This is a genomic window from Streptomyces sp. NPDC090499, assembly GCF_044769305.1.
GTDB lineage: Bacteria > Actinomycetota > Actinomycetes > Streptomycetales > Streptomycetaceae > Streptomyces.
Genome location: NZ_JBIVXP010000004.1, coordinates 721895 through 776568, shown reverse-complemented (window position 1 = coordinate 776568; position 54674 = coordinate 721895). Strand labels below are relative to the sequence as shown.

Annotated in this window: 58 protein-coding genes, 1 tRNA gene and 1 pseudogene (1 of these 60 cut by a window edge); 21 read left to right on the top strand and 39 right to left on the bottom strand. The window is 68.3% G+C overall.

All coding sequences use genetic code 11. The annotated features are described in order from the left end of the window. From ACIQVL_RS19265 to nth, 3 genes are all read right to left on the bottom strand, one after another. A protein-coding gene (locus tag ACIQVL_RS19265; protein WP_403442173.1) for a MarP family serine protease crosses the window boundary here: on the bottom strand, positions 1–289 show its 5' portion. 911 nt of this gene lie to the left of the window's left edge; only the first 289 of its 1200 coding nucleotides appear in the window; its start codon is at positions 287–289; the stop codon falls past the left edge of the window. Between the two features lie 119 nt (positions 290–408). Further along, positions 409–1113: an NUDIX hydrolase gene (locus ACIQVL_RS19260; protein ID WP_403442176.1), complete on the bottom strand. Its 705-nt coding sequence runs from the start codon at positions 1111–1113 to the stop codon at positions 409–411. A 100-nt stretch (positions 1114–1213) separates the two neighbouring features. Then, the gene (gene nth / locus ACIQVL_RS19255) at positions 1214–2215 is read right to left on the bottom strand and encodes an endonuclease III (protein ID WP_403475905.1); all 1002 of its coding nucleotides are present in this window, start codon (positions 2213–2215) and stop codon (positions 1214–1216) included. 356 nt (positions 2216–2571) lie between these two features. Between nth and ACIQVL_RS19250 the strand changes: the two genes are divergently transcribed. Then, positions 2572–3246, top strand: a complete 675-nt coding sequence (locus tag ACIQVL_RS19250; RefSeq protein WP_018547939.1) for a Crp/Fnr family transcriptional regulator — start codon at positions 2572–2574, stop codon at positions 3244–3246. 51 nt (positions 3247–3297) lie between these two features. Beyond that, positions 3298–4128, top strand: a complete 831-nt coding sequence (locus tag ACIQVL_RS19245; protein WP_403442181.1) for a nucleotidyltransferase domain-containing protein — start codon at positions 3298–3300, stop codon at positions 4126–4128. 175 nt (positions 4129–4303) lie between these two features. Here the strand turns inward: ACIQVL_RS19245 and ACIQVL_RS19240 are convergent, their stop codons facing one another. From ACIQVL_RS19240 to ACIQVL_RS19225, 4 genes are all read right to left on the bottom strand, one after another. After that, positions 4304–5146: an MBL fold metallo-hydrolase gene (locus tag ACIQVL_RS19240; RefSeq protein ID WP_403442184.1), complete on the bottom strand. Its 843-nt coding sequence runs from the start codon at positions 5144–5146 to the stop codon at positions 4304–4306. Positions 5147–5148: 2 nt separating this feature from the next. After that, positions 5149–6024 (bottom strand): NUDIX hydrolase, encoded by an 876-nt coding sequence (locus ACIQVL_RS19235; RefSeq protein WP_403442186.1) that lies wholly within the window; start codon positions 6022–6024, stop codon positions 5149–5151. 161 nt (positions 6025–6185) lie between these two features. Next, on the bottom strand, positions 6186–6650 hold the full coding sequence (locus ACIQVL_RS19230) for a RidA family protein (RefSeq protein WP_390642960.1): 465 nt from the start codon (positions 6648–6650) through the stop codon (positions 6186–6188). Next, positions 6650–6823 carry a DUF4177 domain-containing protein gene (locus ACIQVL_RS19225; protein ID WP_403475904.1) on the bottom strand — a complete coding sequence of 58 codons (174 nt, stop codon included), beginning with the start codon at positions 6821–6823 and terminating at the stop codon, positions 6650–6652. The genes ACIQVL_RS19230 and ACIQVL_RS19225 overlap by 1 nt, the downstream gene beginning before the upstream one ends. Here ACIQVL_RS19225 and ACIQVL_RS19220 point away from each other — a divergent pair. The 8 genes from ACIQVL_RS19220 to ACIQVL_RS19185 all read left to right on the top strand — a co-directional run bounded on the left by ACIQVL_RS19220 (position 6822) and on the right by ACIQVL_RS19185 (position 14330). Continuing rightward, the gene (locus tag ACIQVL_RS19220; protein ID WP_403475903.1) at positions 6822–8507 is read left to right on the top strand and encodes a recombinase family protein; all 1686 of its coding nucleotides are present in this window, start codon (positions 6822–6824) and stop codon (positions 8505–8507) included. The genes ACIQVL_RS19225 and ACIQVL_RS19220 overlap by 2 nt on opposite strands. A gap of 196 nt (positions 8508–8703) precedes the next feature. Further along, the gene (locus ACIQVL_RS19215; RefSeq protein WP_403475902.1) at positions 8704–8892 is read left to right on the top strand and encodes a hypothetical protein; all 189 of its coding nucleotides are present in this window, start codon (positions 8704–8706) and stop codon (positions 8890–8892) included. Positions 8893–9725: 833 nt separating this feature from the next. Continuing rightward, entirely contained in the window at positions 9726–9914 is a 189-nt protein-coding gene (locus ACIQVL_RS19210; RefSeq protein WP_403475901.1) for a hypothetical protein, read from the top strand. Positions 9915–10013: 99 nt separating this feature from the next. Then, entirely contained in the window at positions 10014–10328 is a 315-nt protein-coding gene (locus ACIQVL_RS19205) for a hypothetical protein (protein ID WP_403475900.1), read from the top strand. A gap of 862 nt (positions 10329–11190) precedes the next feature. After that, a complete protein-coding gene (locus tag ACIQVL_RS19200) occupies positions 11191–11391 on the top strand; it encodes a hypothetical protein (protein WP_403475899.1) in 201 nt (66 codons plus the stop codon). A 221-nt stretch (positions 11392–11612) separates the two neighbouring features. Next, positions 11613–12980, top strand: coding sequence for a phage major capsid protein (locus tag ACIQVL_RS19195; protein ID WP_403475898.1), 1368 nt, complete (start codon positions 11613–11615; stop codon positions 12978–12980). 93 nt (positions 12981–13073) lie between these two features. After that, positions 13074–13451 (top strand): HNH endonuclease, encoded by a 378-nt coding sequence (locus ACIQVL_RS19190; protein ID WP_403475897.1) that lies wholly within the window; start codon positions 13074–13076, stop codon positions 13449–13451. Between the two features lie 264 nt (positions 13452–13715). Continuing rightward, positions 13716–14330, top strand: coding sequence for a transfer protein spdA (locus ACIQVL_RS19185; protein ID WP_403475896.1), 615 nt, complete (start codon positions 13716–13718; stop codon positions 14328–14330). A gap of 516 nt (positions 14331–14846) precedes the next feature. Here ACIQVL_RS19185 and ACIQVL_RS19180 read toward each other — a convergent pair. Continuing rightward, positions 14847–15176 (bottom strand): hypothetical protein, encoded by a 330-nt coding sequence (locus tag ACIQVL_RS19180; RefSeq protein ID WP_403475895.1) that lies wholly within the window; start codon positions 15174–15176, stop codon positions 14847–14849. A 144-nt stretch (positions 15177–15320) separates the two neighbouring features. Between ACIQVL_RS19180 and ACIQVL_RS19175 the strand changes: the two genes are divergently transcribed. The 3 genes from ACIQVL_RS19175 (at position 15321) to ACIQVL_RS19165 (ending at position 18212) form a co-directional block, all read left to right on the top strand. Then, a complete protein-coding gene (locus ACIQVL_RS19175) occupies positions 15321–15563 on the top strand; it encodes a winged helix-turn-helix domain-containing protein (protein ID WP_403475894.1) in 243 nt (80 codons plus the stop codon). A gap of 178 nt (positions 15564–15741) precedes the next feature. Beyond that, a complete protein-coding gene (locus tag ACIQVL_RS19170) occupies positions 15742–16719 on the top strand; it encodes an ArsA family ATPase (RefSeq protein ID WP_403442189.1) in 978 nt (325 codons plus the stop codon). Beyond that, complete coding sequence (locus ACIQVL_RS19165; protein WP_403475893.1) at positions 16716–18212, top strand: ArsA family ATPase; 1497 nt, start codon at positions 16716–16718, stop codon at positions 18210–18212. The genes ACIQVL_RS19170 and ACIQVL_RS19165 overlap by 4 nt, the downstream gene beginning before the upstream one ends. A 43-nt stretch (positions 18213–18255) precedes the next feature. On the opposite strand, the gene wblA is transcribed toward ACIQVL_RS19165, so the two are convergent. Then, the gene (wblA, locus tag ACIQVL_RS19160) at positions 18256–18594 is read right to left on the bottom strand and encodes a transcriptional regulator WblA (protein WP_132856581.1); all 339 of its coding nucleotides are present in this window, start codon (positions 18592–18594) and stop codon (positions 18256–18258) included. A 560-nt stretch (positions 18595–19154) separates the two neighbouring features. Between wblA and ACIQVL_RS19155 the strand changes: the two genes are divergently transcribed. After that, positions 19155–21461, top strand: a complete 2307-nt coding sequence (locus tag ACIQVL_RS19155; RefSeq protein ID WP_403442195.1) for a transglycosylase domain-containing protein — start codon at positions 19155–19157, stop codon at positions 21459–21461. Between the two features lie 83 nt (positions 21462–21544). Here ACIQVL_RS19155 and ACIQVL_RS19150 read toward each other — a convergent pair whose 3' ends face one another. Next, positions 21545–22012, bottom strand: coding sequence for a GatB/YqeY domain-containing protein (locus ACIQVL_RS19150; protein WP_403442197.1), 468 nt, complete (start codon positions 22010–22012; stop codon positions 21545–21547). 103 nt (positions 22013–22115) lie between these two features. On the opposite strand from ACIQVL_RS19150, the gene ACIQVL_RS19145 reads away from it, so the two are divergent. The 4 genes and pseudogenes from ACIQVL_RS19145 to ACIQVL_RS19130 all read left to right on the top strand — a co-directional run bounded on the left by ACIQVL_RS19145 (position 22116) and on the right by ACIQVL_RS19130 (position 24126). Beyond that, the gene (locus tag ACIQVL_RS19145) at positions 22116–23042 is read left to right on the top strand and encodes a metallophosphoesterase (protein WP_403442200.1); all 927 of its coding nucleotides are present in this window, start codon (positions 22116–22118) and stop codon (positions 23040–23042) included. Between the two features lie 121 nt (positions 23043–23163). Then, a pseudogene (locus ACIQVL_RS19140) lies at positions 23164–23220 on the top strand (hypothetical protein); the annotation flags it as partial. Continuing rightward, a complete protein-coding gene (locus tag ACIQVL_RS19135) occupies positions 23217–23978 on the top strand; it encodes a Pr6Pr family membrane protein (protein WP_403475892.1) in 762 nt (253 codons plus the stop codon). The pseudogene ACIQVL_RS19140 and the gene ACIQVL_RS19135, both read left to right, overlap by 4 nt. Before the next feature lie 74 nt (positions 23979–24052). Next, positions 24053–24126, top strand: a tRNA-Pro gene (locus ACIQVL_RS19130). 83 nt (positions 24127–24209) lie between these two features. On the opposite strand, the gene xerC is transcribed toward ACIQVL_RS19130, so the two are convergent. The 18 genes from xerC to ACIQVL_RS19040 form a co-directional block, all read right to left on the bottom strand. After that, a complete protein-coding gene (gene xerC / locus ACIQVL_RS19125) occupies positions 24210–25415 on the bottom strand; it encodes a tyrosine recombinase XerC (RefSeq protein WP_403475891.1) in 1206 nt (401 codons plus the stop codon). A gap of 73 nt (positions 25416–25488) precedes the next feature. Beyond that, positions 25489–25698 carry a helix-turn-helix domain-containing protein gene (locus ACIQVL_RS19120; RefSeq protein ID WP_403475890.1) on the bottom strand — a complete coding sequence of 70 codons (210 nt, stop codon included), beginning with the start codon at positions 25696–25698 and terminating at the stop codon, positions 25489–25491. Positions 25699–26118: 420 nt separating this feature from the next. Beyond that, entirely contained in the window at positions 26119–27594 is a 1476-nt protein-coding gene (locus ACIQVL_RS19115) for an ATP-binding protein (protein WP_403475925.1), read from the bottom strand. Positions 27595–27596: 2 nt separating this feature from the next. Continuing rightward, a complete protein-coding gene (locus ACIQVL_RS19110) occupies positions 27597–28472 on the bottom strand; it encodes a bifunctional DNA primase/polymerase (RefSeq protein ID WP_403475889.1) in 876 nt (291 codons plus the stop codon). A gap of 86 nt (positions 28473–28558) precedes the next feature. Then, positions 28559–28939 (bottom strand): hypothetical protein, encoded by a 381-nt coding sequence (locus tag ACIQVL_RS19105; RefSeq protein WP_403475888.1) that lies wholly within the window; start codon positions 28937–28939, stop codon positions 28559–28561. 15 nt (positions 28940–28954) lie between these two features. After that, on the bottom strand, positions 28955–29749 hold the full coding sequence (locus ACIQVL_RS19100; protein WP_403475887.1) for a hypothetical protein: 795 nt from the start codon (positions 29747–29749) through the stop codon (positions 28955–28957). Further along, entirely contained in the window at positions 29746–30339 is a 594-nt protein-coding gene (locus ACIQVL_RS19095) for a hypothetical protein (protein ID WP_403475886.1), read from the bottom strand. Before ACIQVL_RS19095 ends, ACIQVL_RS19100 begins: the two co-directional genes overlap by 4 nt. Positions 30340–30353: 14 nt before the next feature. Further along, complete coding sequence (locus tag ACIQVL_RS19090) at positions 30354–30548, bottom strand: hypothetical protein (protein WP_403475885.1); 195 nt, start codon at positions 30546–30548, stop codon at positions 30354–30356. After that, positions 30545–30820, bottom strand: a complete 276-nt coding sequence (locus ACIQVL_RS19085; protein ID WP_403475884.1) for a hypothetical protein — start codon at positions 30818–30820, stop codon at positions 30545–30547. The genes ACIQVL_RS19090 and ACIQVL_RS19085 overlap by 4 nt, the downstream gene beginning before the upstream one ends. Before the next feature lie 140 nt (positions 30821–30960). Continuing rightward, positions 30961–33189, bottom strand: coding sequence for a cell division protein FtsK (locus tag ACIQVL_RS19080; RefSeq protein ID WP_403475883.1), 2229 nt, complete (start codon positions 33187–33189; stop codon positions 30961–30963). Positions 33190–33269: 80 nt separating this feature from the next. Then, positions 33270–33602: a hypothetical protein gene (locus tag ACIQVL_RS19075; protein WP_403475882.1), complete on the bottom strand. Its 333-nt coding sequence runs from the start codon at positions 33600–33602 to the stop codon at positions 33270–33272. Then, the gene (locus ACIQVL_RS19070) at positions 33593–33910 is read right to left on the bottom strand and encodes a hypothetical protein (protein ID WP_403475881.1); all 318 of its coding nucleotides are present in this window, start codon (positions 33908–33910) and stop codon (positions 33593–33595) included. The genes ACIQVL_RS19075 and ACIQVL_RS19070 overlap by 10 nt, the downstream gene beginning before the upstream one ends. A 2-nt stretch (positions 33911–33912) precedes the next feature. After that, positions 33913–34326 carry an RRQRL motif-containing zinc-binding protein gene (locus ACIQVL_RS19065; RefSeq protein WP_403475924.1) on the bottom strand — a complete coding sequence of 138 codons (414 nt, stop codon included), beginning with the start codon at positions 34324–34326 and terminating at the stop codon, positions 33913–33915. Then, positions 34326–34976, bottom strand: a complete 651-nt coding sequence (locus tag ACIQVL_RS19060) for a GGDEF domain-containing protein (RefSeq protein ID WP_403475880.1) — start codon at positions 34974–34976, stop codon at positions 34326–34328. The genes ACIQVL_RS19065 and ACIQVL_RS19060 overlap by 1 nt, the downstream gene beginning before the upstream one ends. Next, positions 34973–35989 (bottom strand): DUF2637 domain-containing protein, encoded by a 1017-nt coding sequence (locus ACIQVL_RS19055; RefSeq protein ID WP_403475879.1) that lies wholly within the window; start codon positions 35987–35989, stop codon positions 34973–34975. Before ACIQVL_RS19055 ends, ACIQVL_RS19060 begins: the two co-directional genes overlap by 4 nt. Further along, on the bottom strand, positions 35986–36273 hold the full coding sequence (locus ACIQVL_RS19050) for a hypothetical protein (protein WP_403475878.1): 288 nt from the start codon (positions 36271–36273) through the stop codon (positions 35986–35988). The genes ACIQVL_RS19055 and ACIQVL_RS19050 overlap by 4 nt, the downstream gene beginning before the upstream one ends. A 168-nt stretch (positions 36274–36441) precedes the next feature. After that, positions 36442–36891, bottom strand: coding sequence for a transcriptional regulator (locus ACIQVL_RS19045; RefSeq protein ID WP_403475877.1), 450 nt, complete (start codon positions 36889–36891; stop codon positions 36442–36444). Positions 36892–36918: 27 nt separating this feature from the next. Further along, complete coding sequence (locus tag ACIQVL_RS19040; RefSeq protein WP_403475876.1) at positions 36919–37692, bottom strand: DUF4097 family beta strand repeat-containing protein; 774 nt, start codon at positions 37690–37692, stop codon at positions 36919–36921. Positions 37693–38470: 778 nt separating this feature from the next. On the opposite strand from ACIQVL_RS19040, the gene ACIQVL_RS19035 reads away from it, so the two are divergent. Together ACIQVL_RS19035 and ACIQVL_RS19030 are read left to right on the top strand one after the other, a co-directional pair. Further along, positions 38471–38842, top strand: coding sequence for a GntR family transcriptional regulator (locus tag ACIQVL_RS19035; RefSeq protein WP_403475875.1), 372 nt, complete (start codon positions 38471–38473; stop codon positions 38840–38842). A gap of 158 nt (positions 38843–39000) precedes the next feature. Then, positions 39001–40248 (top strand): XRE family transcriptional regulator, encoded by a 1248-nt coding sequence (locus ACIQVL_RS19030; RefSeq protein ID WP_403475874.1) that lies wholly within the window; start codon positions 39001–39003, stop codon positions 40246–40248. Positions 40249–40445: 197 nt separating this feature from the next. Here ACIQVL_RS19030 and ACIQVL_RS19025 read toward each other — a convergent pair whose 3' ends face one another. The 9 genes from ACIQVL_RS19025 to ACIQVL_RS18985 all read right to left on the bottom strand — a co-directional run bounded on the left by ACIQVL_RS19025 (position 40446) and on the right by ACIQVL_RS18985 (position 50711). After that, positions 40446–40847, bottom strand: a complete 402-nt coding sequence (locus ACIQVL_RS19025) for a hypothetical protein (RefSeq protein ID WP_403475873.1) — start codon at positions 40845–40847, stop codon at positions 40446–40448. Further along, a complete protein-coding gene (locus ACIQVL_RS19020) occupies positions 40837–41154 on the bottom strand; it encodes a hypothetical protein (protein WP_403475872.1) in 318 nt (105 codons plus the stop codon). Before ACIQVL_RS19020 ends, ACIQVL_RS19025 begins: the two co-directional genes overlap by 11 nt. A gap of 218 nt (positions 41155–41372) precedes the next feature. Beyond that, positions 41373–41642 carry a hypothetical protein gene (locus tag ACIQVL_RS19015; RefSeq protein WP_403475871.1) on the bottom strand — a complete coding sequence of 90 codons (270 nt, stop codon included), beginning with the start codon at positions 41640–41642 and terminating at the stop codon, positions 41373–41375. Between the two features lie 160 nt (positions 41643–41802). Beyond that, positions 41803–42930, bottom strand: coding sequence for a hypothetical protein (locus ACIQVL_RS19010; protein WP_403475870.1), 1128 nt, complete (start codon positions 42928–42930; stop codon positions 41803–41805). Between the two features lie 2529 nt (positions 42931–45459). Next, positions 45460–46671 (bottom strand): alkaline phosphatase, encoded by a 1212-nt coding sequence (locus ACIQVL_RS19005; protein ID WP_403475923.1) that lies wholly within the window; start codon positions 46669–46671, stop codon positions 45460–45462. 483 nt (positions 46672–47154) lie between these two features. After that, positions 47155–48630 (bottom strand): sialidase family protein, encoded by a 1476-nt coding sequence (locus ACIQVL_RS19000; protein ID WP_403475869.1) that lies wholly within the window; start codon positions 48628–48630, stop codon positions 47155–47157. Positions 48631–48959: 329 nt separating this feature from the next. Next, complete coding sequence (locus tag ACIQVL_RS18995; protein ID WP_403440010.1) at positions 48960–49166, bottom strand: hypothetical protein; 207 nt, start codon at positions 49164–49166, stop codon at positions 48960–48962. 297 nt (positions 49167–49463) lie between these two features. Further along, positions 49464–49739 (bottom strand): hypothetical protein, encoded by a 276-nt coding sequence (locus ACIQVL_RS18990; protein ID WP_403475868.1) that lies wholly within the window; start codon positions 49737–49739, stop codon positions 49464–49466. 387 nt (positions 49740–50126) lie between these two features. Beyond that, on the bottom strand, positions 50127–50711 hold the full coding sequence (locus ACIQVL_RS18985; protein WP_403475867.1) for a TerD family protein: 585 nt from the start codon (positions 50709–50711) through the stop codon (positions 50127–50129). Positions 50712–50993: 282 nt separating this feature from the next. Between ACIQVL_RS18985 and ACIQVL_RS18980 the strand changes: the two genes are divergently transcribed. After that, positions 50994–52238, top strand: a complete 1245-nt coding sequence (locus ACIQVL_RS18980) for a serine/threonine-protein kinase (protein WP_403475922.1) — start codon at positions 50994–50996, stop codon at positions 52236–52238. 162 nt (positions 52239–52400) lie between these two features. Here the strand turns inward: ACIQVL_RS18980 and ACIQVL_RS18975 are convergent, their stop codons facing one another. Together ACIQVL_RS18975 and ACIQVL_RS18970 are read right to left on the bottom strand one after the other, a co-directional pair. After that, positions 52401–53687: an acyltransferase family protein gene (locus ACIQVL_RS18975; RefSeq protein WP_403475866.1), complete on the bottom strand. Its 1287-nt coding sequence runs from the start codon at positions 53685–53687 to the stop codon at positions 52401–52403. 255 nt (positions 53688–53942) lie between these two features. Then, positions 53943–54560 carry an AAA family ATPase gene (locus ACIQVL_RS18970; RefSeq protein ID WP_403475865.1) on the bottom strand — a complete coding sequence of 206 codons (618 nt, stop codon included), beginning with the start codon at positions 54558–54560 and terminating at the stop codon, positions 53943–53945. Positions 54561–54674 lie beyond the last annotated feature (114 nt).

The following is a 54674-nucleotide window of genomic DNA, read 5'->3' as shown; positions in this document are numbered from 1 at the left end:
CCGGGGACCAGGTGATGTACCGGCGCAGCTTGTTGCCCAGGTGGGTGGTGAGGGCCTGGCCGACGGAGGCGCAGACGATGACGACGACCACGGCGACGACCGCGGCGGTGGTGCTCACCTCGGCGTTGTCGGTCACCGCGTCCCAGATCACCGGCAGGGCGTAGACGGCGGCGAGCCCGCCGCCCAGGAAGCCGATCACCGACAGGATGCCGACGACGAACCCCTGGCGGTAGCCGACGATCGCGAACCACACGGCGGCGACCAGCAACAGGATGTCCAGCACGTTCACCGAGTCAAGCCTCGCCTCGTCGCTTCGCGGTCTCTACAGGTCGGCCGGGGTCCGGCCCGCCACGAGGCGGCAAATGGGACACAACATCCCCCGGATGACACAGCACGGTGGACACCCTGTCATGACCGCCAGTCGAGCGGGACCAGCTTCTCGCGGTCCCAGGAGCGCTCCCATCCCGCATAGTGCAGCAGGCGGTCGATCACCCCGGCCGTGAACCCCCACACCAAGGTCGATTCGACCAGGAATGCCGGGCCTCGGTGGCCGCTGGGATGCACGGTGGTGGCCCGGTTGGCCGGATTCGTGAGATCCGCCACGGGGACCGTGAAGACCCGCGCCGTCTCGTTCGGATCGACCACGCCCACCGGTGTCGGCTCGCGCCACCAGCCCAGCACCGGGGTGACCACGAACTTGCTCACCGGGATGTACAGCCTGGGCAGCACCCCGAACAGCTGGACCCCGGCCGGATCCAGCCCGGTCTCCTCCTCCGCCTCGCGGAGAGCGGCCCGCAGCGGCCCGTCGGCCTTCGGGTCGCCGTCCTCGGGGTCGAGGGCGCCGCCGGGGAAGGAGGGCTGCCCGGCGTGCGAGCGCAGCGAACCGGCCCGCTCCATCAGCAGCAGCTCGGGCCCCTGCTCTCCCGCGCCGAACAGGATGAGCACGGCCGACTGCCGCCCCGCCCCGTTCTCCGGCGGCAGGAAGCGGCTCAGCTGGAGCGGCTGGACCGTCTCGGCGGCCCGCACCACCGGGTCGAGCCACTCCGGCAGCCCCTCCTTGCGGAGCGCCACATCCCCGCGGGCACCGCCCGTCTGCGCCTTGCTGTGTGTCACGGCATCCCCCGTCCTGCCCTGCTCCCCCGTCCTGCTGCCCGTTCCAACGCCCGAAGTCTCCTTGATCGTTCCGTTCTCCGTCCCTGAGAAGACCCCTGGGTCATGTCCCTGATACTGCGCCCAGCGGCGGCGCCGGCTTGCCGCCCGCATCCAGATACGCCTGCGGCGGCTTGAGCCGCTGGCCGGGGAAGCCGCCCTTCTCGTACTTGAGCAGCTTCTTCGCCTTCTCCGGGTCGGTCTCGCCCTCCCCGTAGGCCGGGCAGAGCGGGGCGATCGGACAGACGCCGCAGGCGGGCTTGCGCGCGTGGCACATCCGGCGGCCGTGCCAGATGACATGGTGCGACAGGTCGGTCCAGTCGCTCTTGGGAAACAGCGCGCCGACGGCCGCCTCGATCTTGTCGGGGTCGGTCTCCGCGGTCCACCGCCACCGCCGGACCAGGCGCTGGAAGTGCGTGTCCACGGTGATGCCGGGGCGCCCGAAGGCGTTGCCGAGCACGACGAACGCGGTCTTGCGGCCGACGCCGGGCAGCTTGACGAGGTCTTCGAGCCGCCCCGGCACCTCGCCGCCGTACTGCTCGACCAGGCCCTGGGACAGCCCTATCACCGACTTGGTCTTCGCCCGGAAGAACCCGCACGGCCGCAGGATCTCCTCGACCTCCTCCGGGTTGGCGGCGGCCAGGTCCTCGGGGGTGGGGTACTTCGCGAACAGCGTCGGGGTGGTCTGGTTGACCCTGAGGTCGGTGGTCTGGGCGGACAGCACCGTGGCGACCAGGAGCTGGAAGGGGTTCTCGAAGTCCAGCTCGGGGTGGGCGTACGGGTACACCTCGGCGAGCTCGCGGTTGATCCGGCGGGCACGGCGGACCAGTGCCGCCGGCGACTCGGGCTTCCCGGCAGGCTGCGGCTGCCCGACGGCGGCCTCCGCGACCGCCGCGGTCTTCTTGACGGTCGCCTTCCCGGCGGCGGTCGCCTTCTTCGCTGCCGGCTTCTTGGCCACCGTGTTCTTCGAGGCCGTGTTCTTCGCCGCCGGCGCTGCCTTCTTCGCGGCGGTCTTCTTCACCGCCGTCTTCTTCACCGCCGTCTTCTTCACCGCCGTCTTCTTCACGGCAGCCTCTTTCGCGGCTTTCACCGCCTTTGCCGCCTTTTTCGGTTCACCGGAGGCGGCATCGGACCCTTGTTCGCCCACAGCGGAATCACCTCGTACAACCACCCGCCCAGCCCCCTTGGCCTGTGCTCTACCGGCGATTTGGACACCCGGCCAGCCTAAAGCCCGGCACCGACATCCGCCCCGGACCCGGAAGATCAGCCCCCGATTGGACCCCTGCCGCTTACCTCGGGACACCTGTGCGGCATCCTTGTGACAGATCACACTGTTTGGACGGTCCGGCAAAATGGGGAGCACGGTCCCCTGGTACCAAGGGGGAGCAAGATCCCCTGAGCAGGTCGACAAGGAGAGAACTCGTGGACGACGTTCTGCGGCGCAACCCGCTCTTCGCGGCGCTCGATGACGAGCAGTCCGCGGAGCTGCGTGCCTCCATGAGTGAGGTGACCCTCGCGCGTGGCGACTCCCTGTTCCACGAGGGCGACCCGGGCGACCGGCTCTACGTCGTCACCGAGGGCAAGGTCAAGCTCCACCGCACCTCCCCCGACGGCCGGGAGAACATGCTCGCCGTCGTCGGCCCCGGCGAACTGATCGGCGAGCTGTCGCTGTTCGACCCGGGCCCGCGCACGGCGACCGCCACCGCGCTGACCGAGGTCAAGCTGCTGGGCCTCGGCCACGGCGACCTCCAGCCCTGGCTGAACGCCCGCCCCGAGGTGGCCACGGCCCTGCTGCGCGCCGTCGCCCGCCGGCTGCGCAAGACCAACGACGCCATGTCCGACCTGGTCTTCTCCGACGTGCCGGGCCGGGTCGCGCGTGCCCTGCTGGACCTCTCCCGCCGCTTCGGCGTGCAGTCCGAGGAGGGCATCCACGTCGTCCACGACCTCACCCAGGAGGAGCTGGCCCAGCTGGTCGGCGCGTCCCGCGAGACCGTGAACAAGGCGCTGGCTGACTTCGCCCAGCGCGGCTGGCTGCGCCTGGAGGCGCGAGCCGTGATCCTGCTGGACGTCGAGCGGCTGGCGAAGCGGTCCCGGTAGAGCGCCGGTTTCCGGGGCCGCAGGCTCCGGACGGGCCGGTGTTCGGTTCCCATGCCTGAAACAGTCGCGTCCCGGGGTCTCGACGCCCTGGGCTTCATCGAGCGCGAGGGCTCGCACGCGCGCGTGCCGCACCTGTTCCGCCCGGTGGTCGCCGCCGCCCGCGACCGGCTCCTGGACGTCTTCGGGGCGGGGCTGGACAGCGCCTACCTTTACGGGTCGATTCCGCGCGGCACCGCGCGCGTGGGGCACAGCGACCTGGATCTGGTGGTCGTGCTGAGCGAGGAGCCGACCGACGCCGACCGGGACGCGGCCCGCGTGTTCGGCGAGGCCGTCGACAAGGAGTTCCCGGAGATCGACGGGGTCGGGACCCTGCTCTACTCCCGCGCGCGGGTGCTCAGCGAGCTGGAACGGTACGACATCGGCTGGTTCGTGGCCTGCCTCTGCACCCCGCTGCTCGGCGAGGACCTCGCCGAGTTCCTGCCCCGCTACCGCCCCGACTCGCTGCTGGCCCGCGAGACCAACGGCGACCTGGCCCGGTACCTGCCGCGCTGGCGGGAGCGGATCGCGGCCGCGGACGGCACCGAGGAGGCCCTGCGGCCCCTGGTGCGCTTCATGTCGCGGAGTCTCGTCCGCACCGCGTTCACCCTCGTCATGCCCCGCTGGAACGGCTGGACCAGCGACCTGCGGGAGATGGCCGAGGCGTTCGCCGGTTACTACCCGGAGCGGGCCGAACAGCTGCGCCGCGCGGCCGAGGCGGGGTACGAGCCGGTCGGCGACCGGACCCTACTGCGGTCGTACGTCGACGACCTCGCCCCCTGGCTCGCCGCCGAGTACACGCGCGTGCACGGCGTGAAGGCGCCCCGGCCCGCGGGCTGGGACTGAGCGCTCCGCCGGAAGTGCCGCGATGTGCGTCTGCCGTCTGCGGCACCGCCGTGGCCGTGCCGTCTGCGGCACCCTCGTGGCCGGTCGCGCAGTTCCTCCCCCTGCCTTCGGCTGGAGTACCCCCAGCGGACTTCGCCGGGCCCGCTGGAAGCCGGCGGGGAGCCCGGACTGGCGATCAGACCTCGGTCTGGATCAGCCCGTGCTCGGTCAGGTAGTCCAGCTGGGCCCTTACCGACAGTTCCGCCGCCGGCCACAGGGAGCGGTCCACGTCGGCGTAGACGTGGGCGACGACCTCGGCGGGGCTGCGGTGGCCGTTCTCCACGGCCGTCTCGACCTGGGCCAGCCGGTGGGCGCGGTGGGCCAGGTAGAACTCGACGGCGCCCTGGGCGTCCTCCAGGACCGGTCCGTGGCCCGGCAGGACGGTGTGGACGCCGTCGTCGACCGTCAGCGAGCGCAGCCGGCGCAGCGAGTCCAGGTAGTCGCCGAGACGGCCGTCCGGGTGGGCGACGACCGTCGTGCCGCGCCCCAGGATGGTGTCGCCGGTGAGGACCGCGCGGTCGGCCGGGAGGTGGAAGCTGAGGGAGTCCGCGGTGTGGCCCGGGGTCGGTACGACCCGCAGCTCCAGCCCGCCGGTCGTGATCACGTCACCGGCGGCCAGACCCTCGTCACCGAGCCGCAGCGCCGGATCGAGGGCACGCACGCGCGTGCCGGTGAGTTCGGCGAACCGTACGGCGCCCTCGGCGTGGTCCGGGTGGCCGTGGGTGAGCAGGGTGAGCGCGACGCGCTTGCCGGCCTTCTCGGCCGTGTCGACGACGTTCTTGAGGTGGCCGTCGTCCAGCGGACCCGGGTCGATCACCACCGCCAGGTCGGAGTCGGGCTCGGCGACGATCCAGGTGTTGGTGCCGTCCAGGGTCATCACGGACGCGTTGGGCGCCAGCACGTTGACGGCCCGCACGGTGGCGGGCCCCGCAAGGACTCCGCCGCGCGGCTGGCCGGGCAGGGCTGCTGCGTCCGTCATGGTCAGGCTCCACCGGTCGTCAGGTCGGTCGGTATGCGCTTGGTGAACTCGTCGTGGCCCGGCCAGGTCAGGACGATCTCGCCGTCCACCAGCCGGGCGCTGGCCAGCACCGGGGTCATGTCCCGCGCGGGCGCCGCCGCGAGCGTCTCGGCGGCGGTGGCGTACGGCAGGAGCCGGCGCAGCGTGGCGATGGTGGGCGGCATCATCAGGAGCTCGCCCTTGTCGTAGCCGGCGGCGGCCTCCGCCGGGCGGATCCACACGGTGCGGTCGGCCTCGGTGGAGGCGTTCCGGGTGCGCTGGCCGGCGGGCAGGGCGGCGACGAAGAACCAGGTGTCGTAGCGGCGGCTCTCGAACTCCGGGGTGATCCAGCGCGTCCAGGCGCCCAGCAGGTCCGAGCGCAGGACCAGGCCCCGCCGGTCCAGGAACTCGGCGAAGGACAGGTCACGGGCGACCAGGGCCGCGCGGTCGGTCTCCCAGTCGTCCCCGGTGGTGTCCCCGACGACGGCGTCGGGGGCAGGACCGGCGAGCAGCACACCGGCTTCCTCGTAGGTCTCCCGGACGGCCGCGCAGACGATCGCCTGGGCGCCCGCCTCGTCGACGCCGAGCCGGTCGGCCCACCACGCGCGCGTGGGGCCGGCCCAGCGGACCTGGTGGTCGTCGTCGCGCGGGTCGACACCGCCGCCCGGATACGCGTACGCGCCTCCGGCGAAGGCCATGGAGGCGCGTCTGCGCAGCATGTGGACGACGGGGCCGTCCGGGGTGTCCTTCAGGAGCAGCACGGTGGCCGCGCGCTTCGGGGGCACCGGCACGAGGGTGCCTTCCGCGTGTGCGCGGATGCGGTCCGGCCACTCGGGGGGATACCACTGTCCATCGGCCATTACCGGAGGCTATCCCGTGGGGAGCGAATGTTCGAGAGGTGCCTCGGCGGATCACGCCTCCGACTCCGGTCGGCTACGGCTCAGGTCGGCTTCGGTCGGCTCCCGCTCCAGTCGGCTTCCGTCTGCTCCGGCTCCGGTCGGCTCCCGTCGGCTCCGGTCGGCTACGGCTCCAGCTCGACCTGGACCTCGACCTCGACCGGCGCGTCCAGCGGCAGCACCGCGACGCCCACCGCGCTGCGCGCGTGCACGCCCTTGTCGCCGAGGACCTCGCCGAGGAGTTCGCTGGCGCCGTTGATCACGCCCGGCTGCCCGGTGAAGTCGGTCGCGGAGGCGACGAAGCCGACGACCTTCACCACGCGCGCGACCCGGTCCAGGTCACCGGCGACGGACTTCACGGCGGCCAGGGCGTTCAGCGCGCAGACGCGGGCCAGCTCCTTGGCCTCCTCGGCGGTGACCTCGGCGCCGACCTTGCCGGTGACCGGGAGCTTGCCGTCCACCATCGGCAGCTGGCCGGAGGTGTACACGTAGGCGCCGGACCGTACGGCCGGCTGGTAGGCGGCGAGCGGCGGGACGACCGCCGGCAGCGCGAGGCCGAGTTCGGCCAGCTTGGCCTCGACGGCGCCCATTACGGCTTCTCCCGCTTCAGGTAGGCCACGAGCTGCTCGGGGTTGTTGGGTCCGGGCACCACCTGGACGAGCTCCCAGCCGTCCTCGCCCCAGGTGTCCAGAATCTGCTTCGTGGCATGGACGAGCAGCGGCACGGTTGCGTATTCCCATGAACGATGGCATCGTTCGGCCATGATCACTCCAGAGGCGGTCCGAGGTATGAACTTCCACGTCGCAGGCTATACGCGCCAGTCCTACGGGCGGGTCAATGGAAGCGAGGCAAGCCCGTCCGTACAGCGTGAGTCAAGCGCCGCTCGGTACGAATCCTTCGCCGCTGAGGCTGCGCGCCAGGGTCGCGAGGCCGCCTGGTGTGGTCACTATGAGGACGTTGGTATATCCGCCTACAGCGGGACTGAGCGGCCGGACTTTGAGCGGCTGCTCCGTGACTGCCGCTTGGGCCGAATCAACGTGGTGATCGTCTACAACATTTCTCGGCTTTCCCGCCTTGAGCCGCGCGACGCTATCCCAATCGTCAATGAGCTGATGTCCCTGGGCGTCACGATCGTCTCTGTCGCTGAAGGCGTGTTCCGGCCCGGCGAAGTCATGGACCTGATCCACCTGATTTTCCGACTCGACGCCGCTTACCAGGAGTCGAAGAACAAGAGCACTGCCGTTCGTGACGCTGCCTCGCTGGCTCGCTCGCTGGGTGGCTATGTAGGCGGAAAGGCGCCCTATGGCCGCAGGCTTCAGCAGGAGAATCGAACGGCGCCTAATGGCAAGCCTGTTGCTGTTCAGATTCTCGTAACTCAGCTCGATGAAGCGGAAGTTATCCGGCGCATCGTAAAGGCGCTGCTCGCCGGTACGGACTCTGTCCACTCGATGTGCGCGACTCTCAATGCTGAGGGCGTAGCCACGCTGGGCGCATCGCGAGGCAAGAAGACAGCGCAAAGTGCCTGGCACCCCAAGACACTTATCCGCATGCTGCGTCATCCGCATCTTGCCGGTTTCGACGCTGAGACGATCTATGACGCGCAGGGTCGCGCTACCGGCCACCGTGTCCGGCGCGATGCTGAGGGCAAGCCTGTACGCGTCTGGGAGCCCATTCTCAGCGAGGCTGACTGGTTCGCGATTCAGGATTGGCTCGACGCTCGGCCGGTCCGAATGAATGAGCACCGGACTACGGCGCTGCTTACGTCCATGGGAATCATGGAATGCGCCTGCGGCTGCTCGATGAGCGCGAACAACGCTGCGCGCCCGTCCTATTTCTGCAACCGTCCGGCCGGTAAGCCTCTGAGCGCTGCGCCTGGTGACCATGAGGGGCGCAGCTACATTTCCCGCGCCGCTCTTGACGACCACGTAGTCCGCAGCATCTTCGCCCTGATCGCTGCTGCCGAATACGACGAGGAATCGCGCGAGATTCTTGAGCGAGTGGCAGCGCACTACGCCGAAATCAACGAAACGGCTGAGACAGCGCAGGAGCGAAGCGCAGTGATCCAGGAACGGGCAGACGCCACGCGGGCACTGACACAGCTTTACGACGACCGTGACCTGTACGCCGGTGACCCTGTGGGCCGTGCTCGCTGGCAAGAAGACATCAAGGCACAACAGGCACGTCTACGCGCCGCAGAAAGCCGCCTCGAAGTCCTGGGCCAGACTGGCTCGATGACGCTGCCTATCAGCGAATGGCTGGAGTCGGACAACGGTGACCCGCTGGGCCCTGGTTCATGGTGGGAGTCGACGGAGCTGACCGAACGCCGGTCATTCGTGGCCTTGTTCATCAAGAAGGTGACCGTTCGCAAGGCGCGCAGCGACGAGAAGAGCAGGGGCAGTAAGGCGGCTGCCGTGATTGAGGGGCGCGTATCCGTCGAGTGGGTCTAGGCGCCCCTGACAGCCTCTCTGAGCCCCGTTCGGGCGTCCCTAGTGGGATTGCCTGGGCGGGGCTTTCTGCTGCCCGCAGACAGGCACACATTGATTCGAACAGACGTTCGAACACTCGAAGCGCTCCGAGAGGCTGGGGCCTTTCACCCGATCCAATATTAGTGAGGGCAGTTACGGCTCAGGAGAGAGAGGCACCATGGCAGCGGACGAATTCTTGAAAATCATCATGTCTTGGGGGTCGGAAGACTCGCACCGTGGCCGCCTGGTCCGAGCGTTCCAGTCGGATATGGGACATGACCCGGTGCTACAGGCAAAGCGACTTGCCATGCTCGGCATTCACGCTGAGCGCCAGGCAAAGCGAAAGGCCGGTCTCGCGCTGGCCTGAGCGCTACCGCAGAACGAAAGCCACCTAGTTTCGCGCTGGGTGGCTTTTCTCTTCCCTTGTTTAGTGACTTTCGCACCTATGCGACTGTCCCCGAAACGCCTTTAGGGACACCCTCATGTCCCCGTAACTCAGTTTCGGACCCACCCAATTTCTACGCAACTCGTTTAGGGACAGTCCCTGTGTCCCCGAAAGGATCGAAACACCATGACTAAGCGTGAACTGCTCGCCCTGCTCCGGGATGCTCAGGCAGCGCTAGAGGCGACCCTGTACGGCGAGACTGGAAATGCCCCCCAGGTACTCGACGCCATCGGCAACGCCCTGCGCGCTGAGGCCGCCCTAGGGGCCGATGGGGCATGCCCTGTCTGCGGAGAGACCATTACGCAGCCTGCCACGGGGCGCCCGCGTACGTATTGCGGAGGGGCCTGCAAGAAGCGTGCGCAGCGAGCGAGGCAGCGAGGCTGAGACAGCGCGAGAGGGCCAACCAAACAATCACCCTCTGTCGCCTGTTCTCTTTTTAGTTATGTGAAACACGAACACCATAAGGCATAAGAAAACCTATGTCGTTTGGGTTCCCCGTAGCACTTACATCGATAAAGGAACACACCATGCACACTGATGATGGGTGGATTCGCTGTCAGCGATCCGGCTGCACTAACCGACTGACCGGACGTCAGCAACGGTTCTGCTCCGCGACGTGTCGAGTCGCTGAGTGGCGAGACAGCAACAACCCTCGGGAGCAACGGACCTGCGAACTATGCGGAGACCCGTTCGCTGTCCGGTACAAAAATCAGCGGATATGCGACTACAACTCGCGCCAGGCATCTGACGATTGCATGACGCTGCAAGACGATTTGGACGACGAGCGCGCGGAAGTGCAGTACGAGCGGGAAAGCGCCACCTGCGAGCGCGAAGGCTGCGACGTGTCCACCTACCGGCCCGGACGGGGGCGCCCTAAGCGCTTCTGTTCTCCTCGCTGCAAGACGTCCCACTATCGCGCTGTGAAGCGCCAGAACGGCGCCTGAGGGCCGCAGACCGGCTCAGCCAACCAGACACCAGGGAACGGCCCTTGAAGCGCTCACAGAGGCGCACAGGGGCCGTCCTGCTATGAGGGAGCACACACCATGAATGACAGCCGACTAGCCGAGCGCTCCGCGCGTCTCTCCCGACTCGCTGAGCGCAACCCCAATGCTCACGCTGACTACGTCAACGCCCTTGCCAGGGTTCGGTATTTGAGGGGCGAAGCCAGCGAACATGCCTGCGCCCTGTGCGCTGCTCCTGCCGCTGAGTGGGAGCTGACCTTTCTCGACCAGCGGGAAGGGCCTCAGTTCTTCCTGTACAGCGATGACGCCCACGACTACATGCCTTACTGCGCGCCGTGCTCGCTGGAAGCTGAACAGGTGCGACGTAAGGCACTGCGGCGAATCTGGGGCGAGTGAGAATTCCCGCGTTTTCGAACACCCAATGGCCCGCAGCCGGCCGAAATGGCGAATTTCTGACTCTCAGGCATTCGGGCCGCTCGCTTACAAGTGGGTGGGGCCTTTCACCCGATCCAATATAAGTAGGAGCTGTTACGGCTCCCCGAGGCACACGCCAACTGCAACCGGCGCATCCTCGCTGAGGCACGTACGGAAATCCGTATGTGGTCCTCCCAAATTCTTGGCCCCTGTGCCGAGGTCCCTGGTTGCAGCCTGAGGGATCTCGACACGGGGGCCTTTTTCTTTGCCCAGCGAACGAAAGCGCTACGCATGCAGACGAAGACCTGTGCCAACTGTGGCATCCCGAAGCCGGTGGACACCTTCTATCCGCATCCGGGGAATCCCGATTACCTGGCATCCCGCTGCATTCGCTGCGCGCTCGCAGAGGCCGCTGAATCCGTGCGCACGAGCAGGATCTTTTACGCACCGCGCAGGACCACGCGCAGCCACTAACCAGGCACCTACGGAAATCCGTATGTGCGTGCAGCGCTACCAACTCACAGAAATCTAGGCCAATGAGCCAATACCCCATTGAACGACGCAGCGCCCCTACTCCTGCTGATATGCCGAAGACTCCGCGCGCTGACACTGAGACTCCGTCGCTGCGAGCGCGCCTGAATCGCTGGACCGAGCAACTTGCAGCGAAGATAGACGCCGACGGTGGCGCCGTTAGCGCTGATGGCAGCACACACCCAGACCTAGACCTTATGGCCGCCCTTATCGACGCCGGATGCAATCTCCGCCATAACGCGCTAGAGCGTCAGCGCCTCCATGCTGGCCTTACCTGGCGCGCATCCCGTCCGCTGAAGCCAGGGAATCCCGCATGAGTCCACACGAGACCTGCATTCATGCCCTGCGCGAGCACAGTGCCGATGGCAAAGCCAACATGGTGGATTCCCTGGTACGACGTGGCCTGTCTCGCGCTGAGGCGCTTTCGCTGGTTGATCGTCTGTCTACGTCGCCTGCTGACCACCGAGCAGCGCGAGCGGAGCTGAGCCATGTGCTCGAATTCCGCGCCGCCTGAGCCTAATTGGCCCCTGCTCCGCTGCTCCCGCTGTGAACGCTACAAACACGAGAGCTGTTTCAGCCCTGAGCGGCGCACCGACAGGCGAAGACAGCACAACGCTTATTGCAAGCCCTGTCGCTCCGCGTATGAGCTAGCGCGCTATCACGCGCGCAAGTGAACTTCCTCGCCGCTGGTCGTGAGATTTACCGGCATCCTTCGAAGGAAACGAGAAAACCAACATGGATAAGCGATCCCTTATCGCTGATCTGCGCATCAAGCGCGACGACGCCAAGCTGACGGCAGACAAGATTATCAACAAGGTTCGGCAGGAAGAGCGCGTTCTCACCGACGCCGAAAGTGCCTCACTTGATCGGTATCTCAGCGAGGCTGAGGCATTCAAGGAGCGCATTGACGAGCTAGAGGCTCATATTCGCGCCGATGACGCCGCCGCTCCGATGGCTCAGCGCTACGCCCCTTCTACCAACTCCCTGAGGAATTCCAACATGACCGGTTCTGCCCGCATCACTTCCGAGCCCTCTACGTACACCCGTGAGGGCCGGAACTCCTACTTCCTTGACCTGGCTCGTGTGGCCCAGACCGGTGACCGTGACGCGCGTCAGCGGCTAGAGCGCAATGACGCCGAGCAGCGCGCGCTGAACACCACGAATGGTGCCGGTGGCGAATTCGTCCCTCCGCTGTGGATTGAGCAGGAGTACGTGAAGTACGCCCGTCCGCATCGCGTGTTCGCTGATCTCGTCACGAATAACCCGCTTCCGGCCGGTACGGATTCCATCAACATTCCGAAGGTTTCCGGCGGCACCGCTACGGCCGTTCAGGGCACGCAGAATAGCGCCGTACAGCAGACGGACATGGTTACCACTGCGATTGCGTCCAGCGTGTTTACGGTGGCCGGTGGCCAGACCATTTCGCTTCAGATGCTTGAGCAGTCGCCCATTCGGACTGACGAAGTCATCCTGAGCGACCTGGCTGCGGATTACGCGAAGCAGCTCGACACGCTTTATCTGACCGGTTCTGGCTCCGCTGGCCAGCCGACTGGCATTCTCACCCTGGGTGGCGTCAACACTGTGACCGTGGCCACCGGCGCTTCGCTGACTGGCGCGAATAGCATTTACACCGCCGTGGCGTCCGCCATTTCGAAGATCTGGACCACGCGTTACGCGGCGCCTACTGCGATCGTCATGCATCCGCGCCGGTTCGCTTGGATGCTCGCGCAGGTCGATTCCAGCAACCGGCCGATCATTCTCCCGGCGACTTCTGGCGGAGCCTTCAACGCTGCGGGCCTGATTGCTCCTGACCTTTCCGCTGAGGGTCCGGCCGGTTACTTCGCTGGTCTTCCGGTTTACCTTGACCCGAACATCCCGACCAATCTCGGAGCGGGCACCAATGAGGACCGGATCATTGTCCTGAAGGCTGACGACGTCTTCTCGTGGGAGGGCAATTTCAAGGCTGAGGCTTTCCCGCATACGTACGCGAATCAGCTTTCGATGTTCCTGCGCGTCTACAACTACGCGTCTTTCCAGCCCGCGCGTTACCCGTCGAGTATCAGCGTCATTTCCGGTGCGGGCCTGAGCCAGGTTCTTGCCTAAGCCATAGGCGCATTACCCGAAGGCCAGTCATTCAGCCTGCTCCCGCTGAGTGGCTGGCCTTCGTTTTGTCCCACCCAAGAAAGGCGTAGCCCAATGCCTAAGCGACCCTGTCTCAAGTGTGGCCGCCTGACTACTAATCCATCCCGCTGTGATGTGCATCAGGCGGAATGGAATAAGGCATACGAGCAGCGACGAGCAGTCACGCGACCCAGCGCAAGTCAGCGCGGCTATGACATCACCTATCGCAGAGTGAGGGCACAGGTGCTCAAGGGCTGGCGCTCGCAGCACGGTGAATGGTGCCCAGGGTGGGGAGTTCCGGCGCATGGCTCCGCCGATCTCACGGTCGACCACATCATCCCGCTGGCTAAAGGCGGGACGCATCACAGGGAAAACCTGCGCGTGCTCTGCCGCTCCTGCAATTCGCGCCGTGGCGCTAAGCCAGATAACCAGGGCGGAAGCTACGCGCTGTAATTGCATTTCCATGCACTGAGGGCGCAAGAAATCGCATATGTATGCGAGTACCCGGGGGTAGGTCAATCTCTAGGCGAAGCGCCATTTTGACCCGGCCCCACACAGCGGGAAACATCGCTGCGAAATTCTGACCCGGGGGGTCTGCCTCAAAAAGCCTCCGGAATTGCATAAAACCTCAATTTCCAGGCCGGCTGGGGCCATTTCTGACGCATCGTCAGCAAACAGAACGTAATCGGCGCCAATGCTTACCGAAAGCTAACGAAAATGAAAACTGACGTCTTTCTCAAGTGGTCCGCACTACTCGCCGCTATGTACCTGAGCTACAGCGCGGAATACGGCCTGGCGCTGCACTGCGGATTTACGGAATACACATCCCCCGCCTTTCCGCTGGCGCTCGACCTGTTCATGATCTGGTCTGTCCGCCAGCGCCGGAATGTGGCCGCCTCTGTCATGGCCGTTGTGGCATTCAACGTGGCCGCCCATCTTCCACTGTCCGGCCGGTGGCTTACTGCCGTGACCGTTGCTGCCAGCGTGGCCGCTCCTTTGGTCGTCTGGGCCATGCACGCTGTACGCCCCTCTAAGCGCCGTTCGGCCATTCCTGCGGACAGTGAGCCCAGCGACAGCCCCAACGGGCCGCAGGTGGCCGCTGAGAGGCTTCCTGAGTCCGTAATCCCGGATGACCTCTGGCAGGACTTCGAAGACAGCGCGCCGGACGTGGCCGAAAGCGTTGCCGACAACGGACCGGCCACCCCTGACAGCATTCGCGCTGCTGTGGCCACTCTGTCCGCTGCTGGCCAGCGTGTGACCGGCGCTGCGCTGGCTCGCCATTTCGGAGTGTCCGAGCGGACCGGCCGTAGGTACCTGGCAATGGCGGTATGACCCATGGCCGTTGACCGTCTCAAAGCGCTTCTCACGCTGTCTGAGGTCGAGTTGTGGCGTCCGCTGTGGGAATGGCCGCCAGAGGCCCGTAAGGACGTCATACGCGCCCGTACGCGCCGCCAATGGGCCCGCCGGAACCCTGACAGCGAATGGACCACGCCGGAGGCTCTGACGCCCGTTCTCGACTTCGCTGAAACCGAGTAGGTAACCGGCCCGCATGATGCTGAGAGGCTTTCTCATGACCCCTTCCGAAGTTGCTGACATCATCTTGGAACCTGGCAGCGTTTATGAGCAGATAGCTACGCGGATGATGGCTAATGGTGGCTGGCCCAGGGAATCAGCACACGAGACCTTCGGGGACTTCGTGTGTGATTTCGCTGATCTGCTCGGCCATGACCTAGACGCAGTCAACGAAGCAACAGCATTGGTCGTCGCGCGTGTATATGGCGCCTGAAAAACGAGAGAGCCTGGCTCTTCCCGCTGAGGGAGGAACCAGGCACTTTTGCGTTTGGGCGCCTACGCCTTCATATCCCGCATCGCAGCGCCAATCTCTCGCCCTGCCTCGCTGTACAGCGGAAGATCAGCGGCCGGATTGTCGGCAACGGCCTTCGCTGCGATGGGCAGTACCTCGCCCAGCGCCTCAACTACGCGCGCCAGGATGAAGTTTGCTTCATCAGCGCTGAGCGCCGGACCTTCGACCATTGCGCTTGCCAGCGTGTACCAAGTGGCCGCCGACTCCAGTGCGAACAGGTCACAAGCCTTGTCCAGTGCTCCGCCTGGTTCCGTCACGGCGTAGGCCGGTTTCCGCGTGCCTGCGTCGTAGCCAAGAGGCCGTAGTCTCTCCATGCCGACTCCAATCCAGTCGGTAGCCCCGTTTCGCTGTGATCGCTAGTCCAGCGGAGCGGGGCGTTTCTGTTTGCCCTACTCAGACTAGCTCGGTACCTGACTAGCTCGATAGCCGAATGGGTCATTACGTCGCAGGCTGACTAGGTGGAGATCAATAGGGCCGAGCCGCACTGGCCGCAGGTGGCAGCAGAGATCCGGCGCCGGATTCAGAGTGGCGCCTATCGCGCTGGTGAGCGCCTACCGGGGACGGTGGCCATTGCGGCCGAATTCGACGTGTCACAGTCGACTGCTTCCCGCGCCGTGGCCAGCCTGCGCGCTGAGGGCCTGGTGTACGTGGTCAGTGGCCGTGGCTATTTCGTTGCCGACACTCCGTCAGGTGAGGCATAACCGCAGGTCAGAGGCCCCCTGGCGCATGCCATCGTTCGTGTCGTAACCTTTGCGTATTCCCACTTGGTCATGTGGGCGACTGTATCCGCTGTGACGGACGGGACACGTGGCCCACCGCACGCACGGTTATCCACAGCCTCCCGCGTGAGTGTCCGGCCGACTGGTTAGTCTCGAAGATGTGAGCAGGCTCCAGGTCGTCAGCGGCAAGGGCGGGACCGGAAAGACGACGGTCGCCGCCGCACTCGCGCTGGCCCTCGCGACCGAGGGGAAGCGGACGCTTCTCGTGGAGGTCGAGGGCCGGCAGGGCATCGCCCAGCTCTTCGAGACGGAGGCGTTGCCCTACGAAGAGCGGAAGATCGCAGTGGCGCCGGGAGGCGGTGAGGTCTACGCGCTCGCCATCGATCCCGAACTGGCCCTTCTGGACTACCTCCAGATGTTCTACAAGCTCGGCGGGGCGGGCCGGGCGCTGAAGAAGCTCGGCGCGATCGACTTCGCCACCACCGTCGCGCCCGGCCTCAGGGACGTGCTCCTGACCGGCAAGGCGTGCGAGGCGGTGCGCAGGAAGGACAAGGCCGGGCGCTTCATCTACGACTACGTCGTCATGGACGCCCCGCCGACCGGCCGCATCACCCGCTTCCTGAACGTCAACGACGAGGTGGCCGGGCTGGCCAAGATCGGCCCGATACACAATCAGGCGCAGGCCGTGATGCGGGTGCTGAAGTCCAAGGAGACGGCCGTGCACCTGGTCACCCTGCTGGAGGAGATGCCGGTCCAGGAGACCGCCGACGGCATCGCGGAACTGCGGGCCGCGCGGCTGCCGGTGGGCCGGGTCATCGTGAACATGGTCCGGCCGGAGGTGTTGGACGCCGCCGATCTGGAACTCGTACGGACCGTGCCGCGCACCGCCGTGGCGCAGACGCTGTCGGCGGCCGGGCTCGGCGGGGCGCGGCGCGGCGGGAAGGCCGAGCAGCTGGTGGACCCGCTGCTCGCGCAGGCCGCCGAGTACGCCGAGCGGTACGCGCTGGAGCACGAGCAGCGCGCGGTCCTCGCCGAGCTGGACCTGGAGCGGCACGAACTGCCGCTGCTCGCCGAGGGCATGGACCTGGCGGGCCTGTACGAACTCGCCCGCGAACTGCGGAAACAGGGGATGTCATGACTCCGGACCCGGCCGAGGCACAGGACGACGCCCGTCGCCTGTCGCACGCGCCCGCGCTCGACGTCGATCCGCTGCTCGACGACCCGGAGACCCGGATCGTGGTGTGCTGCGGCTCGGGCGGCGTCGGGAAGACCACCACCGCGGCGGCCCTGGGCCTGCGGGCGGCCGAGCGGGGCCGCAAGGTCGTGGTACTGACCATCGACCCGGCCAGGCGGCTCGCGCAGTCCATGGGCATCGACTCGCTGGACAACGTGCCGCGGAAGGTGAAGGGCACCGACGGCCCCGGCGAACTGCACGCCATGATGCTCGACATGAAGCGCACCTTCGACGAGGTCGTGGAGGCGCACGCGGACGCCGAGCGGGCGGCCGCCATCCTGGCCAACCCCTTCTACCAGTCGCTCTCGGCGGGCTTCGCGGGCACGCAGGAGTACATGGCGATGGAGAAGCTGGGCCAGCTACGGGCCCGGGACGAGTGGGACCTGATCGTGGTCGACACCCCGCCCTCCCGCTCCGCCCTGGACTTCCTGGACGCGCCGAAGCGGCTCGGCTCCTTCCTGGACGGCCGGCTGATCCGCCTGCTGACGGCCCCCGCGAAGCTCGGCGGCCGCGCGGGCATGGCGTTCCTGAACGTCGGCATGTCGATGATGACCGGCACGCTCGGCAAGCTGCTCGGCGGGCAGCTGCTGAAGGACGTGCAGACGTTCGTGGCGGCGATGGACACGACGTTCGGCGGGTTCCGCACCCGCGCGGACGCGACGTACAAGCTGCTTCAGGCGCCGGGTACGGCGTTCCTGGTGGTGGCGGCTCCGGAGCGGGACGCGCTGCGCGAGGCCGCGTACTTCGTGGAGCGGCTGGCCGCGGAGGACATGCCGCTGGTCGGTCTGGTCCTCAACCGGGTCCACGGCAGCGGCGCCGCCCGGCTGTCGGCCGAGCGTGCGCTCGCCGCCGCGGAAAATCTTGAGGAGCCCCGCATTGTCGATCAGGGTGGCGGGAAAGCTGGACTTCGTAACTCTCCCGACACGTACGGCAGTTCTGAATCACCCGCGCCTGCGCCGTCCGAGTCCCGGCCCGACGGATCCCCCTCGTCAGGGCCCACGGACACGACTGCGGACATGACTACGGACATGACTACGGACCCGACTGCGGACATGACTACGGACATGACTACGGACCCGACTGCGAACCCGCCTGCGGACCCGACTGACGAATCCCCCTCGTCAGAAGGACCGCTGTCAGAAGGACCGCCGTCAGAAAGCCCGTCGCCAGAAACCCCGGACCGCACGGTCGACCAGCTCACCGCAGGCCTGCTGAGGCTGCACGCCGAGCGCATGCAGCTGCTCTCCCGCGAGCAGCGCACACGTGACCGCTTCACCGCGCGCCACCCCGAGGTGGCCGTGGTGGAGGTGGCCGCGTTGCCCGGCGACGTGCACGACCTCACGGGGCTGCGGGACATCGGCGACCGGCTCGCGGCCGGCCGGCCGGAGCTGCCGTAGACGTGTCGTCGACCTGTCCGGTCCGCTCGCAGACCCGACCGGTCTAGCTCACGGCCGCGTAGTTCTCGTACACCTCGTCGCTGTCGAGGGGGACGATTCCGGTCCCCCGCTCGTACTCCGAGCGCGCTGTCTCCAGGAGCCTGCGCCAGGAGGTCACGGTGGGCCGCCTGCGCAGCAGTGCGCGACGCTCCCGCTCCGTCATGCCTCCCCACACGCCGAACTCGACGCGATTGTCCAGCGCATCGGCCAGGCATTCAGTGCGTACCGGACAGCCGGTGCACACCGCCTTGGCCCTGTTCTGCGCCGCTCCCTGAACGAACAGTTCATCCGGATCGGTAGTGCGGCAGGCGGCCTGCGCACTCCAGTCGGTTACCCAGCCCATACCGGCGCCGTCCTCTCCCGAATCGAGGCTCCCCCACGGCGGCAGCGGCATATTCACCGCCGCCAGTTGAGGACGTTACGGAAGGTGGGCACAGCGCAACACCCCCTTCGGGCCCAATCTTGAATGGCCCGAACGGACTATGGGTAAGCGGCAGATCACCCGCGGGAGTGAGCTGGCGACATGCGTGATGATCGCGGCAAAACCGGACAGCTGCGGTGCGCCACAACGGACGCCGAGTGACACACGAGGCGGATTCGGACACGCCATCAACACTTCACCCGAAAAAAAGTGGGCAGGTTCCGAAACGATTCGGGGTCGCCGGACGTATTGATACGTGACCGCACTGCTGTGACAGTTGAGAGCAGCTTAGGCCAAGGCCTGTACGCGTGTCCGGCGAATGGCAAGGTAGACCGTCCATGTCGCCGTGCCGTCGGGCAGAGCATGCCGTGCGGTCGGCCGGCGCGAACCGGGTCGCCCTCTATGTCACGATCCGGCACTCGAACATCCCGAGAGCCACCCGCTCCCCCGGAACCCCCAGGACTACGGATTAGGCTGCCCCCATGCCAAAGAAGCGCTCGGGCGGTGGTCTGTCGACCACACAGCAGGCCGCCAAGTTCCTCGGTGTCAGTGTGCTCGCGGGAGCCGTGATGGCGGGCATCGCGCTGCCCGCGGCCGGCGCCCTGGGCCTCGCGGCCAAGGGTTCGGTCCAGGGCTTCGACGAGATCCCGGCCAACCTGAAGAGCCCGCAGCTGAGCCAGCGCACCACCATCCTCGACAGCAAGGGCAACCAGATCGCCCAGGTCTACTCCCGTGACCGCACGGTGGTGGAGCTCAAGGACATCTCGCCGTACATGCAGAAGGCGATCGTCGCGATCGAGGACTCGCGCTACTACCAGCACGGCGCCATCGACCTGAAGGGCGTACTGCGCGCGCTGAACAAGAACGCGCAGAGCGGCGGGGTCGCCCAGGGCGCGTCCACGCTCACCCAGCAGCTGGTGAAGAACTACTTCATCGAGGAGGCCGGCGACGACCCGACCAAGGTCGCCGAGGCCACCCAGCAGACCCTCGGCCGCAAGGTCAAGGAGCTGAAGTACGCGATCCAGCTGGAGGAGAAGCTCGGCAAGAAGAAGATCCTCGAGAACTACCTGAACATCACCTTCTTCGGCGAGCAGGCCTATGGCGTCGAGGCCGCCTCCCAGCGCTACTTCTCCAAGCACGCCAAGGACCTCAGCCTCCAGCAGTCGGCTCTGCTCGCGGGCATCGTCCAGTCGCCGAGCCGCTACGACCCGGTCAACGACGAGGCCGAGGCCACCAAGCGGCGCAACGTCGTGCTCGAACGCATGGCCCAACTCGGCGACATCTCCCAGGCGGAGGCCGACAAGGCCAAGGAGGCCCCGCTCGGCCTGCACGTCACCCAGCCGAAGAACGGCTGCATCACCGCGGTCAAGGGTGCCGGGTTCTTCTGCAAGTACGTCGAGAACGTCTTCCTGACCGACCCGACCTTCGGCAAGACCCGCGAGGCGCGCGCCAAACTGTGGAACCAGGGCGGCCTGACCATCCGCACCACCCTGGACCCGCAGGCCCAGGACTCGGTGCAGGCCTCGATCAAGGACCACGTCTACAAGTCCGACTCGGTCGCGGCCGCCGCCACCCTCGTGGAGCCCGGCACCGGCAAGATCCTGGCGATGGGCCAGTCGAAGCCGTACGGCTACAACAAGAACGAGACCGAGTACAACTTCTCGGTCGACCGGGACTACGGCGGCTCCAACTACGGCTTCCCGACGGGTTCGACGTTCAAGCCGTTCGTGGCCGCGGCCGCCATCGAGGGCGGCAAGCCGGCGACGCAGGAGTACGCGTCGCCGTACAAGATGAACTACCCGAGCCCCGTGCAGCAGTGCGACGGCAAGCAGTGGGTCAACACGACCAACGAGCAGGTCCAGAACGAGAACGAGTCCGAGGTCGGGCCGTACCAGATGAAGAAGGCGATGGCGAAGTCCATCAACACCTACTTCGTCCAGCTGATCTCCGACATCGGCCTGTGCCCGGTGGTCAAGATGACCGACGCGCTCCACGTCCACCAGGGCGACGGCTCGAAGCTCCCGCAGACCCCGGCCATCGCCCTCGGCGCGATCGGCCTCTCCCCGCTGACCATGGCGAGCGCGTACGCCTCCTTCGCCGACCGGGGCATGTACTGCACGCCGGTCGCCATCGAGTCGATCACCCAGAAGGTCGGCAACGAGCAGAAGTCGATCCCGGTCCCCAAGTCGACCTGCTCGCGGGCGATGAGCGAGAAGACCGCCGACACGATCAACACCCTGCTGCGCGGCGTGATCGACTCCGGTACCGGTCAGCAGGCCGGCCTGGACGACCGGGAGAGCGCGGGCAAGACGGGTACGACGGACTCCCGCAGGAACGCCTGGTTCGTCGGCTACACGCCGAACCTCGCGGGCGCGGTCTGGGTCGGCAGCGCCAAGCAGAACATCGAGATGACCAACATCACCATCGGCGGCGTCTACCACTCCGAGGTCTACGGCGCCGACACCCCGGGCCCGATCTGGAAGGACGCCATGACGGGCGCCCTGGAGGGCAAGACCGACGAGTCCTTCAACCTCGTGGACATCCCGGACGAGGACGACCACGACAAGGGCCACGGGAACGACAACGGAAACGGCGGCAACGACAACGGCGGCCTGATCGGCGGTCTCATCGGCGGCCTGACGACGAACGGCGGCACCAGCGACGGCGGCACCACGGACGGCTCGACGAACGGCGGCGCCAGCCCGAACCCGACCTTCTCCCTCCCCGACGGCTTCATCCAGGGGAACACCAACGGGGGCCGCAACGGGAACGGCGGGAACCGGGGCTGATCCTCAGCTCCGACCCGGTACGACGGTGGGGCCGCACCTCTCGGAAGAGGTGCGGCCCCACCGTCGTACCGCCTGCTGTCCGCTCAGCCCTGGAGCCGCTTCTTCACCGCGGCGGCGACGCGGCCGCCCTCGGCCAGGCCGGCCACCTTCGGGTTCACGATCTTCATCACGGCGCCCATGGCCCGCGGCCCCTCGGCGCCCGCCGCCTTCGCCTCCTCGACGGCCTGGGCGACGATCCCCTCCAGCTCCGCGTCGCTGAGCTGCTTCGGCAGGTAACCGGCGAGGACCTCGCCCTCCGCCTTCTCCCGCTCGGCGCTCTCGGCACGCCCGCCCTGGGTGAAGGCCTCGGCCGCCTCCCGGCGCTTCTTCGCCTCCTTGGCGATCACCTTGAGCACCTCGTCGTCGGAGAGCACACGCTTCTCCTTGCCGGCGACCTCTTCGTTGGTGATCGCGGCGAGCGTCATCCGGAGCGTGGCCGAGCGCAGCTCGTCCCGTCCCTTGATCGCGGCGTTGAGGTCGTCCTGCAGCTTCGACTTGAGCGTGGTGGTCATGACACCGATTGTCGCAGGTGCCGCACGCCCGGCGCCCGCCGATTTACCCACCCCACCTACCGCCCGGTCTCTGAGCGCCCGCTCGGTCTGACACGATGGAGATATGCGCGCTCGATACGGAGTACCCCTGGGAATCGCGGCGTTCGGCGCCGCGGGTGTGTTGTACGCGGCCGGCTACGAGGTCCGTTCCTTCCGCCTGCGCCGGGTGACGGTCCCGGTTCTCCCGCCGGGGATGCGCCCGCTGCGCGTGCTCCAGGTGTCCGACATCCACATGGTGAGCGGCCAGCGCAAGAAGCAGCGCTGGCTGCAGTCGCTGGCGGGCCTGCGCCCGGACTTCGTGATCAACACGGGCGACAACCTGTCCGACCCGGAGGCCATCCCGGAGGTACTGGACGCGCTGGGCCCCCTGATGGAGTTCCCGGGCGCGTACGTCTTCGGCTCCAACGACTACTACGGCCCCAAGCCCCGCAACCCCGCCCGCTACTTGCTGGAGAAGGTGAACGGCAAGCACGGGCTGAACGGCAACCCGCCGGTCGTCGGCGCGATCCACATCGACTGGGAGGAGCTGCGGGACGGCTTCGACGGGTCGGGCTGGCTGAACCTCACGAACACGAGGGGCACCCTGAAGATCGAGGGCGTCTCGGTCGAGCTGACGGGACTGGACGACCCGCACATCAAGCGCGACCGCTATCCGCAGGTGGCGGGCGGTCCGTCCGCCACGGCGGACTTCTCGATGGGCGTCGTGCACGCCCCGTACCTGCGCGTCCTGGACTCCTTCACGGCGGACAACTACCCCCTGCTCCTGGCCGGCCACACCCACGGCGGCCAGCTCTGCGTCCCCTTCTACGGCGCCCTGGTCACCAACTGCGACCTGGACGCGGACCGGGTCAAGGGCCTGTCCACGCACACGGCCGAGGGCCGTACGTCCTACCTGCACGTCTCCGCTGGCTGCGGCACGAACCGCTACACCCCGGTCCGGTTCGCCTGCCCACCGGAGGCGACGCTGCTGACGCTGGTGGGCCGGGAGTAGGCCCGACGGACGGGCCGTAGGTCCGACGGACGGGCCGTAGGTCCGACGGACGGGCAGCAGGTCCGACGGACGGATAGACCAATCGCCGGATAGCCCGATGGGCGGAATAACGGAATAACCCACTCGGCGTAGACCAAAATGCCACACATGCCCCTTTATCCATAATTTGGGGGCATGACGACTCCTCCGATACCCAGGGACATTCCCGACCTCCCCGCGGTCCCGGGCACGCCCGTACTCATACCCGGATACGTTCCGGCGACAGCCGTGGTCGCCCCCGTCCGCCGCCCCGTGACCGCGGTGTTCCGCCTGCTGACGGCCGTGCTGGCATCGGCGGGCGTGGCGCTGGAGCTGCTGCTGGGCAGCTCGGAACGGATCCTGAGCTACTTCGGAGTACAGGCGGCGGTATTCCTCGCCCTGGTCAGCCTCGCCTCGGCCCGCCGGGCCTGGCTGGCGGCCCGCCCCCTGCCCTCGTCCCTGACCGGCGCGGCACTCCTCTACGCCGTGATCTCGTCCCTGGTCTACCACCTGCTCCTGGGCCACACGACTCCCCCGTTCTCGATGACGGGCTCGACGCACCTTCCGGTGGCCTGGCACGGGCAGTGGCTGGCCCTGCAGCTCCTCTACACGGCGGCCCCCGCGGCAGCACTCCTGGACTGGCTGATCCTCACACCCCCGGCCCGCCTCCACCTCCGCCAGACGCCGGCGTGGATGCTGTACCCCCTGGCCTACCTGGCCTTCACCCTCGTCCGGGCGGAGCTGGTCCTCCCCGGCACACCGGGCCGCTACCTCTACCCCTTCCTCGACGCCGAGCAGCACAGCTACCGCGCCACCCTCGCCAACGCCCTCCTCCTCGGCCTCGCCTCCTACGCCCTGGCAGTCCTCCTGGTAGCCCTGGACCACACCCGCCCGAACCCGGTCGGCCGCCGCCCCTAAACCGGATTTCGTCTCCGGCCACCGGTGGGCTAAAGTAAACGACGTCGCCGCGACAAGCAGCACAGCAGCGACACCGGGGTGTAGCGCAGCTTGGCAGCGCGCTTCGTTCGGGACGAAGAGGTCGTGGGTTCAAATCCCGCCACCCCGACGCTGGTCAGAGGGCCAATCGCGTGATCGCGATTGGCCCTCTGTCGTGCTCGGGGGGCCAAACAGGGGGCCAAACGAATTTGATCAGGCCACCGCGTCACCCTCTTCCGAGTCGTCCACTCCCTTCCCTTCCTGATCTTCGGCGAAGATGTCATCCATGGCTTCGGCCCCCTCCGTGATCACGGGCCGGAGCTGCTTCCGGTAGACCGCCTCCGTGGTGGCCTGACTGCTGTGGCCGACCAGGAGCGCGATGCGCTCCAGCGGGATGCCGTGGTCGGAGAGCAGGGACACGAAGCTGTGCCGGAGCTCCCGGGGCGTCCACTCAGGCTTCAGCCCGGCTTTCTTCACGATGGCCTTGAAGTCGCGACGGACGTTGGCCGCATCGAGCGGCTCGCCGGTCCGGGTCGTGAAGACACGGCCGGTCGGGCTCCACTCCTTCCCCTTCGATGCCCGCTCTTGCTTCTGCCACCGCATGTGCTCTTCGAGGACGTCCACCACCTGTTTCGGGAGAGCGATGGTCCGGCGGCTCTTCCTGGTCTTCGTCTCGCCGTGCTTGCGCACTGAGCGCCACACCGCGACGTGGGGCGGAATGCCGTCCTTCGTCTCCAGGAAGACGTGATCCCATGTGAGGGGCCGCGCCTCTTCCGTGCGGACACCGCTGAGGAGCGAGACCACAAGGTACGCGTACAGCCGTGACAGGCGCGCGGCAGTGAGCACGGCCTTCGCCTGGTCCAAGGTCAGTGCCTTACTCGGTCGGCCGGGACGCCCCTCCGGCGCGGTGACGAGTAGGGCGACGTTCCGCGCGGCCTTGTCCCTGCGCTGAGCATGCGCGATGGAGCGGCGCAGAATGGCGAGCAGGTCACGCAGGCTTCGCGTCGCGAGGAATTCGGCCCTGTCGTCCAACCAGTCGTCAACATCGTCCGCGCTGAGTTCCTTCAGCTTGGCTTTGCCGATGAACGGCATCAGGTGCTTGTTCGCCATCGAGCGGTTCTTGCCGACGGTGCCCTTCTCGTCGCGCCCCTTCAGCCCGCGCTCCAACCAGTCGTTCACCGCGTCGGCGACGGTGTAGTTGGCCGGCGCCTTGACGCCCGACTGCACCTCCTTCTTCAAGTCCCGGATCTTCTGGCGGACTTCGGTCTTCGTCTTGCCGTACACCTTCGGTCGACGGCGCTTGCCGTTCGGGCCGTGTCCCAGGGAAACGGCCCCCACGAAACTCTTCTTGGCCGGGTCCCAATAGATGGTGTCCGCACCATGGCCAGCCCTTTGGGCGCGCTTCGGGGTGTCGGTCATGCTCTGTCGTGCCTCCATAGGACAGGGCCGCGCCCTGACGGGTGCGGCCCTGTGCAACTGGGATGATGGGGATTCAGGCGGTGCTCTCTGCCTCGCGCTTGAGAAGTTCGACGTACTGCGCGATGTAATCCGGCGGCACGAGACGGCGCCGGCCGATGCGGACGGTCTGAAGTCGTCCGAGGCGTATCTCCTCGTAGACCATCGAGCGTCCGATCCGGAGAGCCTTGGCCGCCTCTTCGGGGCGGTAGAGGAGCTGTTCGGCAGGTTCAGCAACGGTGGCCATGCGGTGGTGCCTCCTACGCAGGGTTCCGGTGGCCCTTGTCGGGAGTCCGCGTCTGTCCGAGGTGCGGATTTCTGCGTCATTGCGTCATCAGCGTCATTCGCGCTTCTGACCAGCGGCTTTGTGTGACGCAGCGGTATGGGGCTGCGTCATCGGTGCGTCATGGCCTGCGTCATCGGGTGACGCGGATGACGCAGGATGACGCAGGCGCGGCCGTCTGCGTCATGGCTGTAGCCGCAGGCCAGGGGCCGTTTTCCCGTCCGCATGACGCAGATGACGCAGCGGCTTCCCTCTTAGGACAAAAGAGGGGGTGTCTGTTGTGGTGCGGAGCCGCTTCGCGGCGCGACCTTGGGGCGGCGTTCCGCCGAACAGCAAGAAGAGCACGCGCTGCCGGTGGTGCTCTTCTTGTTTGTCCTGGCGCGGTCAGAACATCTGCTTTTGCTCGTTGGGCGGCGGGGCCGGCTGGCGGGTCATTTCGAGGTAGCGGCCCTCGCTGGTACGTCCCGAGTCGATGAGCACCCCACGGGCGGCGAGCGTCGGTTGAAGGCGCTTAAGCCGGTCGGAGAGGACCTTTCCCGTCGTCGGCCACCCTTTGGGCAGCGGACGGCAGTCGTCGCCGCTGTAGAGGCCGCTGAGGAGGTGCAGCCACTCGGTGGACGTCATCCGCTGTTCTGCGCCCGGTTCGAGGGTGTCGGCGTGCCGGAGGACGGTCTGTGCCAACAGGTCGCCCTCGATGACGTCGTCGTTGAGGTCGTCCAGGCTGGCCCGGTAGGCGGTGAGCGCCCCGAAGCCGGTGGCCGCGTCGAGCTGCGCGCACAGGTGCGCGAAGTCCGCCATCCGCAGGTCGGTGGGGGTCTCCACCTCCACGGCGCGGACCTTGACCGTGAGGTCCAGGAGCGAGCCGAGTACCACGGGCAGCACCTCCGCGTACTCCGCCCACAGCTCCGCCTCGGTACGCCGGACCTTGGGCCGTTCCAGACGCAGCGGCAGGAGCCGTTCGGCCAGGTCGGGCCGGATGACGCCGACGTCGATGCCGGTCAGGAGCAGGGGGCGGCGGTAGCGGGCGCGGAAGACGTCCCCGTCGGTGAACAGGGCGCGCTTGACGTTCTCGGCTCCGGTGACGATGCAGCACATGGCGTCGGACAGGTCCGGGGTCATGTGGGAGAGGTTGTCCAGGGCGGTGACCCATCCCGCGGCCACCGCCGCGATCAGGTTCTCCTCGTCCTTCGGGGCCCGGCGCAGGTCGCCGGTCATGCCCTCAACGATCCTGATGAGCATGCGGCCCCCGGTGGACTTGCCCGCGCCCTGCGGCCCGGTGAGGAACGGCGCGGGGACGGGCACGGACGGTCCGAGGCAGCCGATCAGCCACGCGATGGCCAGGCACTCGGTCTCCGCGGTGGCGAAGTTGCACAGCCTCAGCAGAAGATCGATGCCCTTGCCGTCGGTGTCCTTGACAGGCAGGGGCAGTTCCCCGGTGAGCTGGGTGCGGCGCCAGCACACCTCGCGCGGGTCGGGGACGGCGATGTCCCAGCCGGTGGGGTGGATGCGGACGGACTGTCCATCCGTTCGGCCCAGGTCCAGCCACGTCGCCCCGTCGAATCCGGGGGCCACGCGGATGTGGACGGGCTGTACGTCCTCGGTCAGTGCGAGCGCTTCGATCAAGTCCAACGCCTCCTTGAGGGCGGTTCCGTTGAACACGCCGCATCCGTCCCGGAACAGGCCGACCATGAGTTCCTGGCGGTGGCTGCCTGTGGTGCCCTGGGAGCGGATCGGGCGGGCGACGGGGTGGCCGTTGCGCTGCGCGTAGACGGTTCCGTCGGCGGTGCGGAAGTACCGGAAGTGGGATTGGGCGTAGTCGGTGATGACCTTGCGGGCGGGGTCCTTCTCGTCGTCGGACATGCTCACAGTCCCAGCCTGGTGCGGGCGTTGGTCCACGCGTCGGTGCAGTGCCGGGCCGATTCGCCCTTGGCCTGCGCGGCGGTGAACAGCCGCGCGATGTGGGGTTCGGTGAGGCAGCCGCACCCGCCGTGCGTCGACAGCACGGCGAGGAACGTGCGGTAGACGGTGGTGTGGATCGCGCTGCGGGCCGCGGTGATCCGTTCCTCCGCCATGGTGATCCCACGTTCCAGGTAGGCGGGCGTGCGGTGAGGGCACGCCCCGCCCGCGCCCCCAGCGGGGACAGCGAGGGTCTGCGGCGCCGGCCGGGCCGGGGGTTCCTTCACGGGCAGCGCGCGGACGGCGTCCGGCAGGGCGGTCATGGTGCCGGTGCCGGGGCCGAGCCAACGGGCGTACGCCATGGTGGACTTGATGTCCACGCCGGGCCGCACGGCGTTGTGTGACGGCATGACGCCTTGGTAGATCCAGTGTTGGCCGCGCGTGGTGGGCACGGTGCGGGTGGCGGGCAGCGTTTCGCGTGCCCAGGTGATGGCCGCCGGGTTGTCGAGGTCGACCACGGTCAGTCCGACGCCGCCGGGGTGGTAGCCGACGCAGACGGCCTGACGCCACGCCGGGGCCCACGAGGGGGAGGTGATGACGGCGCGGTCGGTGGTGGCGGCGGCCCATGCGTGGCAGATGCCGGGGCACTGGCAGGGGCCCGCGGTCTTCATGTTCGGCCGGCCGCCGCAGGCGTTCTTGGCGCAGGCGCGGCAGTTCCCGAACGGCACCTTCCCTTGCCGCAGGGGCAGCACCGGCACGCCGACGGATGCGAGTTCCAGCGCGGTGCACCAAGGGGTGGTTTGGGCCGGACGGCCCTCGCCGATTGACGCTCGTTGGGTCATGCTTGAGGTCTCCTGCTCTCTTGGAGGGACTGGAGAACCGGGGCGGGCGCAGGCTTGTGGTGAGACGGCGCCCGCCCCGGGCGTAGCTACAGGTCGTCGTCGGCGTCGCCGATCGGGCCGCTGTAGCCGATCGGTCCGAGTGCGCTGTGTGCGTAGCCCAGGTGGTCGGTGAGGGTCTGGGCGATGAGCGCTGCGGAGGCGAGACCGGAGCGGGCCTCCGCGAGGTGGTCATCGGGCGTGCCGTGGTCTGCGGTGACGGCACCGGTCTTGGCGAGCGCCCCCAGGAAGCGGGAGATCTGCTCGAAGCTCTGCGGGAGACGCTGGGTGAGCTGTTTGAGCGAGGCGACCAGTTCGTACGCGTCGCTGGGGTAGTTCAGCTCTCCCTTGGCGCTCTGGATGGCGTGGTTGAGGTTGCGGATCGCTTCGGCGGCCTGGTCCGCCAGGTCCTGTGGGCGGGCGTTCGTCATCGTCGTTTCCTTTCGTCAGGCTGCGTCGGGGAAGGGCTGTTGCCAGGGCGGGAGGCTGGCCAGAACGCGGGTACGCCAGCGCATGGCGTAGTCGATGCAGTTGGCGCAGTTCTTGTGCGTGTGGCCGGGCAGCGGGGGTCTGCGGCGGGCGTGATAGCTCCATGCGGCGGAGTCGGCCGATGCGAGCAGGTGGCCGACGCGTTCCAGTCCCAGCGTCTTGAAGCCGAAGCCGTGCAGCTTCAGCCCTCGCGCGGCCATCGCGGTCACGATGGCCGCTCCCTCGCGAGTGGACTGCAAGCGGCAGACCGAGCCGAGCCCCACGGTGGGTTCGCGGGTCAGGTCGACGCCGGCACGCTCGTACAACTCGGCACACGACTCATAGTCCGCGACCGTCCGGCCCTGTAGCACTGGGGCTATGCGCAACTCGGGGGCAAGGGAGCGCAGTTCGAGGAAGTTGGCGACAGTGCGGCGTATGTGCTCTGGCACGCTGAGGTGTGTGCCGACGAAGACGTTCGGTCCGGCCGTGCCGCCGTGGATGATGAGGTCTTCGCACATCCAGTCCTGCGGGGCGGCCCAGTCGTAGGGGCCGACGCATTCCCAGATGCGGCGCAGGTCCTCGATGTACTGGCGCGGGGTGCGTGTCCACCGGCCGTGGCGCTGGAGTTCCGAGAACCCCCCGGAGTCCACCGCGTACGGGCCGCGCGCCGCATCCAGCTTGACCGCGTTGACGAAGTGCTCGGACTTCAGGAACAGCGGCACGTCGGTGAGGCGGACCCAATGCCGTTTGTGGGTGGTCAGGTAGAACCTCACCGATCCCCCCGCGGGAGCTCCGGGAGTCCCGCAGCTTCCAGGGCCTTGGGGTCGAAGCCGGGCAGCGTGGCGCGGGTGACGAGTGCCTGTGCGAGCTGTTCGGCGTAGGCGGCGCCGGCGCGGGCCACCTCAACCTGGGTGCTGGCGTGCAGGGTCTCGACACGCTCGATGTGGGCGCGTTCCTCGCGCCGCTCGCTCGTCTGTCGCTGGTAGGCGACCCTCTCGCGGCGGTCGGTGCGCCAGTAGCGGGCGGCGAGGGCGTAGGCGCCGGTGGTGGCCAGGGACCACAGCAGCAGCGGCAGCGGCATGCCGTCGGCGTATCCGGCCACGCCCGCGAAGGCGAGCGCGCCGGAGGCGGCGAACGCAGTGCCCACGAGGACGGAGTCACCGGTTGCGTTGCCCGCGACCACGCCAGCGGCGGCGGACCCCAGCGAGAGCGCGCCCATGAGGACGGCGTTGCCGACGGAGTGTTCGGCGCCGTTGGCGTTCCAGATCCGGGCCAGCGCGAGCACGGTCGTGGTGGCGATGGCGGGCGCGGCCTTGGGCGTCGCGGTGGCGAGCCAGTGCCGCGCGACGATGGGTTCGTTCACGGGTGCTCCTCGGGTCAGTTGCCGAGCTGGGACAGGAAGCGGGCGAAGGACGCCACCAGGTCGTGAATCGGGCCGTAGGCGCCGGTCCCGGCGGTGAAGAAGCCGAACAGGAACAGCAGCACCGCGCCGCCCGCGTTGGCGGCTCGGGTCTTGACGGCGATGACGGAGGCGATGCCGAAGAGCAGCACGGCGGAGACGGTCAGGGTCATCGCGAGCCCTCCGGGCGCGGGGTGTCGGTGCCCGCGCGGTAGATGCGGGCCCACCGGTTGTAGAGCCAGCGGCCGGCGCGGATGCGCTTGCCGGTCGCCTGGCAGCGGCGGCAGTCCTTGCCGCGCTTGAGCCGTCCCTTGCGGTCGGTCTTCAGCTTGTGGCCCATGCCGCGGCACTTGCGGCAGTTGCCGAACGGCGAGGACGCACACACCGTGATGTAACACAGCGTGACGCCGATGAGCAGGGTGATAGCGAGCAGGGCAGGGGTCATGAAGGGCCCTCCGGGCGGTTTTCAGGGGTTTCCGCAGGTGGGCCGCTATCCGCTAGCGGCCTGATCAGATCGGGTTTGGGGCGCTAGCGGGGCCGCTAACGTTAGCGGGGTGTGCCGCTAGCGCTAGCGGCCCCGGAGCCTCAGCCCGCGTCCCGGTTTCCGTCACGCTCCGCAATCGCCGTGACGATGTGGGAGCGGTCGATGCCACGCCGGTTGACCACCTTGCCGTTGACCCGGCGGCCCACCTGGATGGTGGCCACGCCGTGCGGCTTCAGGGCTGCGGCCAGACCCTCGGGGTCCCAACCGTCGTAGACCTCGCCCCGCAGTTCGGCGAGCCGGGCGACGACGGTCTCGGACCACACCTTGGGCTCGTCGGCCGGGACCACGGCGAGGATGTCGCGCAGCAGGTCATACGCGCTGGACGCGTCCGGCTGCGGCTCTTCCCCGAGCGCGTAGCCGGACAGCGTGCCGGCCAGTTCGCGAGCCTTGCGGGCACGGGCGCCGATGGCTTCGGCGGCCGGGGCGTCCACGTAGACCGAGCCGACGATCCGGGCGTCGGAGCCTTCACCCACGAAGTAGTGAATGCCCTTGTCACCCCAGCTGAACATGGTGGCGCGCACGCCCCGCTTGTAGGCGGACGTGCCGAGCACCATGTCGTTCTCCAGCTGGCCCATGACCTTCAGGCAGAACCGGGCCGACGCGTTCGCGCTGATGCCCGTGGGCAGCGCCTTCGCGTCCGGGCGCTGCGTCGCGAGCAGCAGCACGATCCCGGTGGCCGGGCCGCGCTTGACCAGGTCGGTGCAGATCTCTTCGAGTTCCTTGCCGTACTTGTCGTGCTCGAACCAGACCTGGCACTCATCCACCCCGACCACGATCGGGTGCAGACCCAGCGACTTCTTGTTCGCCAGCTCGGACGTCACCTTGGACTCCGGGCAGACGTCCCGGGGCAGGGAGCGGATCATCTTCGCCCTGCGCCGCAGTTCCTCGCGCAGCGCGCGCAGGTCCCGCACCGCGTACTCGATGTCCTCCTCCTCATCGCCGGCCCGGTGGCAGTGGGAGACAGCGTTGCCGACCGGGTCCAGGTCGCCGGTGCCCTTGAGGTCGTAGGTGTGCAGCTCAGCGCGCGGGTCCAACGCGGCGATGAGCAGCAGCAGACGCAGCAGGAAGGTCTTGCCCATGCGGGGGATCGCGCCGATGACGGCCGCGATGTACATGAGCGTGATCTCGACCCAGCGTCCGCGCTGGTCGGTGCCGAACGCGACCGGCTTGAACAGGTCCACGCTGCCGGACTTCAGCAGCGGCCACGCGGGCTTCTTGGCCTTGGACATGTCCTGATCGCCGACCCACAGCACGAGGTGCCCGGTGTGCTCGTTCGGGACCGCCTCCGGCCACACGCAGCCCAGCGGGCGGCGCAGGCCGGACGCGAGCCGGTCGCGGCGCTCGATGACGTCGGTCACGGTCACGCCGAAGGGGAGGTTGCCCTCCGCACGCCAGCCGGGGCCGTCGCGGGTGATCGGGGCGGTGAACTCGAACCCGTCACGGCCCTTGCCCTGGGCCTGGTTGATGGCGGGGATGCCGAGCGAGCCGAGCGCACGCAGCACGATGTCACTGGTGAGCTTGACCGCCGTGGGCAGTTCCACCGCGCGGTGGATAACCGGGGCGTCCGCCTTGCGGCCGGCGGCCCCCAGCGCCATCACGACCGCGCCGACCGACAGGGCCTGAAGCCAGTCGGGGGCCAGCACGTAGATGGCCAGTGCGGAGCCGAGTCCGATGAACATGGCGAGCACGGCGACCAGGGTGCGCAGTCGGACCCGTCCGTCGCGCTGCCGTGACAGCTTCAGGTACTCGGCAGCGTCCTCGCGCCGCACGGCGGCGAGGCGGACCGGCTCGCCCTCTCGGTCGGCCACCCACCGCACGGTGCCCCCGACGAACCGGGCAGCCCCGGTCGGCGCCTGAAGCGTGAGGCGGGCGGCATAGACCGGGGAGCGCAGCGCGTGATAGCCGAGCGAGTGCGCGTAGTGCTGGGCCACCCACGCCGCAGCAGTCCGCAGCTCCGTGGTGGAGCGCAGCCACTCGGGGACCACCGCGCGCCGCCGGGCGGACGCGAGCCGACCGAGATAGCCCGGACCGGTCGCGGCCGGGGCCGACTGGTCGACCATGACGCGCGCGGTCGGGTCGCCCGACTCGGCACCCGACCGGTCGGCGTCGGAGTCGGCCGACCGGTCGGCGTCGGGTCGGGCGATCGGGTCGGCCGACTCGGTACGGGCCGATCGCGCCTTGTCGAGGTCGACTACCTCGCCCCCGGAGTCGGCCGACATCTCGGCTTCGAGTCGGTTGAAGAGTTCGTTGTCGTCGTCGGGGTGCTTCACTGATGTTCCTTCCACTTTCGGGTGTGAGGGAGAGCGGGTCCGGCCGACGCTGTAGGAGGTGAGCGGCCGGACCTGTGCGGTTACATTCCGGGCGGGAGCGCGCTGCCGTGGGGGAACTCGAAGACCGTGACCAGGACTTCAAGGCCGGGGTCGTCGGCGTAGGCGACGCGGGTGTAGATGACCGTGAACGCGGTGCCGTCGCGGCCGGTGGTCGGATAGGCGCGGACGTCGTGGCCCCAGGCCCGGCGTCGGCTGACCGTGAACCGGGCGTACGACGCCGGGATCACGCCGTGCACGCCGAAGTTGCCGCCAGACAGGCAGACGACCCGCGCGGAGTCGGCGGGTAGCGGCCGACCGAACGAGTCACCCGAGCGACAGAAGAGACGGGTGATCCGTTTCAGGTTCACCACCACCCCGACGACTTCTTGGCAGCCTTGGCGGTGGCGGCCTCGTTCACGATCCGCTGCCGCTCCTTCTGCAACGCGGTCAGCTCAGCGGTCAGCCGGGTCTGCACCGACTGCCACAGCGTGTCCAGCTTCCGTTCCGCGCGGGCGGGGCTCTTGCCCCGCACGACCTTGTAGGAGCCGCCGGCCAGCCCCCGGAGCACCGCGCGCCGTTCCTGGCCGGTCAGCGGCCACATCTCGCCCTTGCGGACCGCTTCGAGCTTGCGTTCCGTCTGCCGGATCTCGCGATCCAGACGACTCGTGTTGGGCTTGCCCATGGTCAACTTCCCTTCATGGAAAGGTTGTTGGCGGTCGGATCGGTACGGGTGTCGGGGTAGGCGCACAGCACGCACATGCCGAGCGAGGTCGGCAGGCAGTAGCTGTAGACGACCTGGCACTTGGGGCAGGTGCGGCGGGCGAGCATCGCCCGCGCGAGCGCGCCGCAGCGGCGCGAGGTCATCGGCCGTACGGGCTTGGCCAGGTCGACGCGGTAGAGGTAGGCGACCTGCACCCCGCCCTTGCGTCCCCGGTGATGGCGCATCACCTGTGCGGCGACCGGCTGACCGCCGGGCCGCAGGCCGCGGGCGCGCAGCTGGCGGCGGGTGGCGTAGCCGTCCGGGGCGAACTGCCAGGGGAACGTGGGCACTCCGAACCGGGCGCCAGACGGGTCGAAGCACTTGCCGTAGGCCGCCATCACGCGGCCACCGTGACGATCGGGGCATCGGTGCGGGCGCCGGTGCGTCCGGAGCGGCGCCCGGTGACGGTGGCGAACAGCCGTCCCAGGCCCGCGCGGCGCATTCCGGCGCGGCCCTGCTTGGCCGCGTACATCGCCTCATCCGCCCGCCGCAGCAGCCCGGACAGGTCGTCGGCGGGGAAGTCGGCGGCGCGCACCCAGCCGAGCGAGACGGTGGTGCGTACGGCCGGGTCCTGTCCGTCGACCGGGCGGGCGAGGACGCCGTGCAGCACGGCGAGCATGTCGGCGGCGGTGCCGTGGTCGTCGATGAGGACGGCGGCGAACTCGTCGCCCCCGAGCCGACCGGCGACCCCGGTGCGGCCGGCGTGGTGGGCGAGCCGGTCGGCGGTCGCCTTCAACAGCGCGTCCCCGGCGGCATGCCCGAAGCGGTCGTTGATCTGCTTGAACCTATCGACGTCGGCCAGCACGACGACCGCGCGCGGGTCCTTGAGCAGGACGGTGGCGCGGCGGGTGAAGCCGTCACGGGTGCGTAATCCGGTGAGCGGGTCACGCCGGGCGGTGTTCAGGCAGCCGCGCAGCCACCACACATGCACCGCCCACCCGACAGCGAGCGGCAGCGCGGACAGCAGGATGGTGGCGAGGGCGTTCACGCGGCCACTCCCTCAGCCTCGTCGCCGGACACCGTGGCGTCGGACGCGTCCACGGAGTACAGGGGGTATGCCTGGGCCCGCTCAGCGAGCAGGGCATCGCGCACCTGCCGGGCCGGAGCTGCGCCGCAGTGCAGCGCCTTGCGCAGCGCCTCGCCGTTGATCTGGCTGTCGGGCCAGTCGGCCGTGAGGGTGCGGGCCTCAGCGAGCAGTTCGGCCGGCGTGCGCTGCGGCGTGGTGGCCTTGTCCTTGACCGGCCTCTTGCGCGCGGGCTTGGCAGCCTCGGGCTTCGGCTCTTCCGGCACCTTCGGGGCCTGCGGCTCGGGTGCGACCGGCACAGCGGCGGTGGCGGGGGCGAGGTCGCCCATGCGCAGCATCACGCGTTCGCGGCGCGGGGTCTTGGAACGCCACTTCTTGCCGTACTGCTCGCGCAGGTCCGCGCGGGCCAACTGCCTTTCCTTCTCCCGCGTCAGCGCCTCGGAGTAGGAGGTGATCTCCCACAGCGTCATGCGGCGCCACAGCGCGAAGGTGGAGGGGAAGGCGAGCAGCCAGCGGGAGAACCGGATCTTCTCCATGCGGCGGCCGGTGGCCGCGCCGATGCGGACGGCGTAGATGTGCGCGCCGATCTCGGAGAACACGACCCACAGCAGCGGCATCGTGCCGTGCGCGACCTTGGCCCACACGCCCTGTCCGGCGGCGACGTTCAGACCGCAGGTGATCAGGGTGAGTGCCCAGGGCACGAAGCGCACCCAGGCCAGCGCCATATCCATGCGGATCAACAGCAGGTTGGCGACGGTGAACACCGGAATGGCCACGTCGATACCGACCGGCAGCATCCACGGAGCGGAGAACCCCCAGCGCAGCGCGGCAGCCGACACAGCGTCGAAGGAGGAGATCAGACCGAGCGCGCCGACTCCGGCAGCGGCGAGCGCGCCGACTCCGGCGAGCCCCATTTCCGGACGGGTCAGCGGCGGCACACCGGACGCGGGCACCTCAGAGGCGGGCGTCGTCGTCATGCCGCAACCCCCTTGCGTGCCGGACGGCGGCGGGCGGGACGGGTGAAGGGGACGACGTCGAACAGGTCCGGGTTGTCCTCGATGACCTGCGCGGCGATGCGGACCAGGTCGTCGGGAAGGTCGGGGTTGTCGGCCAGGATGTCGCGGGCCGCGTCCAGACGGGCCGCGCGCTCCTGCTCGCTCTCGCCCTCTACCCCAAGCCACAGCTCAACGGGGGTGCCGAGCGCGAGTTCGGCGAAGTCCTCGACGGAGACGGCCTGTTGGCGGCCGATGTACGCACGCATGAAAGCTCCTGAAGTGGGAGGGACTGGAAGCCGGAGCAGCCGCAGGCGTGTTGGTGAGACGGCGACTGTTCCGGAGGACCCGAGCCGCAGATTGCGGCGGGTGAGTGTCCCGGGCCGGATTCGATCCGGCGCCCTCGCGGCGGTATGCCGGGGCGGTGGTGCGAGGGGTCAGACGGTGGTGACGATGAGCGCGGCGACCAGAAGCCACAGGTGATGGAAGGACTGGTCAAGGGCGTAGGCGCCGGTGCCGATGTGCGGGTTGTCGTCGTGGCCGGCGCGAGGGGTGCCGAGCTGGTGGAACTCGCCCTTGCCGGTGATCCGAGCCAGCCACGCCAGCGTGGTGCGCCGGTCGGCCCACCAGTGCGAGACCGCGTCGATACCGAGCCCGGCGACCAGGCCGGGCACCGACAGCCGCAGGTCCAGCAGCCAGGCGACCGAGAGCAGGACCGCGACCTTCGTAGCGGTCAGGGTGACGACGTGCCGGGTGACGGCGAGACGGCCCGACCAGCCGGGACGGCCCTTCGTCACGGACTGGCAGGAGGTCTGTACCCAGTGGTCACCCACGCTGTGAGCGACGTACAGGGCGACGAACACAGCGGCGAACGTGGCAGCGGCCATGAGCCGACTCCTTGTCGAGAGCGGGGCTCAGCGGTTGCGGACGCTGCCGGAGACGGTGTTCGCCGACACCCGCAGGTACCGGGCGCCGGAGATCCGGATGTCACCGGAGACGCTGTCCGCGCTCACGTACCCGGCCGCCGCGTCGGTGGCCTGCATCGTGATGTCACCGGAGGTGGTCCCCAGGGTCGCGGCCCGGCCGTCGTACAGCCCGACCCCGACGTCACCGGACACCGACCGCGCGTTGACCTGCTCGGTCACCCGGCCGACGTGGATGTCACCGGAGGTGGTGTTGGCCCGCAGCTCCCGGACCCCGTCGGCGTTCAGGTCGCCGGAGACGGAGCGGAACTCCATCCGGTCGACGTAGCCGAAGACGCCGGCGTCGGCGGCCTGCGAGACGACTGCGAGGGAGGAATGCGGGGGCAGTGCCACCGTGGCTTCGATGGGACTGACGGTCGCCATGCTGTTCGTCCCGCCGGAGACGATCCGGCCGTTGACGATGGTCATGGCGGTCACCGATCCGTAGACCGTGCCCACGTTCTGCACGATGCTGTTGCCGCGCCGGCTCTGCACCATCACGTTGCCGGGCATCTCCGGTACCTCGATGCCGAACACCTGCCCGTTCTGCGTGCTGCGGGCCCGGTTGATCGCGTCGGCCGCCGGGCCGGTGGTGTCGTCGGTGCGCAGCACCACGCGGGCGGTGGTCAGGCTATCGAGCACCTGAACCCGGACGCTGCCGACCGGCAGCGACAGGCCCAGCACGACGGGGCCGGACGACTCGGAGACAAAGGTGCGCTCGGTCATGGCAGCTCCTGATTTGGAGGGACTGGAAGCCGGAGCAGTGACAGGCGTTTGGTGAGACGGCGACTGCTCCGGAGAACCCGAGCCGCAAACTGCGGCGGGTGAGCGCCCCGGGCGGAATCCGATTCCGCGCCCTTCACGGCTGGCTACCGGGGCTGTGACCTGGCTTTACCGGTGCGCCGTTACCAAGGAGCACCGGCCCGAGCCGGGTAGTCGGACGCGTCATCGTCACTGCTCTGACGCCAGCAGGGCGGCATGCAACAGGTGGCACCCCGAAGGGGCGTTCTCCAGAGCTGGTGCAGGTGGCTGTGCCGCAGACGACTTCACCCAGTCGTCTCGGGGGCGGTCTTCTCATCCCGCCACGTGCGTTGGGGCCCCGCTGTACTTCCCCACACCCGGGATCGGGTGGCGCCTGCCAGGCGCGTAGGGGGAGAGCCTCGTCCATCGCGGCGGTTTGCCCCCGGACCCTCGCCCTAGGCACCTGCCGTGACCGCCGCTCTCGCGTCAGCCCCGCACGATCACTGTTCAATTCTCAAGGAACGGCCAGCAGGGGGCCCGTGGAGTGCGATCAAGTCGCCATCCGGGCCGCCGCGAGCGGCAGCCATACGGGCAATCCCGAACCGGTTTGGGCAGGTCAAGCACTTGCGAGTACCAGCCGGTGAGGCCCTTCCGGGCTCCCCGTGCTGACATGTAACAGCATGTACTAGCACGCACCATGGCGCAAGAGGGTGCGCGGGATTCGTGCTAGGTCGTACTAGGGGTGGGTACGCTCGATGGCGTGATGAGCGCTGAAATCTCGAAAGACGACCCAAGACCGGAGTCCGAGCAGGCGGCCGACATCCTGCGGCAAGAGATCCTGCGTGGCGACATCAAGCCGGGGGCCCATGTGGGCTCCGTGCGAGACTTGACCACGCGGTTCAAGATCTCGGGAATGACGGTGCAACGAGCCCTTGCGATCCTCCGTGAGGATGGGCTCATCCTGACTACGTCCCGCGGCAGCTACGCCCGCGATCCGCAGCAAGCCAGCGAAGCTGACGCGGGTGTCGACCTTCCCGAAGTCCTGCGGCAGCTCGAACATCTCACCTCCCAAGTCTCGGAGCTCCGTGGCAGGCTCGAAGCGCTCGAAAGCCGCTCCGTGCCGGGTGGTTCGTGATCTGCAACCAGCATGCGAGTAACGGAGGGTGTGACGTAAGTGACAGCCAGGGGACGGCAGAGCGGAGGTGGGGACATGTCCGGTGACACCCCCCTGTCACCTTCCCTGTCCCCCCGGCTCGCGCGCGAGACTCGGAGTAGGCACTCGGAGGAGGGCGCATGACCGACGACAGGCCCGCATGGGCGCGACGCATTGCGGCTGAACGGATGGCGCGCGACTGGTCGCAGCGTGACGCAGTCAGGGCACTGCGGGCGCACGCTCCCACGGAGCTGCCCGCGGAAGACAGCATGATTCGCCAGTGGAAGCGCTGGGAGTCAGGCCAGATGCCGAACGACTTCTACCAACCGATCATTGCGGCCCTTTTCGGCACCGTGACGCACGCGCTCTTCCCAGCGCCCTCACGGCGAGACGGGGACAGGGAGATCCTGGCAGCGTCCGGTATGGAGACGCTGGAGATCGTGAGCCGTCTCAACCGGTCCGACGTCGACAACTCCACTCTCGATGCTCTGCGGATCACGGCCGACCGACTCAGCTCGGAGTATCCGTTCATGCCGAGCGAGCAGCTCCTCATCGAAGGGCGCCAGTGGCTCCGCCGTGTCGTCGACCTGCATAAGAAGAGCCTCACGCTCGCGCAGCACCGCGAAGTTCTGGCACTGTCCGGTTGGCTCGCGCTCCTGGTGGGCTGTGTCGAGTACGACACGGGCGACCGGCACGCGGCCGAGTCGACGAGACAAGCCGCACTCTCCCTCGCGACCGAGGCAGACCATGCAGAGGTCGCCGGATGGGCCCACGAGATGCGGGCGTGGTTCGCCCTCACGACTGGCGACTACCGCGGCGTCATCGCGGCAGCGCGAGCCGGAGCCGAGACGGCGGCGCACCACGGCGTGGCCGTGCAGCTCGCTGCCCAGGAGGCCAAGGCATGGGCGCGGCTCGGAGACCGCCGGCAAGTCGAGGTCGCCTTGGACAAGGGGCGGCGAATGCTCGAAGGGATGCCGTACCCGGAGAACCTGGACAACCACTTCGTCGTGGACCCAGCCAAGTTCGACTTCTACGCGATGGACTGCTACCGCCTGGTCGGCGAGGACAAGCTCGCACGCACGCTCGCCGAAGAGGTGCTGAGGGCAGGAACCGACTTCGACGGCGTCGAGCGCTCGCCGATGCGCAACGCTGAGGCCCGCGTCACGCTCGGCGTCACGGCGGCACGTGAGGGCGACTTGGAGCAGGCGCTCATCATGGGTGAGCGGGCCCTCGAAGGTGACCGGCAGTCGGTGCCGTCGCTCATCATGACCAGCCGCGAACTCGCTGCCGAGATGAGGCGCCGATACAGCGCCGAGCCAGCGGCACAGGACTATCTTGGACGGCTTCACTCACTCGCCGAGCAGAAGCCCGGATTCATGCCCCGATGAGCGCTCTGCTGGTTGTGGCGAACCAGGAAACCACCGCAACACACAATTAGGTGGATCGACGCTAATGGGCACAACGCACCCGAGCCGATCAATTACGGCAGAACGCGACGAGATTAAGGAACGGCTGAACCTGATCGAGGATAAGGACAAGAGACTCGTCCCGGCTCCTCACGGCTCTCAATCCCGAGAGGATCAGTTCACTCCTTCGCGGGCTTCTTCTCGTCGACTCCGCGCACCTTCTTCGCTAGCTGCTGAATCCTTTCCAAGTCCACCTTTGCTACTTCGCCCATCAATTCTTGCTGACTTTCCTCCGTCTCGGCAAGGTTCGCGATAGAGACCATTTTCGCCCTATGCCTATCTTTCTGCCATTCCTTGAGACCTGCATCCATCGCATTGAGAACCGCAGATATCACGTAGGGCAAGAATAGGACCAGCCATGGCGCCGCGATGATGAACGCCTTGCCTGGCCAAATGGTCGGCCCCAGGCTGTATCCGATTGCCAGCGATCCAGAAGCAATACTCGCAGCACTGATATCAGATGCCGTGACCGCCGGTTTATGCGCCGACTTTTCTTCGACAGGTGCCGCCTCACCGCTCATCTTCGCCACCCCCCAGCGGGCGCGATTCACCCTGACCAGCGGACTCGGCACTACCGTCTTCCGGAACCGCATTCCCACTTTGATCGATGCCGTAATTTTCATTGTAGACGGCATTGATCCCTACGGAACTTCTACCGAAAGTCGGACTCGCAGTAAAAAATGGACGAGTGGACTTCGAATCTGCGGCGTCCTTCTCTTCCTTCTCGTATTTTTTCTTCCGCCGAAGGAAGCCCTTCACCAGCTCATACGCCATAGGGCCGACCGTTCCCGCGAGCGACGTCGCGATCAACCACCAGACATCTTCCATGACTACGAGCGTAGCCGAGATCCGTTCACATCAAACACAGAACGAGCAATCGGAAGTCGCTCGTCCAGTTATCGCTTCGAACATCTCGATCCGACACGATCCACGGCAATGCCCCCGTACGGAGCCGAAATCTCAACTCCGGTGTCGATCCACCTCATTGCCTCAATCACTGAAGAGCGCGGACCATCAGTCAGCGCGGAGCGCACATGAGGGGACTCTCATGATGTCGGCCCATGCTGCCAGCCGCGCTTCTCAGCCTTGTCACGCAAAGCGCTGGCACGCCTCTTCTGTTGCTTTGCGCTCGGTACCGCCTTGAAGTCGACGAACGCATGCCCCGGAGGGCGTTCCGCCCCATCGTCGACTTGAGAATCGTCTACCGCGTTGAGCCCCACCTCTTGCACCTCGGCAACCTCCACGCAGTAGACGCCGATCGACTTCAGCCCCACCACCTCAGTGTGGTGCTGATGGGCAGCTTCGGCAGTGACCACTGAGGCTCTCGTCACAGAGAGCTCACACGAGTCTTTAGGAGTGGGGCTGAAAAGTTGACTGGTAACTCGACCTTCATGGACCCAGATGGGATGAACTTGACGCCAGAGCTTCTCTTCTAGATCCGTTATCTCGAACTCACCAGGACGAAGGTTCGAGCCATCAGTCGGCATATTCAGTGATCCCCCCGATCACGAACTCTGTAATCTCGCTCAACTGGCGCCAGTGGAACGTCCGATCGCTCTCCCGATCGTCTTCTTTGGAGAACGCGTAAGCTTCCACCTTCTCATCTGACGTAACGGTCAACGTCACTTCACCCGCCGAATAGGGCCACTCCAGTTGTACGCCGCCATCCTCGGTCGGATAGATGTAAGGACGTTTAACCTGCTCGTCCAGGAACTCCAGTAGCAACGACTCCGCCGCACGGAGAACCTTGCGACTTACCTGCTGCCCCACCCCGTCCAGCCAACCAGCTTCGAGATCGTGCAGCTCAGCCAGACGCTCCGACCATCCAGGTGGAAGAACCGGCTCAATGGACAGGACGTCTTGAATTTCGATGATCTCTTCATTCATCGACTGAATGGCCACCGCGTTAATGGCAACAGTGGGCGCCATCGTTGAGAGATCAAGATACTGCTTTAGATCCGCAACGATATCGTCCGAAGAGAAGCGGCCAGGAACTACCTTATCACCCCGAGTCAGGCGGAATTCGAAAATACCCTTATCCGCACTAACCCCAACCACTTGCCCCGAGACTAGCGTTTCAATCTCAAACCTTTCGAGGCGCGCCTGTTCCTGAATCTGACGGCGAACGGGCTGCGAGTAAATGACAGCACTGGGAGTTCCGCTGTCGAATTCGATGAGCTCATCATCCCGCAGGCTTCTTCCGAAACGCGAGAACTCACGCAAAGCATGCGGCGGAAATGTTCGAGGAATGCCCGATCCATCCTGGATCGATCGAAGAGCGTCTTGAATAATCATCCGCGCCTCTTCGAAAATGCCCGCGTCGCGATCATCGAAGAGTGCATCAGCGTCGACTGCAGTCCTCTCCAGGACCGGAATTACGCTCCCTCTGCGGATATCTGAGAGCCGGAGCGAGAAGGAAGAAGCAAACCCCCTGGGGACACGTTGACGCGATGCGTGACGCTGCTTGTAGAGCCCCCGAGCGACGTCCACCACCAGGCGCTCATACCTGGCGAACTCCGCCAGGACCTCAACAGGCAGGCCCGGCTGCTCGTAGCGCCCGCCTTGCAAGCGCCATGATCCAAAAGCGCGACTGTCCGTCCCCATACCCCCACCCTACTGAGACAGCGCCAGAACCCCCTCATGTCGCACTCCAGCGCAGATCAATTTTGCTCTGTCGCCCCCTCAGAAGCAATCGAACAACATCTCACCTTGAAGCCTCTGGGCACGTGTTCCGTCTCTCCCAAGGGGTTGCCCACCGACGTCAGCTCCGTTTCCCGAGACCCGGCAACCCGCCGGACACGGTCCGAACGCTGCTCGATGGTTCGTCTACTACATGCCTGGGTGGCTCGGGAACCGCGGGCTTTTGCACAGCCTTCAGCGGTGGGAGAAGGAGCGGTTCACCGCCCTGTGGAGGTGCCACGACCTCGCCCGAGGCTGCGCAGGTTGCGACTTCCCCCGGCGGTTGATGTGAGTAGAGGCGGCCCGTCCGTGTGTTGACCTTGGTAGTCGCTCCGCAGTCGGCGCATTCGTGTCGGATCGCGTCCGGGTTACGCACTCTGTCCCCCTCCGAGTGGCCCTAGCTGCCGGCACGCGTAGCCCGGCTGGTTCTAATCGTGACCCACGCGTCCCCACCGCGGTAGACCACCGCGGGTCCTGACTGCTCAACCTTCACCGCAAGAGAGAAGAGACCGCACGGTCGCGCTGCGCTGACATGCGGGAATCGCGTCCTGTGGGGACATTCCCGGGGGACCAAACGGGGGGCCAAATGAGGTGGTCACCCTAAGACCGTCCCGGACGGTAGTGGACTGTGTCGGAGTCGAACGAGCAGGTCAGTAACCCCGAGGCAAGGTCACAAGGGGGTCTGATCGCGTTCGGGACGAAGAGGTCGTGGGTTCAAATCCCGCCACCCCGACGCCGTAGTACCAGGTCAGGGGCCTGATCCGCATCGCGGGTCAGGCCCCTGAGTCGTATGCGTGACTATCTGCGTGACTAAACCCAAGGCTTCGCCTTTCAAGCCGGCTGCGCTGCGCCGACGCGCGCCCACGTGGACGTGCCGGGTCATGAGTCGATCAACGTACAAAGGCGACCACGGTCAGAACCAGCCTCCGGCGGGGGCGCTCAGGCTCCGAGATGGCGGGGGCGCCGTTCGCGGGTGCCGGCGAGTCAGTGGCGTGCGCGGGGCGCTCCCATCCCGTCTGCCATCGCCCCAGGGAGAGCCGAGCAGACGGGATGGGAGCCGGGGCGGGTCGTGATTGAGGGGAGCGGGTGCCCAACAGGCGGTCAGCGAGCGCGTGTTGGGCGTGACTTCCTAGCGAGGGGGACTCTGGTCGGCGGCATGTCGGGTGCATGATGACCCAATGACTTCTTGGCTGAGCACTCGGAGCACGTGGTTACTGGTACTGCTCTTGTGGGCGATCACACTGACGGCCGCCCTGATCGGAATTGCGTTCGCCCGAGCCTTCCTTGAACACCCCCCTCTAAGGCCCTTCGCCTCTGAACTCCCTATGACAGTAGGCGGCACTTTCTTCGTCACCGTCGCCATGGCCAGGAGGTTGCGCCGTAGACGACGGCAGCAGGACCAATGAGGTGGAGCCGGTTGCCGTACAGCAGCGAAGTACAAACCGGTACGACCGCAGCGCGCCATCACTGCACGTACGCGGCTGGCTGGCCAGCAAGCCTCAGCGACCGCCGCGCTCGTGGTTCGCATCGAGGGGGCACGGCGTGGTCTGGGCCGCGCCACTCTCGTGCCAGGACGTACGGGGACTCACGGGGAACCGGGGTTCGCCGGAGCGACACCGCCGGCCAACACCCATGGCAGGGAATCCGCAGGTCACCCCGGTAGCCGACCAGCCTCGCTCCTAAAGCGGGTGTCGGGCCTATCGCCGGCGGCGGACGTACCAAGCCACGACCAGCACAACAAGGATGGCAACCACGAAAGCCCACACCGTCGTTGCGGTGCTGCGCGAGGTGTAGATCAGAGCAAGCATGCTCTGCCGGATACCCGGCGTGGGCAGCCGTAGCCCGTGTACTTCCTCCGGCGGCCTGCGACCACGGCTCCTCCTGCGAGACGCGGTGAGTGGACGTCAGCGGACCATCAGCTCATGATCCCAGGGGGCACGCCTCTTCCGTGCGACCCCGCTGAGCAGCGGGACCACGAGGTAGGCGTACAGACGGGACGGGCGCGCGGCAGTGAGCACGGCTTTCGCCTGGTCCAGGGTCAGTGCCTTGCTCGGCCGACCGGGCCCCCGGAGTGGTGACGAGCATCCCGCGCTGCGAGGAGTCGGCTCGCCTGCACGAACGCAGACGAGCCGAGGGCACACGCCGTACCCAGGCTGTCCTTGGCCTCGCCCGCCGCCACGTGCCCAGGGCGGGTGGCTCCACGGACCAGTACTTCCTGCCGCTCGCGCGGCCTGCCGGAGGGCATGGGGAGTCAGTGGGGGGATGGCCGCGGCGGACGCCGGCGGGGGAGCGTGGTGCGGGACTCCTCGGTCACGGAACTGGCCTGCCGCATCAGCGAAGTCCGTTCGGGCAGGCCGAGGTGTGGTGGGCAGGGATACGGTGCGGTCGCGGGTCGTGAGGACGGTGGAGCCCCGGGGCGATCGTGCCCCGGGGCTCCGTTGGTCAGCGCGTGGTTCAGCGGCGCGTCAGGGCCTGGCGCAGCACGTCGTACACGTAGGTGTTGGCGTGCTTGCCGGTGAAGCGGTCGGAGAGCGGGCCGGCCGCGGTCACGGGGACGTCCACACCGGTGTGGCCGGACGTGGTCCAGTCGATGTAGAAGCTCTTGTCGCTGCCGCGGATGCTGAACGGACCGTCCTCGGCGGAGATGCCGGTGCCGGACTCGTCGGCGGCGTCCGAGTCCTCGACGGCCAGGCCACCGGTCTCGTGGTCGCCGGTGACGACGAGCAGGGTGTCGGGGTGGGTGGCGACGTAGGCACGGGCCACGGCCACCGCCTTCTCCAGTTCCTGCATGGACTGCAGGACGCGGGTGCCGTTGTTCGCGTGGGCGAACTCGTCCACGCCCTCTTCCTCGACCATGAGGAAGAAGCCCTTCTTGTTCTTGTCCAGCGTGCTCAGGGCCTTGCTGGTCATGGTGGAGAGGCCGACCACCGGGCTGTACACGTCGCCCTGGCCCTCGGCGCGCTGCTGGAACATCTCCTCGTTGGCGAAGAGACCGAGGAGCTTGCCGCCCTTGGCGCGGCTGAGCTGGTCCGCGCTGGAGACGTAGGAGTAACCGGCCTTCTCGGCCTTGGCGATGAGGTTGCCCTTGGTGCCCTTGCTCGCCTCGGACGGGTCCTCGGCGGGCTGGTCCTTGAACGCGCCGGCGCTGCCCGCGGGCAGCCACCAGTCCTCGCCACCGCCCAGGATGACGTCGGGCTTGCTGACCTCGATGTACTGGCGGGCGATCTCGTCCTGCGCCGAGCGGTTGGCGGTGTTCGCGAAGAACGCCGCCGGCGACGCGTCGGTGACCTGCGCGGTGGTGACCAGGCCGGTGGCCTTGCCGGCCGCCTTGGCCTGCTGGCCGAGGGTGGCCAGCGGGTTGCCGTCCACGTCGACGCTGATCGCGCCGTTGTAGGTCTTCTCGCCCGTGGCCCACGCGGTCGCCGCGGCGGCCGAGTCGGTGACGACGGCCTTCGGGTCGTCCGGCTCGGTGGTCAGCTGGCCCGAGGTGGGGAGCTTGTCCATCGCGAGCTGGCCGCCCATGCCGGCCAGGTGCAGGCGGGCGGCCTGGCGCGTGGCGGCGCCCATGCCGTCGCCGTTGATGAAGATGACGTTCTTGGCGGTCGGGGTCTTCGCCGCGGCCTGCGGAGTCGAGGCCGACGCGCCCAGCGTCGGGTTGACCACCATCGTCACGACCGCAGCGGCGACCGCGGCGGCTGCGGGAGCGGCGAACCGCCGAGCCCTACGAACATCCAGGGACACAACGTCCTCCGTTACTGTTCTTGCCCATTGCTTGACCGCGAACATAAGTTCCCTTTGGAGGATCTTGACCAAGAGCAGATGACCGGTACACGACGAGATCGCCACCGGGAGGTAAAGGCGCAGGCCCCGCACTTGTTCGGACAGGTCACGCGAGGACGGACGACCCCGCATCCGGCCGGGCCCCCGCACCCGACGGCACTGTCACTCGAATGGCGGAGCGTGAGGTGCCACCCGGACGGGTGAAGATCAAGCTGGCTGGTGCCCCGACCGAGGCGCGGCGGGGCGCTCCTGCGCACAGTGCGACTCGGTGCCCCGGCGGCCCGGCGCCCCGGCGGCCCGGCGGCCCGGCGCCCCGGCGGCCCGGCGCCCCGGCGGCCCGGCGCCCCGGCGGCCCGGCGGCCGTCTGGGTCAGTGGGTGGGGAAGGTGCCGGAGTAGACGTCGGTACGGTTCTGCGGTGCGCCCGAGTTGGCCTCGGTGAGTACCGCCCGTACTCCCTTGCCGTCCGCCGCCAGGCCCTGGTAGTCGCCGAGGAAGTAGCCCCCGGCGAACGGCGCCTGCAGCCAGTCGAAGATCCGGGAGATCCGGCGTTCGGTCCGGAGCTTCGGGTCTCCGTGCCGCAGCGTGGCCAGTTGGTAGGCGGTGGGCAGGGTGGTGGTGTTGCCGGGCTCCAGGAAGCGCAGGTCGTAGTAGGTGAGCGCGACCGTGCCCCGCTCGTCGACCGCGATCGACGGTGAGAAGGCCGGCACGCCCTCGGGGCTGATCAGCTCCGGGGTCCCCCAGGTGCGTCCGCCGTCGGTGGACCGCACGAGCTGGACGGAGTCGAACTTTCCGGCCGAGAAGTCCGAGCCCTCGTAGGCCATGTACAGCGTGCCCGTCCTGGGGTCGACGGCCGGGCTCGGCAGGGTGGACCCGGCGCGCAGCGGTCTGGCGGGGTCGTTCGGGTCGACCTCCGGTACGGAGGTGTCCCGGGCCACGGTGACCGGGGCGCTCCAGGTCGCTCCGGCGTCGGTCGAGGTGACCATCTCGTAGCGGGCCTCGACGACGGTGCTCAGGTCGTCGGCGTAGGTGATCCGGTCGAAGAAGTCGTACAGGGTGCCGGTGCGGCGGTCGGCGACGATCAGATGGCCGATGGTCTGGGTGTTGGGCACGGAGCCGGTGTCGACGAACGGCCGGGCCCTGCTCCAGGTGCGGCCGCCGTTTCGGGTGACGGAGATGAAACCGGGACCGTCGAGGGAGCTGGGCCCCGGCGGGTCGTTGTCGAGGCGGTTCCAGACCTGGTAGGCGGTGCCCTTGCGGATCGGGTCGGCGGTCAGTGAGGGCTTGTCGTTGAAGAACGGCTGCTCGTCGACGTGCGTGGTGGTCAGGTTCCGCCAAGTGCGGCCGCCGTCACGGGACGTGACGGCCAGGAGGGCCGTGCGCGTGCTCTTCGTGAAGTCGACGCCCTCGCCGCCGGCGTAGACCGTGCCGTCCGGTCCGGTGCTCACCCAGGGGTCGGTGGCCCGTTCGTAGTCCGCGCCGCCGGGGGCGCACAGGCTGAACGGCAGCGTGCTCCGGTGGAAGGTGTGGCCGTCCGTGGTCCAGCCGGCCGCCAGGCCACGGGCGCCGCCGTCGTTCCAGCGGTCCTGCTGGAACACGGTGACCACGCGCCGGGAGTCGCGTGGATCGACGGACAGGTACGGCTCGACCTCGGTGCCCGGGTAGACGACGCTGTCGGGGGACCTCGCTCCGATGGTGCACTGCGCGTACGGGTCGCCGCGGGACACCTTGACCAGGGGTGCGCCGTCGGAGCTCCGGTCTGCCGCGGCGGGCGTCGCGCCGGTGGCCGTGACCAGCAGGAGCGCGGCGGCGGTGGCAGCGGTCAGGGGCAGCGGGAAGACGCGCATGCGTGATCTCCTCCGGGCCTGTCGGCCGGGGTGCGGGACCGCCGTCATCGGGGCGGACTGGGGCACGGAGGCGTACCGGAACGCGAGGGTGGGGGCGACTCCGCTCGGTCCTCATCGGCGTTGCGGCCGGTGTCCTTGATGGGCCGAACGACGGAGTCGTCCCCGGGGTTGCCGAGGGGCACGGCGGAGCCGACCGGCGGGTGCACCGTGCCGGTCGGCTCCCTGGGTTGTGCTGTTACGGCGCCGTCTCCTCGTAGGTCCACGGGGGTCCACAGAGCGGGCCGTGCGCCGCGTGCCGCGTGCCGGTCGCCCGGCCGTGCGGCGACCGGTCAGGTGATCGTCTGTGTGGTCCCGTCGGGCAGCTCGCAGACGTAGCCGGCGTAGGCGCGTGCAACGATCCGTCCGTCGGCGGCCGTGCAGTCGTCTCTGGAGATGTTCGGAGACGAGGCGGGCCCGGCGCCGACAGCGCCGACGGCGCTCACACCGACCAGGGTTGCCGCGGCCAGGACGAGGCCCAGGATTCTGCGTACGCGCATGACTTCCTCCTTCTCTCAGGCGCCTTCGTTCGGCCTTCGGGAAGGACAAGTCTCAGGACGACGGCGCCCTCTTCCTCAGCATGGGCGTTCCGCATGAGGCTCGCGAGGCGGAGCGAAGCGGGGCTGAGCAGGACTGGGCGGGCGGCCAGGAGGGGCTGGGCCGGGCGCCGTGTGCGGGCCGTACCTGCCTGCGGCGGCTGCGTCGACGGTGCCGGCGGGCGGCTGCCGTGTGCGGGCCGTACCTGCCTGCGGCGGCTGCGTCGACGGTGCCGGTGGGCGGCTGCCGTGCGCGGTGTTCTAACGCGGCTCGTGGGCGGCCGCCCGGCAGGCACCGGTCGCTGCGCCGCCCGCCACTCCGGCCCCGGTCAGCCCGGTCACACAACTCTGCAGGTCTCCGACCACGCCGCGGCCGCAGGCCGCCGTGACGGAGTCGGAAGCGGTGGCACCGGCCAGTTCGGCCATCTTCGTGCAGGCGGGGATGTCCGCCCGGGCCGCGGGAGCGGCGAGGACCGCACCACCGAAGATGAGGGCCAGGCCGGTGAGGGCACCGGCGATACGGGTCGACGTGTGCATGGGATGCACCTGCCTTCCGGGACGGGTCGGCCGCGCGGTCCTGGTCCCGGCGGGCCGGATCCACGCGGTGGGGCCGCCTGACGCCGCTCGGTGCGAGGTGCCCTCCGGCCGGCGGGCCGACAGGGCCCGGACCGGACGGCAGGCACGCGGACCTCCGCTCGCGGGCCCCTCACTCCAGCGTCGCATCCTCTCCGCCGCCCGTCCTGGGCATCCGGGAGCGGCCGCGCCGAGCCGGACCGCCCAGCGTCCCGCCCGGCCTGTGCCCGGGAGCGGTGGGGGGTGCCGAGTCCCAGTTCGTCGGTAGGGGGGGGTGCCTGCGTTCCGGAGCCATGGGCCGCGCCAGACCCGTGGCGCAGGTGCCCCCCGAGCCCCGCGCAACCAGGCGTCCTACTTGCTGACGGCGAAACGCATCAGGGCGTGTTCGTCCCCCTGCTTGATCTTTCCCGTCACGTTGATCACCTCGAGTTTCCAACTGGTGCCGACCCGCTGCGCCTTGGCCACGGCGCATCCGTTGTCCTGGGTGAGCAGGCTCGGCCAGATGTCGGCGACCTGCTGGGAGCTGCCACCGGTCGAGTCGTAGACCTTGAAGCTGATGTTGCGCGCCTTCTGGAAGGAACTGCCCTTCTTGTACGCGGCGGCCACGAACACTATCGATGTGATGTTGGGCGGGATCCGGGCGAACTCGACGGTCACCGTCTCGTCGTCGCCGTCCCCGCGCCCGGTCTGGTTGTCGCCGCTGTGGACCATCGCGCCGTTGCCCATGGGGTCGAGCGAGTCGAGACCCGCCAGGCGCACCGGGTCGGCGCCCTGCATGGCGATGGCGATCAGATCGAGGTCGGTGCCGCTCTGGCGGCGCAGTTTGCCCAGCACGCCGCCGCTGCTGCCGGCCGTGGGATCCCAGGAGACCCCGATGGACAGGTGGGTCACCCCGTCCAGGTCCGCCGGTCCGTCTTCCTTCGTGAGTGTGATCATGTTTGGCTCATTCTCGTCGCAGAGGGACTTCAACACGCAGAGTCTGCCTGGCACCTTCGCGGTTCCACATGACGGGGCCATGAGCACGCTTTGAACACAGTCGCACCCATATCGCCGCGAGCGCGGTGCGAGAGCGGTGCGGCCGGGCGGCAGAACCAGCCGGGGAGCCGGTGGCCCGCCGGTAGAGTGAGGAAGCTGCGGCATCCCACCAACACCCGTTGCCCTAGAGGGACATGGCCGACAGCGGTCGAGTCGTCTCGCGGTGTGAGGGTGAAGCAACAGGTGCTGATAGCGGGCCGGTACCGGCTGGAGACCGCCATCGGGCGAGGCGCGATGGGAGAGGTCTGGCGGGCGTACGACGAGATGCGCGGCAGACCGGTGGCGGTCAAGCTGCTGCTCACCCAGAACACCGATCCCACCGCCGCCGCCCGCTTCCGCCTGGAGGCCCAGACCGCGGGCCGGCTCCGGCACCCGCACGTGGTCGGCGTCGTCGACTTCGGCGAGCAGGACGGCCGTCTGTTCCTGGTGATGGAGCTGGTCGAGGGCGACAGCCTCCAGCGCGTGCTCGCCCAGGCGGGATCCCTGCCGGCCGAGGAGGTCGCCCGGATCGCCGCCCAGGCGGCCGCCGGGCTGGCCGTCGCACACGAACAGGGCATCGTGCACCGGGACATCAAACCCGGCAACCTTCTCCTCGACGCCGTCGGATCCGTGAAGATCGGTGACTTCGGCATAGCCCGCTTCATGGACGACCCGGCCGGCGGGCTCACCGCGACCGGTCAGATCGTCGGGACCAGCCTGTACATCGCCCCCGAGCGTGCCCTGGGCCAGCCCGCCGGACCGCCGTCCGACGTCTACTCGCTGGGCTGTGTGCTCTACCAGCTGCTCACCGGACGGGTGCCGTTCCAAGCCGAGAGCGCCATCGCCGTCCTCCACCACCACCTCGACACGCCCCCCGTGCCGCCGCGCGAGCTGGGCATCGGGCTGCCGCCCGCCTTCGAGAACTACCTGCTCGGTCTCCTCGCCAAGCGGCCCGAGGACCGCCCCACGGCGCGCCGGACGGCCGAGTGGTTCGCCTCGGGCTCCTGGAGAGGACGCCCCGAACCCCTCCCGGCAGCCGCACCGCGGCCCGGACCGGAGCCGCGTCCGAGCACCCTGGCGGCGTTCCCGGGGACCCGGTCCGGGACGCACGGGGCCCCCGGCTCCGTCACCACCTATGCCTTCCCGTCCGCCGCGGGCACCGCTCCGGCCCACCGGGGCCGGCGCCGACAGCGGGCAGGCGGCAGCGCCCTGTCCACCCGCCGGTCGAGGACGCTGACCGCCCTCGCCGCCGTGGTGATCTTCCTCGGGGCGCTGCTGCTCGGCATCGCATGGTTCTCCCCCGACCGGAGCTCGGCCGACACCCCACCGGCGGACCAGACGCACAGCGCGAGCCCGGCCCCGCAGCCCCGGGCAGGCAGGACCGACGGCCCGAACGGGCAGCCGGACGCCCCGAAGGAGAAGAACGAGCACGGCGACGACGAGGGCTGAACCCGCGTCACATCGATCGCCGGACGCCTTGGCGACCGCCACCGCAGTCCGGTGGCGGCGGCGTCAGCGAGCCGGCAGACGGCCGGTACGGCGACGACGGGACGCCGTGGCCCATGTGCCCACGCCGACAGGCCGCTTGGGCGGGGAGGATGCCGGGCCGTCTCAGGCCGCCGCGACGACGGCCGGGTCCGGTCCGCGTGCGCGGAGCCGACTGCGTCGCGACAGCGGCCGTTCGACGAGGGCGTACGAGGCGAGGGCCGCGAGGAGCGTCACCGCGAGGCCCGCGGAGAGCAGCCGCCCACCGCGCACCCCGAGGTCGGAGAGCAGCCGGAGGACGGGGTAGTGCCACAGGTACATCCCGTAGCTCAGGTTGCGCCCGACCCAGGCCGGCACCGCCGACGACAGCAGGCGGGAGAGCCATGACCGCGGGCACAGTTCCAGGGCGGCCACCACGCAGGCCGACAGCACCGCGGCGGCCAGGAAGCCGACCGTGTACCAGACGGGATTCCAGCCGCTCGCCCCGGTGATCGGGATCTGCCGGACGATCAGTGCCAGCAGCGCGAGCGCGGGCCAGCACAGCCGTCCCGCCCACCGGCGCAGCACCGCCAGGCGGGGGTCGTCGGCACGCAGCCGGGCCAGGACGAGGGCCAGCAGAGCGCCGACGAGCAGCTGGTCGGCGCGGGTGTCGGGCCCGTTGTAGATGCGGTGGGCCGCCGTGGGGTCCCAGAGCACCGTCCGCCAGATCACCGGCAGCACGCAGAGCACCGCCACGCAGCACAGCACCGCCCGTGCGCGCCCGCGCCGCAGCAGAACCAGCAGCAGAAGCGGCCAGGCCAGGTAGAACTGCTCCTCCACCCCGAGGGACCAAGTGTGGCCGAACGGCGCGGTGAGACCCGAGTACGCCCCGGGCTCCCCGGCCCGTACGAGATTGACCGCCGACCCCGCGGCGAGCGCGACCGCCATCCACACCCCGCGGAACAACGGCAGTGCGAACGCCACGGCCAGCACGGCGGTGACCGCGCACATCACCAGCAGGGCCGGCACCAGCCGCACCCACCGCCGCCGGTAGAACGACCACAGCCCGATGCGGCCGGTACGGGCGTACTCCGCTACCAGCAGCCGGGTGATGACGAAACCGCTGATCGTGAAGAACACGTCCACGCCCACCGAGCCGCCGGGCAGCGGGTCGGGCAGCACGTGGTACACGATCACCAGCACCACCGCGACGGTACGCAGTCCGTCCAGCCCCGCCACCCGCCCACCGCCACGCAGCGCCGCCGAGAAGCCCCGCCCGTCACCTCTTCCGCGTTCCGCCGCCGGGGAGACCTGCGGAGAGGCCGGAGGCGAGACCGGAGGGGAGACCGCCGGAGAGCCCGGCGGAGAGGCCGCCCGCGCGTCCGGGCCCGGCTCCGTGGCCTCCGTGGTCGTGCTCCGATAGAGGGTGCTCATGACGGCTGCGTCTGCCCGCGCGCCGCAGGATCACACGGAATCGCCCCGCCCCTCCCCGGCCGCGTGACGGATCCCACGGTTGAGCAACCCATGTGCCGGGTGCGCTGCCCCGGCCTTGCCCAGGTCCCGCGGCTGCCGGCGATCGAGGCCAACGCCCGCCGCCCGCCGCCCGCCGCCCGCAAGGAGAGCTTGCGGCACGTTGCCGAGAGCCAGAGGGAAGCCGACCACCACGGCTGCTTCAGGGAACGGGGTCGATCAGTCCGGCGTCCGCAGTGTCCGTCGGAGCGTCTCGAAGGCGGTGGGACGCGGTCGGTCCGGCAGGAAGCGGTGGATGCGAAGAGCGCATTCCCGCGGGCTGTGAAGGCTGGTGTCGACGTCGATGTCATGCAGTTCGTGGGAGTGCACCTGGCCGTACTGCATGGCGGCCAGTCCCCGCTGCCGGTCGCCGCGCTCGATCTCGCGGCGTTCCAGCTCGGCCGGCGGACAGCGGACGCCGACCAGCAGGGTGTCTTCGGGCACGAGCAGGTCCAGGAGGTCCAGTAGCCGCCAGCGACGGCTGAACAGGTAGTCGACGACGACGTTGTTGCCGCCTGCGGCCATGCCGGCGACGGCGCGGTGGAAGCCCTTTACGGTGCGGTCGATCTCGGCCTGGAGATCATCGTCCGCTATCTCACGCTTGCAGCGCATGGCGTGGAAGGCGTCCACCGGGAGGTGGAACCACGTCCCGTCGAGGATGTCGAGAAGTTCCCGGGCGATGCTGGTCTTGCCGGAGCTGGACGGGCCGTTGAGCAGGATGACCTTGCCGCCGACCGGGGTGTCGGGGATGCGCGCGTGGGCCGGGTCCGCCGTTTGCGCGCCCGCCTCGGTTGCCATGGTGCCGTCCTTCCGCCCGGCGGCCTGACAGCCGCGACGCTGAGCTGCATGTGCTGCCGTGATCATCCCAGGCGGGACACGCGCAACCACACGCAGGCCGTTCCCGCCGGGGCG

What these genes read in the sequence shown, in the direction of transcription:
- ACIQVL_RS19055 (WP_403475879.1), bottom strand. Translation starts at nt 35,989, where the DNA reads ATGACGACGACGCCCGCCTCTGAGGTGCCCGCGTCCGGTGTGCCGCCG.
- ACIQVL_RS19225 (WP_403475904.1), bottom strand. Translation starts at nt 6,823, where the DNA reads ATGGCCGAACGATGCCATCGTTCATGGGAATACGCAACCGTGCCGCTG.
- ACIQVL_RS18975 (WP_403475866.1), bottom strand. Translation starts at nt 53,687, where the DNA reads ATGAGCACCCTCTATCGGAGCACGACCACGGAGGCCACGGAGCCGGGC.
- ACIQVL_RS19105 (WP_403475888.1), bottom strand. Translation starts at nt 28,939, where the DNA reads ATGACGAACGCCCGCCCACAGGACCTGGCGGACCAGGCCGCCGAAGCG.
- ACIQVL_RS19085 (WP_403475884.1), bottom strand. Translation starts at nt 30,820, where the DNA reads ATGACCCCTGCCCTGCTCGCTATCACCCTGCTCATCGGCGTCACGCTG.
- ACIQVL_RS19165 (WP_403475893.1), top strand. Translation starts at nt 16,716, where the DNA reads ATGACTCCGGACCCGGCCGAGGCACAGGACGACGCCCGTCGCCTGTCG.
- ACIQVL_RS19115 (WP_403475925.1), bottom strand. Translation starts at nt 27,594, where the DNA reads ATGTCCGACGACGAGAAGGACCCCGCCCGCAAGGTCATCACCGACTAC.
- ACIQVL_RS19215 (WP_403475902.1), top strand. Translation starts at nt 8,704, where the DNA reads ATGGCAGCGGACGAATTCTTGAAAATCATCATGTCTTGGGGGTCGGAA.
- ACIQVL_RS19090 (WP_403475885.1), bottom strand. Translation starts at nt 30,548, where the DNA reads ATGACCCTGACCGTCTCCGCCGTGCTGCTCTTCGGCATCGCCTCCGTC.
- ACIQVL_RS18995 (WP_403440010.1), bottom strand. Translation starts at nt 49,166, where the DNA reads ATGCGCGTACGCAGAATCCTGGGCCTCGTCCTGGCCGCGGCAACCCTG.
- ACIQVL_RS19190 (WP_403475897.1), top strand. Translation starts at nt 13,074, where the DNA reads ATGCCTAAGCGACCCTGTCTCAAGTGTGGCCGCCTGACTACTAATCCA.
- ACIQVL_RS19045 (WP_403475877.1), bottom strand. Translation starts at nt 36,891, where the DNA reads ATGGCCGCTGCCACGTTCGCCGCTGTGTTCGTCGCCCTGTACGTCGCT.
- ACIQVL_RS19200 (WP_403475899.1), top strand. Translation starts at nt 11,191, where the DNA reads ATGAGTCCACACGAGACCTGCATTCATGCCCTGCGCGAGCACAGTGCC.
- ACIQVL_RS19145 (WP_403442200.1), top strand. Translation starts at nt 22,116, where the DNA reads ATGCGCGCTCGATACGGAGTACCCCTGGGAATCGCGGCGTTCGGCGCC.
- ACIQVL_RS19180 (WP_403475895.1), bottom strand. Translation starts at nt 15,176, where the DNA reads ATGGAGAGACTACGGCCTCTTGGCTACGACGCAGGCACGCGGAAACCG.
- ACIQVL_RS18970 (WP_403475865.1), bottom strand. Translation starts at nt 54,560, where the DNA reads ATGGCAACCGAGGCGGGCGCGCAAACGGCGGACCCGGCCCACGCGCGC.
- ACIQVL_RS19150 (WP_403442197.1), bottom strand. Translation starts at nt 22,012, where the DNA reads ATGACCACCACGCTCAAGTCGAAGCTGCAGGACGACCTCAACGCCGCG.
- ACIQVL_RS19245 (WP_403442181.1), top strand. Translation starts at nt 3,298, where the DNA reads ATGCCTGAAACAGTCGCGTCCCGGGGTCTCGACGCCCTGGGCTTCATC.
- ACIQVL_RS19205 (WP_403475900.1), top strand. Translation starts at nt 10,014, where the DNA reads ATGAATGACAGCCGACTAGCCGAGCGCTCCGCGCGTCTCTCCCGACTC.
- ACIQVL_RS19195 (WP_403475898.1), top strand. Translation starts at nt 11,613, where the DNA reads ATGGATAAGCGATCCCTTATCGCTGATCTGCGCATCAAGCGCGACGAC.
- ACIQVL_RS19065 (WP_403475924.1), bottom strand. Translation starts at nt 34,326, where the DNA reads ATGGCGGCCTACGGCAAGTGCTTCGACCCGTCTGGCGCCCGGTTCGGA.
- ACIQVL_RS19070 (WP_403475881.1), bottom strand. Translation starts at nt 33,910, where the DNA reads ATGGGCAAGCCCAACACGAGTCGTCTGGATCGCGAGATCCGGCAGACG.
- ACIQVL_RS19155 (WP_403442195.1), top strand. Translation starts at nt 19,155, where the DNA reads ATGCCAAAGAAGCGCTCGGGCGGTGGTCTGTCGACCACACAGCAGGCC.
- ACIQVL_RS19040 (WP_403475876.1), bottom strand. Translation starts at nt 37,692, where the DNA reads ATGACCGAGCGCACCTTTGTCTCCGAGTCGTCCGGCCCCGTCGTGCTG.
- ACIQVL_RS19110 (WP_403475889.1), bottom strand. Translation starts at nt 28,472, where the DNA reads ATGACCCAACGAGCGTCAATCGGCGAGGGCCGTCCGGCCCAAACCACC.
- ACIQVL_RS19230 (WP_390642960.1), bottom strand. Translation starts at nt 6,650, where the DNA reads ATGGGCGCCGTCGAGGCCAAGCTGGCCGAACTCGGCCTCGCGCTGCCG.
- wblA (WP_132856581.1), bottom strand. Translation starts at nt 18,594, where the DNA reads ATGGGCTGGGTAACCGACTGGAGTGCGCAGGCCGCCTGCCGCACTACC.
- ACIQVL_RS19020 (WP_403475872.1), bottom strand. Translation starts at nt 41,154, where the DNA reads ATGGAAGATGTCTGGTGGTTGATCGCGACGTCGCTCGCGGGAACGGTC.
- ACIQVL_RS19000 (WP_403475869.1), bottom strand. Translation starts at nt 48,630, where the DNA reads ATGCGCGTCTTCCCGCTGCCCCTGACCGCTGCCACCGCCGCCGCGCTC.
- ACIQVL_RS19135 (WP_403475892.1), top strand. Translation starts at nt 23,217, where the DNA reads ATGACGACTCCTCCGATACCCAGGGACATTCCCGACCTCCCCGCGGTC.
- ACIQVL_RS19235 (WP_403442186.1), bottom strand. Translation starts at nt 6,024, where the DNA reads ATGGCCGATGGACAGTGGTATCCCCCCGAGTGGCCGGACCGCATCCGC.
- ACIQVL_RS19035 (WP_403475875.1), top strand. Translation starts at nt 38,471, where the DNA reads ATGAGCGCTGAAATCTCGAAAGACGACCCAAGACCGGAGTCCGAGCAG.
- ACIQVL_RS19185 (WP_403475896.1), top strand. Translation starts at nt 13,716, where the DNA reads ATGAAAACTGACGTCTTTCTCAAGTGGTCCGCACTACTCGCCGCTATG.
- ACIQVL_RS19120 (WP_403475890.1), bottom strand. Translation starts at nt 25,698, where the DNA reads ATGGCCACCGTTGCTGAACCTGCCGAACAGCTCCTCTACCGCCCCGAA.
- ACIQVL_RS19220 (WP_403475903.1), top strand. Translation starts at nt 6,822, where the DNA reads ATGATCACTCCAGAGGCGGTCCGAGGTATGAACTTCCACGTCGCAGGC.
- ACIQVL_RS18990 (WP_403475868.1), bottom strand. Translation starts at nt 49,739, where the DNA reads ATGCACACGTCGACCCGTATCGCCGGTGCCCTCACCGGCCTGGCCCTC.
- ACIQVL_RS19240 (WP_403442184.1), bottom strand. Translation starts at nt 5,146, where the DNA reads ATGACGGACGCAGCAGCCCTGCCCGGCCAGCCGCGCGGCGGAGTCCTT.
- ACIQVL_RS19025 (WP_403475873.1), bottom strand. Translation starts at nt 40,847, where the DNA reads ATGAGCGGTGAGGCGGCACCTGTCGAAGAAAAGTCGGCGCATAAACCG.
- ACIQVL_RS19050 (WP_403475878.1), bottom strand. Translation starts at nt 36,273, where the DNA reads ATGCGTGCGTACATCGGCCGCCAACAGGCCGTCTCCGTCGAGGACTTC.
- ACIQVL_RS19210 (WP_403475901.1), top strand. Translation starts at nt 9,726, where the DNA reads ATGACGCTGCAAGACGATTTGGACGACGAGCGCGCGGAAGTGCAGTAC.
- ACIQVL_RS19030 (WP_403475874.1), top strand. Translation starts at nt 39,001, where the DNA reads ATGACCGACGACAGGCCCGCATGGGCGCGACGCATTGCGGCTGAACGG.
- ACIQVL_RS18985 (WP_403475867.1), bottom strand. Translation starts at nt 50,711, where the DNA reads ATGATCACACTCACGAAGGAAGACGGACCGGCGGACCTGGACGGGGTG.
- xerC (WP_403475891.1), bottom strand. Translation starts at nt 25,415, where the DNA reads ATGACCGACACCCCGAAGCGCGCCCAAAGGGCTGGCCATGGTGCGGAC.
- ACIQVL_RS19010 (WP_403475870.1), bottom strand. Translation starts at nt 42,930, where the DNA reads ATGGGGACGGACAGTCGCGCTTTTGGATCATGGCGCTTGCAAGGCGGG.
- ACIQVL_RS19005 (WP_403475923.1), bottom strand. Translation starts at nt 46,671, where the DNA reads ATGGTGGTCAACCCGACGCTGGGCGCGTCGGCCTCGACTCCGCAGGCC.